Below are 57,154 nucleotides of genomic sequence, written 5' to 3'. Positions count from 1 at the left end.
TGATGCAGCAGATGCAGCGGATGTTCGCGCCGCACGAGGGCGCGGTCAACTGGGAGCTCGCGACCGACGTCGCGCGCCGTACGGTCGTCGCCTCCCCCGATCCGTCGCCACTGAGCACGGAGACGTCCGCGGTCGACGACGCGATGCGGCTCGCCGAGGTCTGGCTCGACACGGCGACGGACATCCCCGCCGCGGCGACCCGTACGGCCGCGTGGAGCCGGTCGCAGTGGGTCGAGTCGACGATGCCGACCTGGCGCGCGATGGTCGAGCCGATCGCCGAGCACGTCGTCGCCGCGATGGCGGGCGCGCTTCCCGAGGAGGCCAAGGCGATGGCCGGCCCGCTGGTCGGCATCCTCAACCAGGCCGGCGGCGCGATGTTCGGCACGCAGGTCGGGCAGGCTGTCGGCGCGCTGGCGACCGAGGTGCTGTCGAGCACCGACGTCGGCATCCCGCTCGCTCCCGCCGGTGTCTCGGCGCTGCTCCCGGCCAACATCCGGGCCTTCGGGGAGGGTCTCGACCAGACCGACACCGACCTCTTCCTCTATGCGGCGCTGCGCGAGTGCGCGCACCAGCGGCTGTTCGCGCACGCGCCGTGGCTGCGCGGGCGCCTGCTGTCGACGATCGAGGAGTACGGCCGCGGGACGACGATCGACGTGAGCGCGATCGAGCAGAAGATGGCCGGGCTCGACCCGACCAACCTCGCGGCTGCCCAGGAGGCGCTCGAGGGTGGGCTGTTCGAGCCCGAGCGCACCCCGCAGCAGCAGGCCGTGCTCACCCGGCTCGAGGCGCTGCTCGCGTTCGTCGAGGGCTGGGTCGACGAGGTCGTCACGCAGGCGACCGAGGGGCGGATGCCGAGTGCGCCCGCGCTGCGCGAGGCGATGCGTCGCCGTCGTGCCGCAGGCGGTCCGGCCGAGCAGACGTTCGCGTCGCTGGTCGGGCTCGAGCTGCGGCCGCGCCGACTGCGCGACGCCTCTGCCCTGTGGGCCGCGCTGCGCGACCGCAAGGGCGCTTCGGCACGCGACGCGGTCTGGTCGCACCCCGACCTGATGCCGACGGCCGCGGACCTCGACGACCCGCTCGGCTTCGCTTACGACGAGCCCGACGCCGAGGCCGAGGGCACGGACGCCGCGTTCGACGCCGCGCTCGCCGACCTGCTCGAGGGGGCTGCGGATGGGGACGCGAAGGGCGAGGACGACGCCGGTGCGGACGAGGGCGACGACCCCCGTCCAGAATCCGACCGTTGAGCCTGCACGCGGACGCGTACGGGCTCCTCTGCGGGTGGACCGCTCCTGACGCTGAGCAGGCGGCGCTGCGCGAGGCGTACGTTTCCCACCTCGCGGCCCGGCCGGACGCGATGCAGCGCTCGTGCCTTCCGCACCACCTCACGGCGAGCGCGCTCGTGGTCTCCGCCGACGGGTCCCAGGTGCTGCTGACGCTGCATCGCAAGCTGCGACGTTGGCTGCAGACCGGGGGTCATTGCGAGGACACGGACACGACGCTGCGCGGAGCGGCGCTGCGCGAGGCGACCGAGGAGTCCGGCATCGCGGGGCTGGTGGTCGATCCGGTGCCGCTGCGCCTCGATCGGCACGGGCTCACCTGCGGTGGGCGCCAAGACGCCGAGCATCTCGACGTGCAGCTGCTCGCGCTCGCGCCGGCCGACGCCGTACCCGCGATCAGCGAGGAGTCCCTCGATCTCGCGTGGTTCCCCGTGGACGCACTGCCCGAGACCGACGACTCCGTACGGGCGCTGGTGACCGCCGCCCGTACCCGCCTCGGCGTCGGCGCCTGACGCCCGCAGCCGCACGCCCGGCGCAGACGCGGGTACCCCAGCGAACGCGCACTGACCCGAGCGTCCTCGCTCGGGTCAGTGCCGCTCCGCTCGGGTACCCCACCGCAGTCCGTCCGCTGCTCCGTGTCAGCCCGTCACGGTGATCGGCGCGCCGGCGTGGACGAGCCGCCAGTCGACGGACGCGAACAGCGCCGGGTCGATCGTTCCGACCTCGCTCACCCAGTCGATGAGCAGCTGCCGGATCTCGACCTGCGCGTTGTAGACGACCGGCGCCGTCGTCACGCCCGGGAAGTTGCCGCCGCCGGACTGCCGGTAGTTGTTGATCGCGATGACGAACCGCTGGTCCGTCGCCACCGGCGCGCCGTCGTACGCGAGACCGACGATGCGCGAGCCGACGGGCTGCGACAGGTCGATGTCGTACGTCAGCGGGGCGTCGAGGCCACCCATCACGTCGTAGTTGTAGTCCGGTGTGCCGTTCGGCGCCGTGTCGGTCACCGCGTTGGTCACCTGGCTCGACGGGAACGGCCCGGCACCCGTGACCGGCTTGAAGTAGCGCGCCGAGAACTCGAGGTACGCCTTGACCTCCGCGCCGGTGAACACGATGCCGAGCAGCGTGTTGTCGTAGATGTAGAGGCCGGCCACATCGCGTACGGAGACCTCGCCCGCGGGGATCGCCGCCGCCCGGTTGAACGGCGCCGCGATGCTCAGCATCGGCAGGTCGGCCTCCGGCGTGCCGGCGATCGCCTTCTTGACCGCGTCGGCCTGCACGTAGTTGATGAAGTCGAGCGCCGCGACGTCCTCCCACGGCGCGGTCGCCGCCGACATCGCGACCAGCGACGTGCCGATCACGGAGTTGACGTAGGTGACGACCTTGTCGTGGTCGGCCTGCAGCAGCTTCACGATCTGCGGGTCCTCGTCGACCGTATTGGCGTTGAGGACCTGCGACGTGACCGCGACGACGTCGTAGCCCGACCCGCGGCGCCGGCGCTTGACCGTCACGTCGATCGCCGACAGCCGCATGCCCCAGCGCAGCGGCTCGGTGAGGATGACGTTCTTGCCGGTCGTCTTGTTCGTGACGACGCGCTGGCCGATCTCGACGTGCGCGTGGCCGACGAGGATCGCGTCGATGCCGGGGACCTCTTCGGCGACGAGGGTCGAGGCGTTCTCGGGGTACGGCAGCGCGTCCCCGTACGAGGAAGAGGTGTCGGCGCCGGAGTGCGCGGAGACGATGACGACGTCCGCACCGGCCTTGCGCATCTTGGGCACCCAGTGCTTCGCGACCTCCACGAGGCCCGGGAAGACCATCTTGCCCTCGACGTTGGCCTTGTCCCAGATCGCGATGCCGGGGTTGGTGAGGCCGAGGACGCCGACGCGTACGGTGTGGCGGCCGACGCGTACGCGCTTGATGACGAACGGCGAGAAGACCGGCAGGCCCGTCGCGGCGTCGTGGGCGTTGGCGCCGAGGAGCGGGAAGTCGCACTGCCGCTCGAACGTGCGCAGCAGCGGGATGCCGTAGTTGAACTCGTGGTTGCCGAGCGCGGCCGCGTCGTAGCCGATCGCATTCATCGCGCGCGCCATCGGGTGGACGACACGGCGGCCGATCGGCTCGATCTTGGCGTAGTAGTACGCCAGAGAGGTGCCCTGCAGCGTGTCGCCAGCGTCGATGAGCAGCGGGCACGGGTGGGCGTGGCTGCTGCGCATCGCGTCGACCAGCGTCGAGATCTTGGCGAGGCCGATGTCGTTCAGGGCGGAGTCGGTGTATTCGGCGTTCTTGAAGTAGTCCCAGTTGAAGACGTTGCCGTGCAAGTCGGTCGTCCCGAGCACGGTGAACGTGGCGGTGTCGCCGCCGGCACCCCCACCCCCATGGCCCTTGCTGTGCGCGGCCGCCGGTGGTGCGGCGTATCCGGCGGCGGCGAGCGCAGCCGCGGCGGCCGAGCCCGTGAGGACCGTGCGGCGGCGGAGCGCGTGCGACGGCGACGCGACGGACGGAGTGGGCGAGGTGGAGTCTTCGGGCGTGTGCTGCGCGTTCATCGGCGCTCCTCCGGGGGAATGAAGCCTCGTGACCGCACCATCGTTACTCGCAGAAGCGCTCCCCCGCGTCGGCAGAACGTGACGGCATCTGCTCAGTCTTCGGGCAGGTCCTTCCAGCCGGCGCCCGCGACGACTCCCTCCAAGAAGCCCCGCGCGCGCTCCGTTCGGGGATAGCGCTCGACGTGCTCCCAGAACTCCGCCCCGTGGTGCGGGACAAGCAGGTGCACCAGCTCGTGGACGATCACGTAGTCGACGACCCAGTCGGGCAGCTCCTGAAGGCGGCTCGAGAGCCGGATCGTCCCGTCCTCAGGCGTGCACGAGCCCCACCGGCGGCGTTGGTTGTCGACCCAGCGCACGCTTGTCGGCTCCGCGGCGCCGTCGAGGAACCGGCGGCTCAGCTCGCGTGCACGGGCATGCAGCCCTTCGTCGTCCGGACGCACGCGCCGCTCGCGGCCCTCGACCTTGGCGACCATCGTGTCGACCCAGCGCTGCTCCTCGGCACGGCTCAGCCCCGCGGGCATCAGGACGACGATGCGAGCGCCGTCGCGGTAGGCCTGGACCGACTTGCGCCGGCGCCTGCTCCTGCGGATCTCCACCTCGGGCGCACTGCGGCCCGTGGGGCGGACGACCGCACGGGCCGAGGGATCGAGGGGCGCACTCATGGGTCCACGGTAAGCGACGCGCCGAAGGGGATTTTCGTCGTCCACAGCCCCTGTTCGGATCGTCCCTGGTCAACAGGGCTGTGCGTGCCCCGTACGACACCGACTTCCCCCGCTCGTCCACCGTGCGTCCCCCGATCTCCACAGGCTTCCTCGGCGGTTCCCACACACTTTCCCCAGGGTTTTCCACAGGCGTGGACAGCATGCTGTGCCTAGGGATTGCCGACCCCGGGTCTCCCACCTAGCGTGACAGAAGAAGGTCCTGGCCGGGCGCGGCGTCGGCAAGGGGAAGGCAGGCGGCGAGTCCGGCCGGGACCGATCTGTGCGGAAGCTGTGGACGACGTCCCCGCCGCACCGCGTTCCTCGGGCAGGGTGGACCGACCCCCTCGCCCACCACGCCCGAGGAGCCCCCCGATGAAGCCGTTGCTCCGGCCAGGTACGACCGTCGTCCGCCGCACCGTCCACACCCTCCAGGTCGGCACGCTGCCCGGCTCCACGATCCTCGTCGACGACCTCCCCGGGTCGGCGACCGTGCTCCGGCTGGCCGACGGCACCCGCGACCTCCCTACGCTGGCTGCCGTCGCGGGCCGCCCGCTCCCCGAGATCGCTGACGCCGTCCGCCGCCTCCGCGCCTGCGGTGCCGTTGTCGACGCGCAGGAGTGGGACGAGATCGGTGGCGAGGCGCTGACCACCGAGGCCCGGGCCCTCGTGGCCGCGAACGCGCCGGCGAACGACGTCGTACGCCGCCTCCACGCCCGAGGCGCGTCGTCCGTCGAGATCGTCACCGACGTGCCGGGCCGGCCGCTCGCCGCACGGCTGCACCGTATCCTCCACGAGTCCGGGCTGCGCGCCACGATCGGCCCCGTCGCCGACCCCGACCTCGTCGTCGTGCTCTCGAGCGGGCCATGCCCCCGCGAGGCCTTCGACGTCCTCGCCGGGGCTGGAGTCGCCCACCTGCCTGTCGTCACCGAGTGCGACACCGCCCGCATCGGCCCCCTCGTACGCCCTGGGTCGTCCCCGTGCGTGCGGTGCGACGACCTCGACCGTACGGGCGGTGAGCCGGGCTGGCCGCTCGTCCTCGAGCAGCTCGGTCAGCCGCTCGCCCGGAGCACACCGCTGCATCCGCACGGCTGGGACGCGGCCAGCGGGTACGCCCTGGCGCTGCACGTCGCGACGCAGGTCCTCGCGTACGCCGACCGGGTCCAGGCGGCCGCGGAGGGAGCCGTTGCCGTGGTCTCCGCGCGCGGAGGCGCTCCCACGTACTACCCGGTCGCGCTCCACCCTGACTGCGCGTGCCAGATCCTCGCATCGGAGACCAGCGGCGCTGACGGCAGCGGCGGCGTGGCCCGGGGTGTCAGAATGACCGCATGAGTGACGGCGGCGCCAACAAGCCCGACGACCGAGACACCGCGGTCCCGCGTGGCGCCTTCACGCGTGCCGCCAAGCTCGCCTCGCTGCCGATCGGGTTCGCCGGGCGTACGACGCTCGGCGTGGGCCGACGGCTCGTGGGCGTCCCCGCCAACGCCGTCCTCACCGAGGTGCAGATCCGCACCGCCGAGCAGATCTTCGCCGTCCTCGGCGAGCTCAAGGGCGGCGCGATGAAGTTCGGCCAGGCGATGAGCGTGTACGAGGCAGCGATGCCACCCGAGCTCATCGAGCCCTACCGCAACGCGTTCGTCCGGCTCCAGGACGATGCCCCGCCGATGCCGACGTCGACGGTGCACCGCATCTTCGCCGGCGAGCTCGGGCCGAGGTGGCGCGAGCAGCTGATCGAGCTCGACGACAGGCCCGCGGCCGCGGCATCGATCGGGCAGGTGCACCGGGGTCGCTGGTTCGACGGGCGCGAGGTCGCCGTGAAGGTGCAATATCCCGGCGCCGCAGCGGCGATGCGCTCCGATCTGCGTCAGATCGGGCGCCTGAGCAGGCTTTTCGCGGTGGCGTTCCCGTCGATCGACGTCAAGCCGCTGGCCGAGGAGCTTGCCGAGCGGGTGCGCGAGGAGCTCGACTACGCCCTCGAGGCACAGGCCCAGCGGGCGTTCGCCGAGGCGTTCGCCGGTGACCCGCAGATCGTCGTCCCCGAGGTCGTCGCCCATACCGAGACGATCCTCATCACGACGTGGATGGAGTCCAAGGGCTCGCTCGCGCAGGTGATCGCTGACGGCACGCCCAGCGAGCGCGACCACTACGGCGAGCTGTTCGCGCGGTTCCTGTTCGCAGGGCCGACGCGGGTGGAGATGCTCCATGCCGATCCGCACCCCGGCAACTACCGGGTGCTCGCCGACGGACGCCTCGGGGTCGTGGACTACGGCGCGGTCGCCCGCGTCCCGGGTGGGCTTCCTCCGGTGATCGGGCGGCTGCTGCGCGCGGCAGTCGACGACGACTACGCGACGGTCGTCGCGGGGCTCCGCGAGGAGGGGTTCCTCAAACCAGGCGTCCGTATCGACGAGGAGATCATCCGCGCCTATCTCGGCCCGTTCGTCGAGCCCGCGCGCCAGGAGGAGTTCACGTTCAACCGCGCGTGGATGCGCGAGCAGGCTCAGCGGATCTCGCGACCCGCCCGCGAGGGCATCGGTACGGCGATGAAGATCAACCTGCCCCCTTCGTACCTGCTCATCCACCGGGTCTGGAGCGGCGGCCTCGCCATCCTCAGCCAGCTCGGTGCGACAGCGCCGTTCCGCGGGATCCTCGAGGAGAACCTCCCCGGCTTCGCCGACTGACCTCCGTACGGCCCGCCGCGCGCCTGCCGCCGGCGCTCCCGCACTTTGCGTGGGGACCACCGCAAAGTGCGCGCCCCACCGCTCCCTTCAGGTGGGGCCTGCACTCTGCGTGGGGACCACCGCAAAAGCCGAACGGGCGGCACCCCGCGCGATGCGGGGAGCCGCCCGTTCGTCCGGTGCGGATGGTGCGGATGGTGCTAGAGCATCCGGGCGATCCGGATGCGCGCGCCGTACGCAGCGCGTACGAGGCAATCGATCATCGGGGTACTCCTTCATGGGTCTTGCGTGGCCGTCAGGCGACGGCGTCCTTGCGCGGGCGTCCCCGCGGCCGCTTGCGCGGGATGACGGTGCCCTTGAGGAAGAGCTCGCCTCCCCACACGCCCCAAGGCTCGCCCCGGTCGAGCGCGCCCGCCAGGCACTCCCGTCGGATCGGGCACGCGAGGCAGAGTGCTTTTGCGTCCTCGACACCGGCCGGTGTCTCGGCGAACCAGAGCTCGGGGTCTTGGGTACGACACGGGATCGACGTGTGCTGCACCTCGTGCTCGAGCACGGCGGTCGTCATGGGTTCTCCTGGATTGAGAGAGGTGGTTGCTGGTGGTGGGGCAACGCGTTCTCTGTCGGCAACGACAGAAAGGCCGCGGATCCCGGTTCGGGTTCCGCGGCCTGAGTGGCGTCTGATCGACGGTTAGGTCGAGTCAGGGCTTCGGCGGGATCCCGGGGTCTGGTGCTTCTCGGCGTACGTCGACGCATCGGTCACGAACGGCATGAACCACCCGAGTCGGCGCGTGGGCATGGCGACGCCACAGACGTCGGCGTCATTAGCGGTGAAGATGATGTTGCCCATGACGAACACGCTCCTCTCTCAAGTCGATCCGGGCTGACGAGTCAAAACCCTACGCCCGTCTTGCGACAAGGCGCAAACCAATTAATGACGAGTTTGGAAAAAATTCCTGCCGTCGTCACTCGGCAAGGATGCGAAACCTATCCTTCACCGCAGAGCTCGAGCACCTCGGCGCCGTACCGCTCCAGCTTGGTGCGTCCGACGCCCGGGACCTTGAGCAGATCGGTCGCCTCGCGCGGGCGTACCTCGGCGATCGCGGTCAGCGTGGCGTCGGTGAACACGACGTACGCGGGGACCTTCTGGGTGCTCGCCTGCTCGCTGCGCCATCCGCGCAGGCGCTCGAACAGCTCCTCGTCGTAGGTCGACGGACAGTCGAGGCAGCGCCCCAGCTTGCGCTCGGCGCCGGTCGAGAGCACGGCCTCGCAGGTGCGACAGCGGGCGATGCTGCGCTCTTTGCGCGTACGGCGCGTGCGCGCGCCCCCGCCGGTCGGCTCGGCATCAGCCGGCCGCAGACCGTCGAGGAACCGGCTCGGGCGCCTGCTCCCCCGGCCACCGGGGTTGCGGGAGAGCGACCACGAGATCTCGAGCCGATGACGCGCACGAGTCACGCCGACGTAGAACAGCCGCCGCTCCTCGACGACCCCCTTGTCATCGGTCGCGTAAGCAATCGGGACCGTGCCCTCCTGCATGCCGACGAGGAACACCGCGTCCCACTCCAGCCCCTTCGCCGCGTGGAGCGTCGTCAGGGTCACACCCTCCGCGATCGGGGCGTGAGCGTGCTTCGCGCGGCGGTCGAGGTCGTCGACGAGCGCGGTCAGGTCGGCGCCGGGCTGTGCGGACTCGAGGTCAGCGGCCATCGACACCAGGGCGTGCAGCGACTCCCACCGGTCGCGCTGCGCACCCGCCGACGTCGGCGCGGTCTCGGTGTAGCCCATCGTCGCGAGCACCGCACGCACGTCAGAGACAAGACCCTCGTCGCCGACGTCACCGCCACGGGCCTGGCCGCGCAGCAGCGTGACCGCCTGCCGCACCTCGGCCCGGTCGAAGAACCGCTCGACGCCGCGCACGACGTACGGGAGGTTGCGTGCCGCAAGCGCCTCCTCGTACGCGCCGGACTGCGCGTTGGTGCGGAACAGGATCGCCATCTCGCGCAGCGGGGTGCCGCCCTCGCGGAGCTGGAGGATCTGCGCGGCGGTGGACTCGGCCTCGGCCACCTCGTCCGAATAAGGGGTGTACGTGACGGCGGGGCCGGGGTCGCGCTGCGCCTGGAGCACGACGCCCTCGCGCTGCCCACGGGCGAAGACGGCGTTGGCCGCGGCCACGACCTGAGGCGTCGAGCGGTAGTTGCGGACCAGCTCGATGCGTCGTGCGCCGGGGTGCGTCTTGGCGAAGTCGTTGAGGTGCTTGGGCGAGGCACCGGCGAACGAGTAGATCGTCTGCAGCGGGTCGCCGACCACGCAGATGTCGTCGCGCCCTCCGAGCCACTGCTCGAGGAGGGCCGCCTGGAGCGGGTTGACGTCCTGGTACTCGTCGACGACGAGCCACCGGTACTGGCGGCGGACCTCGGCCGAGACCCGCTCGTGCTCGGCGAGCATCGAGACGGTGCAGAGCAAGATGTCTTCCATGTCCATGCGTCCGCGGTCGCGCTTGACCTCCTCGTACGCGGCCATCACGTGCGCGACGGTCGCGTCGTCGACGGCGTCCAGACCGCGGTGCGCGTCGGGCGCGAGCCTCGGGTAGTCGTCGGGACGGACGTTGGAGACCTTGGCCCACTCGATCTCGGCCGCGAGATCGCGCAGCATCGCCGAGTCGGTCTGGACGCGGCACCGCTTGGCCGCCTCGGCGACCAGCGGGATCTTGGACGCGATCAGCTCCGGCAGCCGGTTGCCGTACAGCTTGGGCCAGAAGTAGCCGATCTGGCGCAGCGCCGCCGCGTGGAACGTGCGGGCCTGCACGCCCTCGGCGCCGAGCTGACGCAGCCGCCCGCGCATCTCGCCGGCGGCGCGCGCGGTGAAGGTCACCGCGAGGACCTCGGTCGGCTTGTAGACGCCGGTCGCCGTCCCGTACGCGATGCGGTGGGTGATCGCGCGCGTCTTGCCGGTGCCCGCGCCGGCGATCACGCAGACTGGGCCGCGCAGGGCGAGTGCGACCTCACGCTGCTCGGGGTCGAGGGCGTCGAGCAGGCTGTCGGCGGACGGCACGGGTCTCCTCGGAGATCGGGGTGGGTGGAGCGGCTCAGGATCCAGCGTAGTTGGAGTGGAGGACACGATCCTCGGCCCCGTTCACCCGTGTGGACGACGCCGCCGGTCGGCACGTCGCAGAATCGGGGAATCTCCCACCCCTCCGTACTGTTCCTCTGGGTGGGCGCGCCCCCGCTCACGACTGATCCCCGCCCGACAGAGGAGTCCCCCCGATGACCACTGGCAGCTTCACGATGTACTCGACGCCCTGGTGCGGATACTGCAAGCGCCTCAAGGGTCAGCTCGAACGCGAGGGCATCGCGTTCGACGAGGTCGACATCGAGCAGAACGAAGAGGCCGCATTCCTCGTCGAGCAGGCCAACGGCGGCAACCAGACGGTGCCGACGCTCGTGTTCGCCGACGGCAGCGCGCTCACCAACCCGTCGGTCGCGCAGGTCAAGGCGCAGCTCGAGGCCCTGAGCGTCTGACCTCTCCGTCAGCGCCACTCACCGTGGACGAGGCCGCCGTGCCAGCGCTCGATGAGCCAGCGCGAGATCGACAGCGTCCCCGGCAGGTCCAGCTCGCCTGACGCGGTCATCCGGGTGACCTCGTCGCGGCCGAACCAACGCGCGTCCGCGGTCTCCGTACCGTCGACGGCGATCCGCGTCGTACGGGCGCGGCCGAAGAAGCCGAGCATCAGGCTCGACGGGAACGGCCACGGCTGGCTGGCCGCGTACGAGACCTCGCCGACCTCGACCCCGGCCTCCTCCCACGTCTCGCGGCGCACCGCGTCTTCGAGCGACTCTCCCGGCTCGACGAACCCCGCGAGCGTGGAGAAGCGAGTGGCGGGCCAGTCGGGCCGGCGCCCGAGCAGCGCCCGGTCGGCGTCGTCGGTGATGAGCATGATGACGGCCGGGTCGGTACGAGGGAAGTGCTGCGCGCCGCACTCGGGGCAGCGCCGCACGTGCCCGCCCTCGACGACGTCGGTCGGGGATCCGCAGCGTGCGCACCGCGGGTGGGTCCGGTGCCACTGCGCGACGCCGACGGCGTGGACGGCAAGGCGTGCCTGCGCGAGCGGCAGCGACGTGGCCACCGCGCGCAGCGGCCGGCTCGGCTCGGGCACGCGGCGCACCATGACCGCGGCGTACTCAGTGCCGTCGACCGTGCCGAGATAGAGGCGGTCGCCGTCGGGCACGTCGGCAGGGCTGCGCCACACGAGCCCGTCCGCGTCGGCGGCCAGGTGCTCGCCTCCGACGACGAGCACCGGAGTCTTCGGGTCGGCCCAGAGCGCGTCCATGAACGCGTCGTCCACGCGCCGCTCGGAGTGCCGGTTGTAAGCGCCGTCGGCGAACGTGAATCCCTCAGTCACGGCGCCGAGCCTACGCCGCCACGCGCTCAACTCACGCTCGGGCGTACGAGCGCCTCCAGCGCCGCGCGATCAGGCAGGTCGTCGTGACGAACGGTGGTGCCGAGGCGTACGTAGTGGAACGCCGCCGTCACCCGCTCGAGGGCGATGCCGTGCTTCTCGGCCCACGCGAGCCGGTAGACGGCGAGCTGGAGCGGATCGGAGGTCGCGCGCCGGCTCGTCTTCCAGTCGACGACCTCGAACCCGTCGGGCGTGCGATAGACCGCGTCGATCCTGCCGTTGACGAGCTGGCCGCCGAGGCGCAGCGTGAACGGCTCCTCGATCGCGTACGGGACACGGTCGCCCATCGGCCCGGACTCGAAGGCACGGATGACCTCAGCGAGCTCGAGCTCATCCACGATGTCGGTCTCGTCGCGGCCTGGCAGCTCGTCATCGCCGATCAGGCTCTGCTGGGAGAAGTGCGCCTCGACCCAGGCGTGGAAGCGCGTGCCGAAGCGCGCGGACGGCGCCGGCGGGCGCGGGAGAGGCCGCGCGAGGCTGCGGGCGAACGCGGCCGGATCCTTGTCGAGCGCGATCAGCGACGTCGCCGACAGGTGGGGCGGCAGCGGGACCTCGACCGTCTCGGCGCGCTCGCGGCGGGCCTCGGCGAGGAGGCGTTCGATCTCTTCGTCGAGGACGTCGAAGCGCGCTGCGGCGGCGGGATCGAGGGTCTCGACAGGCTCGACCGACGGAGGGGCGGGGGTCTCGACAGGCTCGACCGACGGAAGACCGACAGGCTCGACCGGCGGACTCGCGGCGGCGAAGCGCCGTACGAGTGCCGCGGCCTCCCGGCGAAGCGCGAGCTCGTCGGCATCCGGCATGACCGGCCACGCCACGGCCTCGGAACGTCCGCGCAGGGGGTTGTCCGCGTCGTCGTCCGGCGCCGGGGTCCACAGCTCGGGCTCGCTCCCGCGGCCACGCAACCAGGTGGCGACGGTCTCGAGGAACGGGCTCGGGTCGGACGCGGCCTGCCGCGTACGGCTCCACCGGCTCGCGCTCGTGACCAGGAGCCGGCGCGCCCGGGTGAAGGCGACGTAGCCGAGGCGTACCTCCTCCATCTGCGCGTCGGCCCGCATCGCCGCCCGGAAGTCCTTGTCGCCGGCGCGGCTCAGCTCCTCGATCACCGGCAGCTCGGCTCCGTCGCCTCGCAGGTCGTGCGGCAGCGCGTGCGCGACGCTCGTCCACGCGGGGCGCGAGCGCGGCGAGGGGAACACGTCGGCGGTGAGGAACGGGACGAAGACCGCGTCCCACTCCAGGCCCTTTGCGGTGTGGACCGTGAGCAGCTTGACCGAGTGGGCGTCGGACGGGGAGGCGACCTCCAGCCCGTCGTTGAAGCGCTCCTCGGCGTCGAGATAGGCCAGCACCGCGGACAACGACGCCGACGGGTCGTTGGCTACGAAGTCGGCGACGACGTCGTGCAGCCTCGCGAGGTTGTCCTGCGCGACCTGGGCAGCCGACCCCGGGGTCGACGCCAGCTCGACGTCGATCCCGAGCGCCGTGACGACCTGCCGCAGGAGATCGGCGGGCGATCCGCTGGCCCGCCGACGGAGGCGGCGCAGCAGACGGGAGATCTCGGCGAAGCGCTGACGTGCCTCCGAGGAGTAAGGGAGGCGCAGGCGGTCGTCGTCGGGGCTGTCGACCGCATCGGCGAGCGACACCACCTCAGACGGGTCGGTGCCGCGGACCGCGCGCTCGAGCTCGTCGGCGAGCGTCTCCGCCTCGACGTCGTGCACACCGCCCACGAGCACGCGGGCGCGCCTGCCGAGCAGCGCGAGGTCGCGGGGCCCGATGCGCCAGCGCGGCCCGGTCAGCAGCCGGAGCAGCGCGGCGTTGGCGGTCTGGTCGGCGAGCACCCGCAGCGCCGAGACGACGTCAGACACCTCGGGCTGGCTCAGCAAACCGGCCAGCCCCACGACCTCGACGGGGACGCCACGTCCGCGCAGCGAGGCGACGAGCGACGGGATCTCGGACCGCGTACGGACGAGCACCGCAATCTCGGACCACTGGGTCGGCTCGCCGTCACGGCCCTCGTGCGCGGCGACGACCTCGTCGACGAGCCAGCCGATCTCGTCGACGACGGTCTCGTGGACGGCGGCACGCACCGTGCCGCCCTCCGTCCCTTCGGCGGGCACGAGCGGGCGTACGACCTCGGTGACCTGGTAGTAGGGCGCGGCCACGCGGTTGGCGACGTCGAGGATCTCGGCGCGGCTGCGGCGGTTGACCCGCAGGTGGAACAGGCTCCCCTGAGCCGCCCGCTGCGGGTCGGCCGGGAAGTCCTCGAGGAACGCGGTGAGGTTGCTGGCCGCCGCCCCGCGCCAGCCGTAGATGCCCTGGCACGGATCGCCCACGGCGGTGACGCAGTGGCCGAGCCCCTCGCCGTCCTCGCCGGAGAACAGCCCCTGGAGCATGTCGCGCTGGGCGACGGACGTGTCCTGGTATTCGTCGAGGAGCACGACCGCGAAGCGCTCGCGCTGCGACCGCGACACCTCTGCGCACTCCACCGCGAGGCGCGCCCCGCGCTCCATCTGGTCAGAGAAGTCGACCACGCCTGCCTCGGCCTTGGCGTCGCGATAGCGCTCGACCAACGAGACCAGCTCGTCGCGGCGACGGGTCGTGGCGTCGAGGTCGTCGTGGAGCTTGAGCTTCTTGGTCTCGATGACCGCCCGCTCCACGTCGACGCGCAGCTCGGCGTCGCACGCCCGGACCTCGTCGGGGGTCACGAGGTGCTCGGCCATCTGGCCGTCGAGCCCGAGCACCTGGCCCACGAGGTCGGGCATCGAGGTGGTCGTGTGCGCGAGAGGGCCGGGGTACGAGGCGATCGCACGGAACGCCCGCTGGAACCGCGACGCGTCGGTGGTGATCCGCAGATCGGGCTCGAAGCCGAGCAGCAGACCGTACTCGGTGATGAGCGTCCCGGCGTATGCGTGGTAGGTCGAGACGGTCGGCGTGCCGTAGCGCTCGAGCAGGTCGGGCACGCCCGCGTCACGCGCAAGGGTCTCGAGCGCCTGGCGGACGCGGTGCGCGAGCTCGGCGGCCGCCTTGTTGGTGAACGTCAGCCCCAGGACCGAGCCGGGGAGCACTCCCTCGTGGCCGACGAGCCACACGACGCGTGCCGCCATCACGGTCGTCTTGCCGGAGCCGGCACCGGCGATGATCGCGCTCGGCCGGTCGGTCGGGGCCTGGATCGCGGCCATCTGCTCGGCCGAGAACGGGATGTCGAGGATCTCGCGCAGGTGGTCGGCGTCGCGGATCAGCAGCGGCAGTGGTGCGGTCACGACGCCTCGCCCTCGCTCACGACCCCACAGGCCCGCACGCCCTGAGCGACCATGTCGAGGACCGAGGCGCCCTCGGCCTTCGCCGGGCACACCCGCGCGAACGAGCAGAACTGGCAGGCCTTCGGGCTCGGGGTCGCGACCCACTGCTCCGTACGGATCGTGCGCACGGCGTCGGAGAGTGCGCCGTACGCGAAGAACGGCTCCTCCTCGTCGGGACGGTCCTGCGGCTGGACCTTGGGACGGTCGGCGCGCTTGGCCGAGTCGGCGACGCGAAGCTGCACCAGCTCGGCGCCGCCGCTGCGAGCGCGCCGGCGGAGGATCTGCTCGACCGCGCCCTGCTCGACGGCGACCTGGTAGACGCCGAGCTGGGCGTGCTCGGCGATCTCGCCGCCCGTCGGCGCCCGCTTGCCGGTCTTGAAGTCGACGACGTGGACGAGCCCGGCGGCGTCGACCTCGACCCGGTCCATCGAGCCGCGCAGCGTCACCTCGTCGTCGCCGACGCCGAAGGTCACCGAGAACTCGTGCTCGGCGGCCAGCGGGCGGCGTACGCCGGCCGCCTCCTGCTCGGCGTGCCAGGTCGCGAAGCGCCCGATCGCGACCCGCGCCTCCTCGCGCTCGCGCTGGGCGATCCACGGGGCGGCGTAGCCGAGCCGGTCCCAGACGGCGTCGAGCGACGCGTCGAGCCCGGCGGGATCGGCCGCCGCGCCGCTGCGGACGACGTCAGCGGCCAGCGCGTGCACGAGCAGGCCGAAGCCCTGCGCGGAGGAGCTGGCCGTCTCGCCCTTCGCCTCGTGGGTGAGGAACCACGACAACGGGCACGACACGACCCCGTCCAGCGCGCTGCCGGAGAGCGCGACGGGCTCGTCGACCGGGCGTACGGGCTCGGTCGACATGGACACCTCACGCAGGCCCCACCACTGGTCGGGGTCGGCCGCGACCGCCGCCTCGACGCCGCTCGTGCTCAGCCGTGCGAGCCGCAGCGCCGCGGCCTCGCGGACGGCCTCGTCGGGCGCGTATGTCGCGAGCTCGCGCAGCTCGGCGATCACGCCTCGCAGCGACATGCCGCGGCGCGGGCGGCGCTCCGGACGCGTCGACCGGTGGGTCGCGTGGCGGGCGACGTCGGCGAGGAACGGCGAGGGCTGGTCGCCGTCCGGGTCGGCGCTCTCGACGGCGGTGACGATGAGCCGACGGCGGGCACGCGTCGCGGCGACGTAGAAGAGACGGCGCTCGTCGGCGATCAGCTCGGCCGTCGTCGGGGCGGCGCGCACGTCGGCGCGAGGCGCGGTGTAGGAGGGCGTGGCCCCGTAGGTCGCGTCGTACGTCGCGGCGTACGGCGCGGCCGCCTCGTACGAGGGCGCGGCGCCCGTGGCGGCCAGCCGCTCCGCCGCGAGCAGCGTGCCGCGGTGGCGGGCGTCGGGCCACGTGCCCTCCTGCACGCCGGCGACGACGACGAGGTCCCACTCAAGGCCCTTGGACCGGTGGGCGGTGAGCAGGCGCACCGCGGAGCCGCGCCGCCCCCGCTCAGCGAGGGTGTCGGCGGGGATCTCGTGGCGGGCGACCTCCTCGACGAACGCCGCCACGCGCTGCCGTCGCTGGCTCTCCTCGGCGCGGCTCGCCAGCGCGAACAGCGCGACGACGGTGTCGAGGTCACGGTGGGCGGAGAGTGCGTCGTCACCGCCCGCATCGACCGCGGCGACGAGCCTGCGCTCCCAGCCGGTGCCCTTCCACAGGGTCCAGAGGACGTGCTCCGGCGACACCTGCTCGCTCACCTGGCGCGCCGCCTCGGCGAGGAGCGACACCGCGCGATGGGCACGCCGCGCGATCTCGCCCGGACGACCTCCGCGACCCGACGGGTCGACGAGCGGGGCGAGGAGCAGCGGCTCCCTCGCCAGCGCGACCAGGAGCTCCGCGGACCCGCGGGGCACGCGACGCTCACCGGCCTCGTCGACTCCGTCGAGGCGACGCAGGCGCTGGCAGAGGATGCGCAGCTCAGCCCCGTCGAGGTCGCCGAGCGGTCCGGTGAGGAAGCGCTCGACCTCGTCGGGATCAGGCGCGGCCCCCTCGGCCAGGGTGAGCGCCAGCTGTGTCGCGCCCAGGAGTGCGCCGACCGCCGGCTCCGTACGGAGCGGGACCTCGGCACCGGCGACCTCGACTGGCACGCCGGCCGCCGCGAGGGCCCGCTGCAGCCGCGGCATCGCCGTGCCCGAGCGGACCAGCACCGCCATCGCGTCCCAGTCGACCCCCTCCTCGAGGTGGGCGCGCCGCAGCATGAGCGCGATGTGGTCGGCCTCGGACGCGGGGTCGGAGAACGTCCGGACCCAGACCTCGTCGCCGTCCGTCCCCGCGGCCGGCTCGGGCTCGCGGAACCTGCGGGCCCGCACGGCGAGCGGGCCGAGCGGGATGCGCCCGGCGACCTCGCGCGACGCCGCGAGGATCTGCGGGCCGAAGCGCCGCGTGCTGCGCAGCGAGGCCACCGGGGCGGGCGTGCCGTTGCGGGTCGGGAACTGCTCGGGGAACCCGAGGATGCCCGTGACGTCGGCGCCGCGGAAGGCATAGATCGCCTGGTCGGGATCGCCGACCACGACCAGGTCGCCCCCGTCGCCCGCGAGGCCGCGCAGCAGGGCGACCTGGGCGGGGTCGGTGTCCTGGAACTCGTCGACGATCACGAACCGGAACCGGTCGCGGAGCGCCGGCTGGTGCTCCGGATCGGCGACGATGATGCCGGCGCGGTGCACGAGCTCGGCGTAGTCGATGAAGTTCTGGGCGTCGAGGACGTCGAGGTATTCCTCGAAGAAGTGCGCCGCCGCCTGCCAGTCCGTACGACCGGCCGCTGCGCCCGCGGCGGCGAGGTCGACCGGGTCGAGCCCGAGCGCCCGGGTGCGCGCCATCAGCTGCTCGAGCTCGGCGGAGAAGCCCCTCGTCCGCAGGGCTGGCGCGAGGCGCGTCGGCCACGAGATCGTACGGTCGTCCAGCCCGCCGAGGACGAGCTCGCGGATGCGCGTGTCGGACTCCGACGCGGACAGGAGCTGGAGCGGCTCGGAGTAGCTCTTGGGGTCCTGGAACTCGCGCACGAGCCCGTAGCAGAACGAGTGGAACGTGGTCGCGAGCGGCGCGGCCACCGTACGGTCGAGCCGCGCGGCGACACGGTGGCGCAGCTCCTCGGCGGCCTTGCGGCTGAACGTGAGCACGAGCACCTGCTCGGGGGCAAGGCCGTGGCGCTCGATGCGGTCGACCACGGTCTCGACGAGCGTCGTCGTCTTGCCGGTGCCGGGGCCGGCAAGCACGAGCAACGGGCCTCCCGGGTGGTCGACGACCGCCTGCTGGTGCGGGTCGAGCGCGGGTGCGGGAGCACGCTCGGCGGGCGGTGGCACCGGCACGTACACCGGGGTCCGGGGGCGGTCCGTCATGGGACTATTCGATCAGAGCCGACCGACACTTCTCGGGATCTCGTACGCCGCGGCGCGCATGTCGACGCGGACCTGCTCGTCGAGGCGGCTGCGCAGCGGCGTGCCCTCCTCGAGGTAGTGCTGGCGCGCCCGTGCACGCATCGGCTCGGCCATCGTCCCGTCTGCGCGGATCACCCGCCACCACGGCACCGCCGCGCCGTACGTCGCCATCACCTTGCCGACCTGCCGAGGGCCGCCGCGCTCCAGGGCCGCCGCCACCTGCCCGTACGAGACCGCGTGCCCCGGCGGAACCTGCTCGGCGATCCGCAGGACCGCCTCCGCGTACGCTTCCTGGTCGTACGGCTCCGCCTCCGGCTGCTCGCCCCCGTACCGCGCTGCCTCGCCCACGCGCCCACCCTCCCACGCAGTCCGTTCGCTGGGGTACCCCAGCGAACGCGCACCGACCCCACTGAGCACACTCGGGTCGGTGCGGGTTCGTTCGGGTACCCCAACCGCGGGCGCTGCCGGCTTGCGGCCCGACCGTCACGCGCCGAGATAACGCCGCCGTGACCACGTCATCTCCTCCAGCAGATGGCGTGCCGTCGCCTCCGCCGGCGAATGCACCTGCGACCAGACCAGCCGCGTCATTCCCCACCGCTGGCGACGGACCGCCGTCTCGCGGGCGCGCTCGTCCATCACGACCTGCTCCGGCGACTTCTTCGGGTCGAATCCGCGCCCGTACTTCACTTTGCCGTCGAACTCCACGACGTGCCGGAACTCCTCCCAAGCGAAGTCGACCCGGCCGATCAGCCTGCCGCTCGGGTCGAACACCTCGACCTGCGACTCCGGCATGGGGAGCTTGAAGAGGTGGCAGAGCCAGCGGGTCAACGACTCCCCTGGCGACTCGGCCTTGGCGTCGGCGAGCGCGAGCGCAGTCCGTACGGCCGGGGAGCCCTTGACGTGAGCGAAGTGCTCGCCGACCCGCATCAGCTCGTCCATGTCGGTCTTGCCGCTGTGCAGGGCTGCATCGATGACCACGAGAGCGCTGGCCGGCCCGCCGCACGTTCCGACCTCCCAGACGGCCCACGACAGAGCGCTGACGGTTCGTCCGCCGATCTCGACGAGCTCGCGTGCCTCGACCGTCTCGTGGTGACGGGCGCTCGACGTCTTGCGACCGGACTGTCCGTCGAGACGGGCGACGTCGGCGAGCCGCACGTCATAGTCGAAGAGCGGGAGGCCATGCTCGAGTGCGGCCGAACGATGCGAGAGCGCGACGCGTCCCGGGTTGAGATCGGCCTCGACCCGTGCGCGTACGAGGGAGCGTTGCTCGAGGCTCAGCTTGAGGTACGTGTCAGCGAACGCGTACCCGCTGCGGCGCAGGTGGATCAGCTCCCGATCCTCGACCGCTCTGCTGAGCGCGCGCCCGCCGACCCCGACGCTCTTCGCATCGGCGGTGGTGAAGCCTCCGCCGCGCGCTTCCGCCACGATTCGCAGGTCATCCATGCCGGTGAACTCTGGCCTGTCTTCACGGGTGGCCGGAAGGGCATGGATCCGCGCCTGTGGACAACGAACTTCGTGCGCCGGGTGGGGTACCCCAGCGAACGCGCGGACAGCGTCAGTACGAGGGCTGCGAGGGGTCGATCTGGTTCACCCAGGCAACGACGCCACCACCGACGTGGACGGCGTCCTCGAGGCCCGCGCCCTTGAGGATCGCAAGCACCTCGGCCGAGCGGGCGCCCGACTTGCACTGGAGGACGACCTGCTTGTCCTGCGGCAGCTGCTCGAGCGCGTTGCCGGCAAGGAACTCGCCCTTCGGGATGAGCACCGAGCCCGGGATCTTGTTGATCTCGTACTCGTTCGGCTCACGCACGTCGACGAGCACGAAGTCGCGCGTCCCCTCCTCGCGCTCCTTCAGCCAGCCCGCGAGCGTCGTGACGGAGATCGTCGAGTCGGCGGCGGCGTCGGCAGCATCGTCCGACAGCACGCCGCAGAACGCCTCGTAGTCCTCCAGCAGCGCCGTCGGCGGCTCGCCGTTCGGGTCGCGGCGGATCTTGAGCTCGGTCCAGCGCATCTCGAGCGCGTCGAACACGAGCAGCCGGCCGATCAGCGGGTCGCCGATGCCGGTGATCAGCTTGATGGCCTCGTTGACCATGACCGACCCGATCGACGCGCACAGCACGCCCAGCACGCCGCCCTCGGCGCACGACGGGACCATGCCCGGCGGCGGGGGCTCGGGGTAGAGGTCGCGGTACTGCGGCCCCTCCTGCGCCCAGAACACCGACACCTGGCCCTCGAACCTGTAGATCGAGCCCCACACGTACGGCTTGCCGAGGATCACGGCCGCGTCGTTGACGAGGTAGCGCGTCGCGAAGTTGTCGGTGCCGTCGAGGATCAGGTCGTAGTCGGCGAAGATGTCCAGCACGTTGTCGACGTCGAGACGCTCCTCGTGGAGGATCACGTGGACGTACGGGTTGATCTCGGCGACGGACTCCTTGGCCGACAGCGCCTTGGACTTGCCAATGTCGCTCTGACCGTGGATCACCTGGCGCTGCAGGTTGGACTCGTCGACGGTGTCGAAGTCGATGATGCCGAGCGTTCCGACACCCGCCGCCGCGAGATAGAGCAGCGCGGGGCTGCCGAGGCCGCCGGCGCCGATCACGAGGACCTTCGCGTTCTTCAGGCGCTTCTGGCCGGCCATCCCGACGTCGGGGATGATCAGGTGTCGGCTGTAGCGGCGAACCTCGTCGACGGTCAGCTCGTCAGCGGGCTCGACCAGGGGTGCTAGTGACACGACGTCTCCTCGGTCGGGTGCAGTGCAGTCAGTACGGCGCGTGTGCCCCGTACGGATCGTCAACACCGTGCGGTGACGCGGTGTTCCCGCGGGGCACTGCCGCCTCCACCCATGATGCCTGGCGCGTCCCGAGGAGCGGACACCCGTCTTGCTCTGCGGACCGCGTCTGTCCGGTACGGCCGGAACCGGACGCCTCGACGCGCCCCCCGTACCGGCGAGTAGGACCGGGATACCATCAGGACGTGACCGACACCACGACATCTCGTCCCCGGGGCGGCCGTCTTCCCCGAAGCGCCCGCCGAGCCCAGCTGCTGGAGGCGGCGCGCGAGATCTTCGTCGACAACGGCTACCACGCGGCGGCCATGGACGACATCGCCGAGCGTGCGGGCGTGAGTAAGCCGGTCCTCTACCAGCACTTCCCGGGCAAGCTCGAGCTCTACCTCGCGCTGCTCGACTCGGCCTGCGACACGGTTGTCGACGCCGTCCGCGACGCCCTGGCCTCCACCGAGGACAACAAGGCGCGTGTCGAGGCGACCATCGACGTGTTCTACAGCTACGTCGCGAGCGATCAGGCCGCGTTCCGTCTCGTGTTCGAGTCCGACATCACCAATGAGCCCGAGGTACGCCGGCGCGTCGACCGCGTCAACACCGAGACGGCGTCGGCGGTGGCGGCCGTGATCCACGACGACACCGGCCTTCCCGAGGTCGCCGCCGAGCTGCTCGCGGTCAGCCTCGTCGGCATGGCGCACGTCGGAGCGCGCTACTGGCTCGACCAGGGCTCGGCGCTGTCCAAGGACGAGGCGGTCGGCATGGTCAGCGCCCTGTCGTGGCGCGGGATCGGCGGCTTCCCCCGTACGGACGAGCCTGACGCCGACTGACGCCCCGTACGCGCGCAGCGAACGCGCGTGATCACCCGGCGCGACCCGAGATAGCGTGAACCTGCGCCTCCAGCCCCGGAGTGCGCACCGTGACACAGAAGAGAGGCACGACGTGGAGGTACGGATCGGCGTCCAGCACAGCCCGCGCGAGCTGTCGCTGGAGACCAAGGAGAGCCAGGACGCGGTCCTGCAGGCCTTCAAGGACGCAGGCACCGGGGATGGTCTCCTGGCGCTGTCCGACGACCGCGGCCGCAGCGTCGTGGTGCCGGTGGAAAAGGTGCTCTACCTCGAGTTCTCGGGCGACGGCGCCCGCCGGGTCGGGTTCGGCGAGTCCTAGGACTCGACCAGCGGAGGGGCCGGGCTCAGGACTGCAGTCCGAGCTCGGCCATCCGCGCTGCGTGGTTCTCGGTCATCCGCGCGAACATCCGCCCGATCGCGGCCAGGTCCATCCCCGTCGCCCGATCGACACCACCGACGAACACCGCGGTGAGTCCGTCGTGCTCCGCGGCCACGAGCTGCGCCTGGCTCAGCGCCTCGCCCATCAGCCGCCGGCCCCACAGCGCGAGCCGACCCGCGACGCGCGGATCCTCCTCGATCGCCTCGCGCACCCGCGTCACCACGAACGCGGAATCCCCCGTCCCCGCCAGGCTGTCGAGCACGAGCGCCCGGGTGTCGACGTCGAGGTACGCCGCGATCTCGCGGTAGAAGTCGGCGGCCAGGCCGTCGCCCACGTACGCCTTCACGAGACCCTCGAGCCAGTCCGCCGGCGCGGTCTTGACGTGGAAGCGGGTGAAGCTCTCCTCGAACGGGGCCATCGCCTCGTACGGGTCGATCCCGAGCGACTCCAGCCGGTCGCGCAGCCCCAGGAAGTGGGAGAACTCGATGTTCGCCATCTGCGCGAGCTCGGCCGTGTCCCGCAGGGACGGTGCGAGCTTGGCGTCCTCGGCGAGCCGCTCGAAGGCCGACAGCTCGCCGTACGCGATGACGCCGAGCAGCTCGATGACGCCTTCGCGGTAGAGCGGGTCGCCGTCGAGCAGCGGCGTGCGTGCAGCGGCGTCAGGGTCAGAGGAGCTCGTCGAATCGGCCATGACGGCAGCCTAGCCACCTGCGTCCGGGGCGAGCCTGCCCGTCCGGTCAGGGCAAGGGGATAGACTGGTAATGCCCAGGCGTGGATCAACCACCACAATGCAGTCGCCGGGCCGCGCGGTCGCGTGCATGCGCCGTCCCGATGCCGGGTCCGGCGCCGCGTACGACCACAGGAGACCAGGCCGCCAAAGACGCGCGGCACGTTCGACAAAGAAAACGAGTAGACCCCTGACCACGTTCAAAGACCTGGGCGTTCTCCCAGAGATCGTCGAAGCCCTGGAGACCCAGGGCATCATCGATGCATTCCCGATCCAGGAGATGACTCTCCCCATCGCGTTGCTCGGCAACGACCTGATCGGACAGGCCCGTACCGGTACGGGCAAGACGCTGGCCTTCGCCATCCCCGTCGTGCAGCGCGCGATCGCCCCGCACGACCCCGAGTTCGAGATGCTGTCGGCGCCCGGCAAGCCGCAGGCGCTGATGATCGCCCCGACCCGCGAGCTCGCGCTCCAGGTGTCGGCCGACGTCTCTGCCGCCTCCGCCAAGCGCGGCACGCGCGTGCTCACCGTCTACGGCGGTGTCCCGTACGAGCCGCAGCTCGAGGCGCTCGAGAACGGTGTCGAGCTTGTCATCGGCACCCCGGGTCGCCTGCTCGACCTGGCCAAGCGCAAGGCGCTCGACCTCTCCCACGTGAAGGCGCTCGTCCTCGACGAGGCCGACGAGATGCTCGACCTCGGGTTCCTGCCCGACGTCGAGGCGCTGATCTCGCGCACGCCGGAGCTGCGCCAGACCATGCTCTTCTCGGCGACGATGCCGGGCGCGATCGTCGCGCTCGCGCGTACGCACATGCGGCACCCGGTCAACATCCGCGCGGAGTCCAGCACGGACTCGGCGATGGTGCCGGCCACCGCGCAGTTCGTCTACCAGGCCCACGACCTCGACAAGCCCGAGATCGTCGCCCGCGTCATGCAGGCCGACGACTTCGGTCGCGCGGTCGTGTTCACGCGGACGAAGCGCGCGGCGCAGCGCCTCGCCGACGACCTGGTCGAGCGTGGCTTCAACGCCGCACCGTTGCACGGTGACATGGCGCAGGTGGCGCGCGAGAAGGCGATGGCGAAGTTCCGCGAGGGCAAGATCGACGCGCTGGTCGCGACCGACGTCGCCGCCCGCGGCATCGACGTCGCCGACGTCACGCACGTCATCAACTTCAGCTGCCCGGAGGACTCCAACACCTACGTCCACCGCATCGGACGGACGGGGCGCGCCGGCAAGAGCGGCAACGCGATCACGCTGGTCGACTGGGCCGACGTGGCACGCTGGAAGACGATCAACCGCGACCTCGGGCTGCCCTTCGACGAGCCGGTCGAGACGTACTCGACGTCGGAGCACGTCTTCCACGACCTCGGCATCTCCGCCGACGTGACGGGCCGCCTCAAGCCTCCGGCTCCGGTCGCGCCCAAGGCCGACCGTCCGGCCCGCGGCGAGCGGACCGACCGCGACGGCGAGCGTCCTGCACGCACGCGTCGCAACCGCAGCCGCACCCGCGGCGGCAAGCCGGTCGATGAGACCGCGGATGCCTCGGGTGGCGAGTCGTCCGGTGCGGCCGCACCGGCTACTGCCGCTGCCGATGCCGGTGCTCCTCCAGAGTCCGGCGAGGAGCGTTCGGACGCCCCGCGTCGTCGTCGCCGGCGTCGTCGTCCCTCGAGCGGGAGCTCCGCCGACGGCGCAGCACCCGTGGCGGCTGACGGGGGCGAGTGACCCCACTCCCACGCACGGATCGGTGCCTCAGCGTCCACAGGTCGATCACCTGTGGACGCTGAGGCACCGCCGTTTCTGAGGCCCGACGCACGTCAGGCGACGACGACCACCGTCGTGCCGACCGGCGCGAACTCCCACAGCGCGATCGCGTCCTTGCGCCACTGGCGCACGCATCCGGACGAGAGCGGCTTGCCGAGCTGGGAGCGCGTCTGGAGCGCCTTCCCGTCCTCGTCGACCGGGATCGTGTGGAAGCCGATGGGCGCGTTGTCGCCGCGCGTGAACCGGACGAAGTAGTCCATGGTGCTGCCGAAGTCGTACGACGTCGCGTGGCGTGAGCGCGAGTAGACCTCGTACGAGCCGGGGTCGAGGTTGTCGTGCTTGCTCCCGGAGACGGCGTACGTCCGGGCGACGCGCTCGCTGGCCTTGACCAGCCACACCCTCTGCTCGCTCATCGAGAACACGATGCGTCGACCCTCACCGGACTTCGCCGGCACCGCAGGCACTGCCGGCGGCGCCGCGGCCGCGGTCGCCACGGGCTCGGGGCTGGGTGCAGGCGTCGGGACCGCGGGACGGTCGGCGCTGCGCGACGCAGGCGGATCGACCGGCGTCTCGACAGCCGGCGGCACCTCGGGCGTGTAGGCGGAGACGCCTGCGGCGAACGGGATCTCGCCCGCGAGCGGCGCCGCCGCAGTCCCGCCGGTCGCGCCGACCGGGAGCAGGGGCAGCGCGTCGTCGTAGAACGCGACCGCGCTCGCACCGAGGCCTGCGACCACGAACGCGGCGCTCCACAGCCGCCAGGTCCGGCGGCGGGCACGCTGCGCACTGTGTCGTCCCCCCGAATTCCCAGGACGGTCACCGCGCGTGGTCACGCGGTCAGCGTACGGGGTTTGGAGGTCGTGAAGAAGGGCGGGTCTCGGAGGCCCAACAGACGACTCGCGGGTGCGCTCGTAGGGTCAGGACGCGAGGAGGGCGTCGGCCACGTCGCGGTAGGCCTGCGCCCCTCGATGGCTGGCTGCCGTCCGCAGGATCGACTGCCCGTACGCGGGTGCCTCGGCGAAGCGCACCGTCCTCGGGATCGCGGGTTCGACGACGTCCAGCCCGTACGACGACGTGATCGCCTCGAGCACGGCACGCGCGTGCTTCGTACGCCCGTCGTAGGCCGTTGGAAGCACACCGAGGATGCGCAGGCCCGGGTTCGTGTAGGTCCGTACGTCGTGCACCGTGTCGAGGAGCTGGCCCACACCGCGGTGCGCGAGCGTCTCGCACTGCAGCGGGATCAGCAGGTCCGTCGCCGCCGTGAGCGCAGCCGCGGTCAGCACGCCGAGCGAGGGCGGGCAGTCGAGGATGATCCAGTCGTAGTCGCCGGCCACGCTCTCCAGCGCGACACGCAGCCGTTGCTCCCGTCCCGTGCGGGTCGCGAGCGTCTCCTCCGCCTGGGCGAGCTCGATCGTCGACGGGAGGAGGTGCACGGCCTCGTCCGTCACGACGATGACGTCGCTCGGCTCCTTCTCGCCGAGCAGCACCTCGCGTACGGACAGGTCGAGCTCCTCGGGATCGACACCGAGGGAGAACGTGAGGCTCGCCTGCGGGTCGAGGTCGACCAGCAGCACGTGCTTGCCCCGCTGGGCGAGGGCTGCACCCAGGGACGCGACCGTCGTGGTCTTGGCGACGCCGCCCTTCTGGTTAGCCACCGCCAGGACCCGCGCGCCGCTCGGTGTGTCCGCGGTGTGAGGTGTCACGTCGGCCATTCTTCATGATCTGCAAGGATCTGCCCATGTCTCTCGCCTTGGTGACCGGCGCCACATCCGGCATCGGCCTGGCTTTCGCCCGCACGCTCGCCGCGCGCGGCGACGACGTCGTGCTCGTGGCCCGCGACGAGGGCCGTCTCGACGCCCTCGCGACCGAGCTGCGCGCAACCGGCCGTACGGTCCACGTCGTGCCTGCCGACCTCTCGACACGCGACGGCGTCGCACGCGTCGCCGATGCCGTCCGCGAGCACCGGATCGACCTGCTCGTCAACAACGCGGGATCGTCGATCGGCAAGTTCTTCGGCGACACCGACGTCGCCGCCGAGGACGCGCAGCTCGACCTGATGGTCAAGGCTCCGATGGACCTCATGGCCGCGGCGCTCGACGTCATGCGCCCGCGCCGGTCGGGCCAGATCCTCAACGTCGCGAGCGTCGCCGCGTTCACCCCGCGCGGCACCTACTCGGCCCACAAGGCCTGGATCGTCAACCTGAGCCAGTGGATGAACATCCAGTTCGCCGCAGAGGGCGTCGTCACGACCGCGCTGTGCCCGGGCTTCGTCCGTACGGAGTTCCACCAGCGGATGGGCGTCGACCCGAGCGACGTGCCGCGGTGGATGTGGACGAGCACCGACCAGCAGGTCCGCGGCGCGCTGCGCGACCTCGACAACGGCAAGCCGATCTCGGTGCCCACGGCGCGCTACAAGGTCCTGGCGACGATCGCCCGCTACGCCCCGGCGGGGTTGGTCGCCGCGGTCGCCAAGCGAGGCCGGAAGGTGTCCGAATGACCTCCTCACCCGACCCCGAGGCGTTCGGAGCCCTGACGCCGCGGGCGGTCACGACCGCGCGCGGGACGTTCGCGGCGCTCGACGCCCCCGTCCCCGCTGGCACCTCGCGTCGGGGCCACGTGCTGCTCGTGCCCGGGTTCACCGGCAGCAAGGAAGACTTCGCGTTCGTCCTGCCGCTGCTCGCGCAGGCCGGCTGGCACGCGACCTCGTACGACCAGCGGGGCCAGTACGAGACACCCGGCAAACCCGACGACGACTACACCGTACGAGGCTTCGCCGCGGACGCGCTCGCGATCCAGGAGGCGCTCGCCCCGTACGGCGCCTCGCACCTCGTCGGTCATTCCTTCGGCGGGCTGGTCGCGCAGCACGCGGTGCTCGACGACACCTCGGCCTGGCGGAGCCTCGCGCTGCTGTGCTCGGGGCCCGCGGGCTTCGGCGACGCCGGGGTGCGGGCGCGCACGGACGACCCGGACGCGGCGGTGCGGATGCTGCGCGCCTTCGTGGCAGCCGTGCCGGTCGTGGGTCTCGAGGTCGTCTTCGCGCAGCGGAACGCCGCCATCGACGCACCGCCGCAGCTCAAGGCCTTCGTGAAGCGACGGTTCCTCGCCAGCGTCCCCGAGTCGCTCACGGCGATCGCCACGCACCTGCTCGACACCCCGGACCAGGTCGGGGCGCTCGCGGCGAGCGGCGTGCCGGTCGCGCTCGCACGCGGCAGCGCCGATGACGCGTGGCCGTACGCGGTGCAGGACGAGATGGCCGAGCGGCTCGGCACGGAGGTCGTGGTCATCGAAGGCGCGGGCCACTCCCCCGCCGTCGATCAGCCGGCGGCGACGGTCGACTTCCTGCTGCGCGCGTGGGAGCGGGCCGAACGCTGAGGACGCCGCACGGCCGACTAGCGTGACGGCCATGTCGACCCCCGCCTTACGACACCACTCGCGTCTCGCCCTGTCCGCACTCGCCGTCGCCCTCGGGCTGACGCTCTCGGCGTGCGGAGGTGGCGCCGTGAAGGCGTCGGACGTGGAGAAGGAGGCCGAGAAGGCGCTCGGCGCGCAGGTGGGTGTGACTCCCGAGATCACCTGCCCCGACGACCTCGAGGCAACGAAGGGCGCGACGCTGCGGTGCGAGCTGCGGGTGTCAGGTGACAACACCGTCTACGGGGTCACCGTCACCGCCGAGTCCGTCGAGGGTTCGACGGTCGGCATGGGCTTCAAGGTCGACGAGCAGCCGGCGTCCTAGTCACCCGTGGCACCGGTACGCCGAGCCGGTGGCGTGGCCCACCCCCATCGGCCACGCCACCGGGGCTTGAGAGGCGGTCAGGAGGCCTCGACGATGGCGGCGACGGGGCCGCCCCCGTCCGGCCCCTGGTGAGCCGCCGACACCGACACGAACACCGCCGGGTCACCGGTGACCGCAGCGGTCACGCCGCCCACGGCCGCCTTGATCTGGCGGTGCCAGTGCACGTCGGAGTCGTCGAGCATCGCGTTGCGGCGCCCGCGGACCATGCCGTCCTGGCTGGCCTCGCACTTGAGGAACACGTTGACCAGCTTGCCGTCCAGGTCGCTGGTACGCGGACGCTCGGGCACGTCGAGGCCGGCGGAGCGGATCGCGTCCCAGATGCCGTCGGCGTCGAGCGCGTCGTCCATGACACCGTGACCGATGCGGTAGCGGCCGCCGATGCCGCGGACGTTGCCGACCACGACGACCTGCGCGCGGTCCAACTCGACGCCCGAGGAGCAGGACGCGACCGACGAGTACAGCGAGCGGTCGTGCATCACGTCGGCGTCGGTCGGCATCTCGATCTCGCCGAGCGCGACGGCGATGCCGAGCGCGGTGGTGCCGTTGGACAGGTCCATCGACGCGAGGGTGTCCTCGGTCCACACGGACTTGCCGCGCGACTTGGCATCGCGGATCGTGTCGATCGTGAGCAGCGGTGTCTTGGTCTGGACGTAGTGGACGTCCGCAGGATCGGTGATGCCCGCGCGCTCCATCGCGACCTTGACGGCCTCCGCGACCTTCTCGATCATCGGCGTATGCCCGATGTCCTCGGGCAGCAGCACGTCGCTCATCGCGAAGCCGACGCTCAGGCGCGGCTCGTCGGTGGGCTCGACGGCGTCGTCGGGCAGCGTCGCGAAGATCGTCGCGTGAGGGCTGATGACCCCGTCGGTGCCGCCCGACCAGACGATCGGGACCTGCTTGACATCCTCCGGCGAGCGCGTCCCCTGAGCGACGAGCACCTCGCGGAACGCGCGGTCGGCGATGATGCGCGTGTAGTCGTTGACGCCGCCGTTGCCCTCGGTCTTGCCGATGATCGCGATGACGCGGTCTGCCTCCAGCACGCCGTCGGCGATGAGCTTCTCGAGCTCGCTGGCGTCGGCGACGGAGTGGATCGGGACCTTGCGTACTTCGATCGCTGCTGGCATGAGCATCCTCTCGGGTGGGGGTGAACGGTGGGCGTGGACGTAGGTCAGGCGGGGAGGCGGTCGGTCGGGACGGAGTCGGGGCTGACACGCGTGCCCGTACGACCTGCGACCGCGTCGTCGATGTGCGGGAGCGACGTGATCACGCCCGTACGGCCGGTGTGGGCGGCGAACCGGGTGATCGCCTCGACCTTCGGGCCCATCGACCCCGCTCCGAAGGCGCCGGCCTGCGCGAGCCGGCGGATCTCGGAGACCCCGACAGCGCCCAGCGGCTCGGCCTGCGGTGTCCCGAAGCCGACGACCGCGGCATCGACGTCGGTCGCGATCACGAGCAGGTCGGCGCCGACCTGATCAGCCAGCAGGGCGGCGGTGAGGTCCTTGTCGATCACGGCCTCCACCCCGACGTACGACGTGCCTTCGCGCACCGTCGGGATGCCGCCACCGCCTGCGCACACGACGACGGAGCCGTTGTCGAGGAGCGTCTGGACGGTCTCGACCTCGGGGATCTCGCGCGGCTCCGGCGATGCGACGACACGGCGCCAGCCCCGCTGCGGGACCTCGACCCAGTGCTGTCCGTGGCCGCGCATCGCCGCTGCCTCCTCGGCGGTGGCGTACCGGCCGATCGGCTTGGTGGGGACGAGGAACCCCGGGTCGTCGCGGTCGACGATCGTCCGAGTCACGAGCGCCGCCGTACGGGACGGGTGTCCGCGCCGTGCGAGCTCGTCGTCGAGCGCGTCGAGGATCAGGCGGCCGATCGTGGCCTGCGTCTGCGCGACGCACCAGTCGAGCGGGACCGGCGGAACGACGTCGGCGGCGATCTCGTTCTTGAGCAGCAGGTTGCCGACCTGCGGGCCGTTGCCGTGGGTGAGAACGATCTGGTGTCCGGCCTCGACGAGGTCGGCGACGCTGCGCATCGCGGACTGGATCGCCGCCCGCTGATCCTCAGGGCGCGCAGAGCCGTCCGCTGAGGTCATGGCGTTGCCGCCGAGGGCGATGACGAGGCGCATGCGACGAATCTAGGTGCCTCCGCGCACGGTGGGCATTGGCGAACTTCGCCAAGGAAGTGCCGTTGGCTAGTGAGGTGTTGCCTATCGGCGGCGGGCGGTGCCGCGCGTGCCCGTGCGGCGCACAGCGCGGTGAAGGAGGTCCCACCGTGACGACGAGAGCGGGACCGTGCTCACCACCGGTCAGGCCCGCCCTCTACCCTGTGCGCATGCGTCTCCGTCCCGCCGTCGCGCTGGTGTCCGCCGCGCTGGTGCTGCTCACCGCGTGCGGTCACGCACCGATGCCCCAGAAGTCGGTCGAGGAGAAGGCATCGGAAGCAATGGGCAAGCAGATCGGTCTCGCGCCGATCGTGGACTGCCCGGGCGATCTCGAGTCCCGCGAGGGGGCCACGATGGAGTGCGAGCTCTCCGACCCCAACGGCAGCGACAAGAAGTTCACCATGACCGTACGTGTGCTGAGCCTGAAGAACGGCGTCGCGAAGCTCGACTTCGCTCTCGACGAGGGCTGACAGGCCTTCGGCGGCCTCCACTCCCCGGCTCAGTCGGGTCGGCCGCCCGCGGCGAGGCCGACGCCCAGGCCGACCATGATCGAGCCGCCCGCACCGCGAAGGCGTCGCATTCGGTGCGGTGAATGGGCGAACCAGTCGCGTGCTGCTCCGGCGCCGAGCGCCCAGAGGCTGTCGAGGCACAGCGCGATCGCGACGAACACTGCGCCGAGGATCAGCATCTGGAGCGGCACCGCCCCGAGCTCGCGGGCGACGAACTGCGGGAGGACGGCGACGAGGAAGACGATCGTCTTGGGGTTGGTGACACCCACGACGAACCCTTCGCGCAAGACTCGCGACGTCCGCGTCACCGTCGGCTCGGCCTCGACGGCGTCCTCACCGGCGCGGCGGTCGCGGATCGCCTGGATGCCGAGATAGACGATGTACGCGGCGCCGACCCACTTCACGACGGTGAAGGCCGCGACCGACTGCGCGACCAGCGCACCGAGCCCGGCCGCGACCGCGACGATCTGGACGGTGGCGCCGACCGCGTTGCCCACCACGTTGACGAGCGCGGCACGTCGGCCGAGCACCATCGCCCGGCTGATCGTGAAGAGCACGCTCGGGCCCGGGATCATGATGAGCAGAGTCGAGGCGACCGCGAAGGCGACGACGTCGTGCGCGTGGATCATTTCGGGATCGTACGCCGCCAGGCGCGCATCTGGTCGACCCGCGGACGGGAGAAGCCGACCCGGGGGCGGGAGAAACCGACCCGGGGGTCAGGAAGGGGCGGGCGTCAGCTCGCGGGTCAGGGTCGCGCGCACGTCGTACGGGGCGCGGCCCAGCAGCGCCCGGAGGGGCACCCCGCCGGTCGGGAGCCCGTACGCGTCGTAGAACGCGAACATCGCCAGCAGCCAATCCCGCTCTCGCGGATCCATCCCCGCGCCCGGTCCGGTCGCCCACCTCTCAGGATCGAGCCGCTCCGCCGGCACCGGCACGCCCAGCACCTCCGACGCGACGACGGCGACGTCGGCCAGCGTCACGAGCGCCGGTCCCCCGAGCTCGTACGTCGCACCGACGTGGCCGTCCTCGGTCAGGACCACGGCAGCGGCCTCGCCCGCGTCGGCGAGGTCCACGAGCCCGAAGGGGGTGTCGACCGCGTACGGCACGCGGACCGCCGGCTCCTCCCCTCCCAACCCGGGCAAGAGGTTCTGGACATACGCGCATGGCTGCAGGACCGTCCACGCGAGCCCGCTGCGGCGTACGAGGTCCTCCGTCGCTGCCTTGGCGAGGTGGTGCGGCATCTCAGGCGCGTAGGGCCAGGCGACGGAGTGGTATGCGACGCGCGGCACGCCGGCGGCGCGCAGCGCCTCCAGCCAGCCCCCGACGAGCGCGGGCTCGTCGGGATGGAGGTTGGGGGCGATCAGGTAAGCCGACGCGCAGCCGTCGAACGCGGCGACCGGGTCGGCGAGGGCACGGCGCCCCAGGGGGCGGACCGGTACGCCGCAGGACGCGAGCGCCTGCGCGACGTGCGTGCCGGTCTTGCCCGAGGCACCGACGACGGCGGCGGGTTTCGGCACGCTCGACCGGCCTCCCGTCACCTGACGTCGACAGCGGCGTGGGTCGCTCCGCCGGCGAGCTGGGCGTAGCCGGGCCCGCGGTCGAAGAACACCTCGCCCTCGCCGCGCGCCGCGGCGCGCTCGGCCCGCAGCGCCGCGGTCGCCGCCGCGTCGTACCCGAGGTCGTCGCCGCTGCCGGTCAGCACGACCGCGTAGTCGTCATGCGCCCCCTCGGCCGAGACCTTCTCCCAGCGGACGTCGCGCACGACGCTCTCCGGGTCACGGTCGAGCGGGTCGCCCCAACCGCCACCACCGGTGGTGCGGATGCGGATGGACTCACCCGCGCGCACCGGCTCGGCGTCCGCGAGCGCGTCGACCACGCGCTCGTTCGGGCCTCCGGCATCGATGACGACTTCGAACGGCCGCCCGGCGAGACCACCCTTGACACCCCAGCACGCGAGGATCGAGCGATCCGCGATCGACATGAAATGGGCGTCGGCGAGCATCCGCAGGTGCTTCTCGTACCCGAGGCCGCCGCGGAACTTGCCCGGGCCGCCGGAGTCCTTCGCCACCGACAGCGACTCGACGACGAACGGGAAGCGCGACTCGGTGAACTCGGTCGGCAGGTTGCGCGAGTCGGGCACGACGTGGATCGTGTCCTCGCCGTCGGCGTAGTAGCGGCCGCCAGACCCGCCGCCGAGCACCTCGCGCATGAGGTAAGGACGGCCGGCGAGGTCCGTGCCGTACACGCCGGTGTAGCGGATCGTCTCCTGGTCGGCCGGCATCTGGCCGTCGACCGCCTTCGCGAGGACCCCGGCGAGCACCCCCAGGAGCCGCAAGATCACGAACGTACGGGCGTTGGTCGGCGCCGGGAACTCCGGCGTGAGCAGCGTGCCCTTCGGCGGGAAGCGCATCTCGATCAGGGGCACCACGCCCTCGTTGACGTCGAGCTCGGCCATCCGCTCCGGGGTGTCGGCGAGGTTGCGCAGGATCGGCGCGAGCCACTTCTTGAGGAACACGCCGTCGGAGTAGTCGCCGCAGTGGTTGATCGGCCCCTTCGCCTGCGGGGACGTCCCGGCGAAGTCGAGGATCACCCGCTCGCCGTCCGGGTCCTCCGGGCCGGTGCGGGTCAGCGTGATGCGCTGCGTGTGCAGCTGCGGCTCGTCGACCCCATCGTGCTCGGCGTAGTCCTCCCATACCCAGGTGCCGATCGGGATCTTGGAGAGGATCTCGCGCTTGTACGTCTGCGTGGTGCGGTCGATGATCGCGTCGAAGGACGCCTCGACGACCTCCACCCCGTACCGGTCGAAGAGCTCCGCGAGACGGCGCGCACCCATCAGGCACGCGGAGCACTCGGCGTCGAGGTCGGCGGCCAGCGACTCGGGCATGCGCGAGTTGCGGGTCATGATCGTCAGCGCCGCACGGTTCGGGACGCCCTGGTCCCACAGCTTGATCGGCGGGACGGCCAGCCCCTCTTCGTACACGCTGGTCGCGTGGCTCGGCATCGAGCCCGGCACGGCACCGCCGATGTCGTCGTGGTGGCCGAACGCCTGGATGAACGCGACCACGCGCTCGGTGCCGTCGACGGTCGCGAACACGGGCACGGTGACGCACAGGTCCGGGAGGTGGCCGATACCACCCTCGGACTTGTAGACGTCGTTGTGGAAGAAGACGTCGCCGGGCTTCATCTCCTCGAGCGGGAAGTCGCGCGCGACGGGGTGGACGAGCGCCGAGTACGAGCGGCCGGTGAGCTTGCGCAGCAAGCGGTCGTGGATGCCCGCGCGGAAGTCGTGCGCGTCGCGGATCATCGGCGAGCGCGACGTCCGCGCGATCGCGGTCTCGACCTCGTGCTCGATCGACGCCAGGCTGCCCTGCACGATCTCGACGACGACAGGGTCGGCACTCGCGCCGGCGTCCTCCGTGAGCGTGCCGAACGGGAACTGGGTCGGCGCCTTGCGGGACTCGCTCACTTCTGGCTCCCCTTCTCCGAGGTCTGTCCCTCGCGGGTGATGATGACGTTGTCGTACGGGTCGATGCGGGCGACGAAACCGGGGTGGATCGGGATGGTCGAGCCGAACTCCTCGACGATCGCCGGGCCGTGGACCTGCTGGCCCGGGAGCAGGGCCGACCGGTCGAACACGCCGGTGTCGACGTAGCCCTCACGCGGCGAGAAGCACACGGGCCGGGTCGTACGGGGCTGCGGCGCGGCCGCGCTCGCCTCGACGGCCCGCGCACGGATCTTCGGGCGCTGGATCGGCCCGATCCCCGAGACACGCAGGTTGACCCACTCGACCTGCTGACTGTCGTCGCCGGCGAAGTCGTAGCCGTAGAGCGCACGGTGCTCGGCGTGGAACGTGTCCGCGACACCGGCGAGCACCGCGTCGTCGAGCCGGCCGTCCGGCACCGGGACCCGGACCTCGAACGCCTGGCCGAAGTAGCGCAGGTCGGCCGTACGGACGAAACGCTGCTCGTCGGGTCCGAAGCCTTCGGCGTCCAACGCGGATGCAGCCTGCGAGGCGAGGCGGTCGTACAGGCCCTCGGCCTCGGCCGCGTCGAGCTCGGAGGCGAGCCGCACCGCGGTCTGGACGTAGTCATTCTTGACGTCGACGGTCAGCAGTCCGAACGCGGAGACGTTGCCGGGGTTCGGCGGGACGAGGACCGTGGGGATCGACAGCACGTCCATCAGCCGGCACAGCAGCAGCGAGCCGGAACCGCCGAACGTGGTCAGCGTGAAGTCACGGACGTCGAGCCCGCGCTTGACGGTGATCTGGCGCAGGGCGTTGGCCTGGTTCCACGCAGAGATCTCGAGGACGCCGTCCGCGGCCTCCTCCACGCTCAGCCCGAGCTTGCCGGCCAGCTCCTCGAGGCCCTTGCGGGAGGCATCGACGTCGAGCGGGATCTCACCGCCGAGCAGGTGCGGAGGGATGCGGCCGAGCACGACATGGGCGTCGGTGATCGTCACCTCGGTGCCGCCCTTGGCGTAGCAGAGCGGACCCGGGTCGGCGCCGGCCGACTGCGGGCCGACCTTGAGCGTGCCCTCCGGCGACAGCCAGGCGATCGAGCCGCCGCCCGCGCCGACGGTGACGACGTCGATCATCGGGATCTTGCTCGGGTAGACGCCGACACTCCCCTCGGTCGTCAGCGTCGGCTCGCCGTCGACGACCACCGACACGTCCGTCGAGGTGCCGCCGCCGTCGCAGGTGAGGACGCGGTCGAACCCGGCGACCGAGGCGACCAGCGCGGCACCCAGGGCGCCGGCGGCCGGACCGGACAGCACGGTCGTGATCGGTTGGTGCACCACCTCGGCGGCCGACAGCACACCGCCGTTGGACTTCATCACGTAGAACGGCACGCCCCCGCCGGTCGAGCCCTGCGCCGTCCTGAGCCTGTCGAAGGGTCGAGACCCCGTGAACGCCGCCAGCCGGTCGGCGATGCGGCGCACGTACGCCGACACCTTCGGCTTCACCGCCGCGTCGACGAGCGTGGTCATCGAGCGCTCGTACTCGCGGTACTCGCGCAGCACCTCCGACGAGATCGACACGACGGCGTCCGGGTGCTCCTCGGCGAGGATCGCGCGCATCTCCTCCTCGTGGGCGGAGTTGGCGTAGCTGTGCAGCAGGCACACCCCGAGCGTGTCGATGCCCTGCTCGCGGAACCAGCGGGCGACCTCGCGCGCGCCCTGGGCGTCGAACGGATGGATCTCCTCACCCGCCCACGTCATCCGGCCCTCGACGCCCTTGACGAGGTCGCGGGGCACGATGCGGTCGGGCTTCACCCAGAAGTACGAGTTGCCGTAGCCGTCGGGCACGGACTGGCGGGCGATCTCCAGCACCGCCTCGTACCCGGCGTTCGTGATGAACCCGAGTCGGTCGACCTTGCCCTCGAGGAGCTGGTTGGTCGCGACCGTCGTGCCGTGCGAGACCGCCGAGATCGCCTCACCGCTGCCCGGCGGGAACCCGGCCAGCGCGAGGACCTTGTCGATGCCCGCGAGGAAGCCCTCGGCGGGGTCCGACGGCGTCGACGGCGTCTTGGTCGTCAGCATCTCGCCGGTCGCCTCGTCGAACGCGACGACGTCGGTGAACGTGCCTCCCGTGTCGATCCCGATACGGAAGTGCCCGGCTCGAGTGGGGCGTGACGTCATGGTGCTCCTCGACGGTGTGGGGGGCTGCCCCTCGATTCCAACGCACGCCGCCGACAGTCCCCAGGGCGAACGTCGCCGGACCACTTCACCGAACCTTGGCACTACCTGACAGGCTCCCGGAAGGACCCGCCATCATGGTCCGGTGCTCCGTACGATCCTGCCCGCCGTCGTCGCCCTCGCGACGCTGCTCTCCGGCTGCGGCCTCGCCCCTCAGACCGCCCTCTCCGCCACCGGCGCCGAAGTCTCCTCGGTCGAGAATCCGGGCGACCACGTGTCCCTCCCACCGCTGCCGCCCGTACGACACGAGCGGACCCTCCCGACGCTGATGCGGACCCCCGACAACGGCAGCGACCTGCGACGCGAGCGGGTGCTCGAGACCAACGACGCCTACACGTCGTACCAGGTCAGCTACCGCTCTGAGGACCTGCGGGTGTCCGGAGTCCTGCACGTGCCACACGGTGCGGACAGGTCGCCGGCCGTCGTGATCGCACGCGGCTACAAGTCCCCGAAGTCGTACCGTCCGGGCGGGTCGATGATCGACACGCGCGACTACCTGGCTCGCGCGGGGTACGTGGTGCTCTACACCGACTACCGCAACCACGGACGCTCCGACGCCGACCCCGAGAACGACGGCGAGCTGAGGCTCGGCTTCACCATCGACGTCATCAACGCGATCGTCGCCCTGCGCCGCTCGGCGATGCGCGCGGTCGACCCCGACCGCATCGGGCTCGTCGGACGCTCGATGGGCGGCGGTGTCGCGTACAACGTCCTGACTACGCGCCCCGGTCTCGTCGACGCCGCCGTGCTGCTGTCGCCGATGAGTGCGGACGCAGTCGACAACGTCGAGATCCTCACGCGTCCTGGCAAGGGCCGGGCCTCCCGGTTCGCCGCGGTCGAGCGGTCGTACGGCACACCCGATCCGGAGTCGCCCGCGTGGCAGGACCTGTCGGCGTCACGGTTCTTCGACCGGGTCGTCGAGCCCGTCCTCATCCACCACGGCACCGCCGACAAGACCTGTCCGCCCGAGTGGACCGAGCGTGCGGCGGCGGGGCTGCGCGACGCGGGAGCCGACGTCTCCGTGAGGTGGTACGACGGCGCGGGGCACACCGTGAGGGGCGAGAAGCGAGACGAGATGATGCGCCGCACGGTCAGGTTCCTCGACGCCCGGCTCTGAGGCCGTGCGGTGCTGGCGAACCTTGTACTTGAATCACGATTCAGGTAGCGTCCGTGACGCCGGTCACACCGCCCCCTCAGGAGTCACCGTGAGCAACGTCGCCGATGCCGTCTTCGCGCACGCCTTCTCCGAGCCGGACCGGGTAGCGGTCCGCGCCTCGGGGCGCGAGGTCGGCTTCGGTGCGCTGCGCGACGCCGCCGCCTCGGTGGCCGCCCGGGCGCTGCGAGCGGGAGTCGCACCCGGCGACCGCGTCCTGCTCGTCGCGCCGTCGATCCCCGAGTTCGTCGCGGCCTACTACGGCCTCCACGCCGCCGGGGCGACGCTCATCACCGTGAACGTCATGGCCACCACCCCCGAGATCGCGTATGTCGTCGAGGACGCCGACGTCAGCCTCGTGGTCGCCTGGCACGAGACGGCAGGTGCGGCCGAGAAGGCCTCCGCCGCGCACGGGCTGCCGTTCTGGAGCCTCCCCCCGCTCGACGAGTGGGACGTCTCCGACCGCGTCAAGGCGCCGGTCGACCTGCCCGACGACGCGACCGCGCTGATCATCTACACCTCCGGCACCACGGGTCGCCCGAAGGGCGCGCAGCTCCCCATCTCCGCGATCGCCGGCATCGTCGACGCCGCCGAGCACGTCCTGGAGTTCGACGAGGACGACCGTACGGGCACCGCGCTGCCGCTGTTCCACGTGTTCGGGCAGATCATGGTCATGCACCTCGCGATCTCCTTCGGCACCGTCGTCTCGCTCCTGCACCCGTTCGACCCGCGCAAGCTCGTCGAGATGATCCGCGACGACGAGCTGACGATCGTCTCCGGCGTCCCGACGATGTGGATCGCCGTGCTGCACGCCGCCGGCGACGCCACCCCCGAGGACTTCTCACGCCTGCGCCTGGCCACGTCCGGCGGCGCGTCGCTCCCGGTCGAGGTCATCGGCGCGTTCGAGGAGAAGTTCGGCACGCGCATCCGCGAGGGCTACGGGCTGTCCGAGACCTGCGGCTGGGCGACCTCTGCGCCGCTGGGCGCCGAGCCCAAGGTCGGCGCGGTCGGGAGAGCCATCCACGGCGTCGATCTCGAGATCCGTGATCTCGACGGCTCGCCGGTCCCGACCGGCGAGGTCGGCGAGGTGTGGATCCGTGGGCCGATCGTGATGACGGGCTACTGGAACCGGCCCGAGGCCAACGCCGACGTCCTGCGCGACGGGTGGCTGCGGACGGGTGACCTCGGCACGCTCGACGAGGACGGCGACCTCCGCATCGTCGACCGGCTCAAGGACCTCATCATCCGCGGCGGCTACAACGTCTATCCGAGCGAGGTCGAGGAGGTCCTCTACGCACACCCGGACATCGTCGAGGCGGCCGTGGTCGGCGTCGCGGACGCCAGGTACGGCGAGGAGGTGGGTGCCGTGGTCGTGCTCCGCGACGGCGCCGTGCTCCAGCCCGGCGCCCTGCGCGCCTGGGCCAAGGAGCGCCTGAGCGCCTACAAGGTGCCGCGCCTCTTCCAGGTCGTCGACGCCCTCCCCAAGGGCCCGTCCGGCAAGATCCTGAAGCGCGCCCTCGACCGCGACGCCCTCGTCGGTACGGGAGTCGCGGCGGGCGTGCGATGACCGTCCCCGCCACCGCGCGCGGCGCCCGGACCCGGTCCGCCTTGGTCGCTGCCGCCCGTACGGTCTTCGAACGGGACGGCTTCACCGACTCGCGCATCGCCGACATCGCACGCGAAGCGGGCTGCGCCACCGGCTCGTTCTACACATGGTTCGCGAGCAAACCCGAGATCCTGTCGGCCGTGCTGTACGAAGCGCAGCACGACGTGGTGGTGCCCCGACTCGACGCGGCCGCTGCCGACCCGTACGAGGAGCTCGCGGAGGGACACCGGCGCTACTTCGAGAACTACCGGCACAACGCCGCACTCATGCTCGTCCTCGAGGAGGTCGCCGCGGTGGACCCGTCGTTCCGCGACATCCGTCGTCGGCGTGGCGAGGCGCTCGCGCGCAAGACCGCGTCGGTCATCGAGGCGATGCAAGCGCGTGGGATCGCCGATCCGTCGTTGGACCCCTACCCGACGGCCCGCGCACTCGACGGCATGGTGTCGCACCTTGCCTACTACGCATTCGTCCTCGGCGACGCGCTCGACATCGACGAGCTGGTCGACGCCACCGACCGGATCTGGCGCAACGCGCTCTCCCCCCGCGGCCTCACATAACCCCCGAGCTGCCGTGCGGCGTGTCTTCCCCCGGCGCGCCGCACGGCTCGATCTTTCGGTCAGCGGTCAGCGCGACACCCGGGGGCCAGCGCCGAACGCATCGGCACCGAGCTGCGCAAAGTGCCGGACCCCCGGCAGCGCGAGCGTCCAGCCGGCCAGCGCCCACCCGAGATGAAGGTGCCCCAGCGCCCGGGCAAGCGCCACCACACCCTGGTCACGCACGCCGTCCGCCTCGTACGTGATCCGCCGCAGCACCTCGGGATGCTCAGCGGCGGGACGCACGTCGAGCGCGACCGGCCGACGATCGAGGAGCCACTGGCCGAGTCCGGTGCACATCGTGCAGTCGGCAGCGACGAACAGCGACGCGGGAGGACCATCGAGTGGCCGCCAGCGAGGCACCCACACGGGCACCTGCGCCTCGTACGCCGTCCACCGCTCGCCGAACGCCTCCTCCATCTGACTCCCTTCGTGCCAGGCAGCCAGCCCCGCCGAGTAGACGACCGTCACCACGGCGCCGAGCAGCAGGAGCGGCTCTGCGAAGGTCACGGCGAGCACCGAGAACACGAGCACCATCGACGCCTGCATCGGGTTGCGGACGTAGGCGTACGGGCCGGTGGTCACCAGCCGAGACGGCGGGTCGTACGGCAGCGGGGTGCCGCCACCGACGCGCGCGAGCTCCCGCATCGCGGCCACCGCAGGCACGCTCACCACCACCGCGACCTGCACGCCCGCCGCCGTCACCTCCGGCCACCATCGGGACTCGACGCCGACGACGAGCAACGGCACACCCACGAGGAGCGCGCCCGCGCACCACGCCTGCGCCCACGCCCGTACGGTCACGTGCCGCTGGGCGAGAGTCCAGTGCGCCAGCGCGTACGCCGGCACGAGGGCGGCGAGGACCGCGATCGCCTCGCCGACCAGCCACGGGTCACCGAGTCTGACGACCGGTGCGCCCCACGGCATGAAGGCGAGGTCGACCCACACGAGGACGGCCCCGACGAGCAGCGGCGGCAGCGCCGGCGCGACCAGGGCGGGGACGGCACCCCACAGGAGCGCCCACGCCAGCCACAGGTCGACGGGGATGCCCTGCCAGAGCGCGCCGTCGGCGTCGAACGACCACCAGCCGGCGGCGATCGCGAGGAGGTTCACCGGCAGCAGGGCGACCGCCGCCCAGGCGGTCGCGAGGAGGATCGCTGCAAGCCGTCGCGCACCGGGTCGTCGCCAGAGGGCGAGGAGGACCACGGCGAGCACGGGGACGGTGAGGCCGAGCGCGCGTACGGTGGCCGGATCTCTCACCGCTCACTCCGCCTCGGCCATGTCCGCGAAGGTCTCGGCGAGATAGCCCGCCGCGTCTGCGACCGCGTGGTGCTGGACCGGTCCGAAGTACCACGACGGGTCGAACGTGCGTGCGTACTCCAGGCGCCACGTCATCTCCGTTCCACCCGCGGACGCCGACCAGGTGACGACCGCACGTCGCAGGTCCAGCCAGCGGGCGAGGGTCGAGTCGGCCGTCACGTCGAAGACGACTCGGCCCGCGTCGGCCGTGGACGTGGACTCGACGACCCGCAACTCCATCGACCGAGGGGTGGGCGTGGACCCGAGACCCAGGCTGCGGCGCGGCGTGAAGGCGATGAGCCGCGCGTCGCCGACGCTCAGGCCGCTCCCCGTCGCGCGCACCGGCTTCGGGAACGGCAGCGCCCGCAGGAAGGGTGCTTCGTACGGGCCGAAATCGGGCGGCGCGGCGAGCGCCGCCTCGACTCGTGCTGGCGCGGCGGCGATGGTCACGGTCGTGCCCGCGTTGTCCTGGCGTGGAATCACGCTGACCCCGCCGACTCCCTCGAGGGCGATCAGCGCCAGCAGGGGCGCCGCGACGAGCGCGCGGTGCCCGCCGCCGCGCGCGGCCTGCGCGAGGAGACCGACGAGCACGGCGACACCGTAGAAGAGCGGCGCCGCGATGAGCAGGCAGACGACGCCCTCGTCGAGCAGCGGTCCCGCGAGCGCGAGTCCGACGGTGGTGGTCGCGAGAGCGACGCCGACCGCGTTCTTGGGACGGGCGGTGAGGACGACCGTCACCGCGATCAGCGCGGGAATGCCGACGTAGAACAGCGAGGTCTCCTCGAGACCGGCGCTGCCGAGCGCTTCAGCGACGAGCATCGCGGCGAAGAGTGCCAGCGTGATGCCGGCGAGGAGCAGGCGCGCGGTGCTCGACCGGGGTCGCGGGTCGTCGTGCGGATCGGCGGAGCTGTCGTGGGGATAGGGCTCCATCTGCGGTCGCCTCTCGTGGGTCCAGCAAGTTTAATCGAGTGATTAAAGCATATGATGAAGGCCGTCGGCGAGGGAAGGGATCACATGGCGGCCACACGTCAGAACAGCGAGGACACCAGACGGCGACTGCTCGACGCCGCCGACGTGGTGCTGCGCGAGCGCGGGTACGACGGCACGTCCGCTCGGGTCATCGCGGCGGAGGCGGGGGTCAACTCTGCGCTGGTCTTCTACCACTTCGGCGGAGTCGACCCGCTGCTCCTCGCCGCGCTCGACCGATCGTCCGAGGCGCGCATGGCGATGCACTGTCGCACCGTCGAGGGCGTCCGTACGGTCGAGGACCTCGTCGCCGCGGCGAAGCAGATCTACCTCACCGACCTGGAGCGCGGCTACCTCGCGCAGTTCAGCGAGATCGTCGCGGCGGCGGTCACCAAACCCGAGCTGCGGGAGGCGATCACCGCCCGCGCGGACCCATGGGTGCGCTTCGTCGAGGAGAGCTGGGAGCGCGTCGCGGGAGGCACCCCGCTAGGCCGGCTGCTGCCCGCGCGCGAGGTCGCCAACGCCGCGATCACGTTCTATCTCGGGGTGAACCTGTTCTCGGTGATCGACCCCGACCAGTCCCGTACGGAGGGAGTCTTCGCGCTCGCCGGCCGGATCGCACCGCGCGCGAAGCTCCTCACGATGCGCCTGCCGGCCAGGTCGCGGACCTCTCGCAAGGCGTGACGCGGCCCGCGCCGGGGTGGTCCCGGCGGTGAGCCGATCAGAGGGCAGGGCGTGGGCCACCGACCCCCACGCCTGCACCCGACAGCTGTTCGTACGCACGCGCGATCGCGAGCAGCCGACGCTCGGAGCCTGCGGGCCCGACGAGCTGCAGCCCCACGGGCAGGCCGTCGGGCGTGAACCCCGCCGGCACGCTGATCGCGGGGCACCCGGTCACCGTGATGAGGAACGCCGCGCGCATCCAGTCGAGGTATGTCTCCTGCGGACGCCCGTTGATCGCGTGCGGGTACTCCTGGTCGGCCGGGAACGGCGGGACCTGGCTCACCGGCAGCGCGAGCACGTCGTAGCGCGTGAAGAACTCGCGGGCCTTCTCGGCGAGCGCTGTCCGCTGGGCGTACGCAACGGCGACGTCGTGCCCGGACAGGGGCCGCCCGGCACGAATGTTGTCGGCGAGGGACGGCTTGAGGTCGTCCGGGCGCGAGTCGAGGACACCACCGAGCGTGTAGTCCATGAGCCACGCGCGCAGCGTTCGGAACGCAGCCTCGGCGTCGGGCAGCTCCGGCCACGCCTCCTCGATGTGCGCGCCCGCACCGGCGAAGACACCCGCCTGGGCGCGGACGATGTCGGCGACCGACGCCTCCACCTCGAACGCGCCCCCGAGGTCGACCGACAGCGCGACCCGTAGCCCGTCGAGCGACGCGGGACGCACCTCGCGGAACACCTCGCCCGCCGTCGAGTCCGCCGTCGGGACACGCGGGTCGGGCCCCGCCAGCACGCTCAGCAGCAGCGCGAGGTCGGAGACGTCCCGCGCGAGCGGCCCCTGCACAGACACGGTCTCCCAGAGGTTCCACGTCGGCCAGGTCGGGACCCGCCCCCAGGTCGGACGCAGCCCGACCACGTTGCAGAACGACGCCGGGTTGCGCAGGGAGCCGCCCATGTCCGACCCGTCGGCCAGCGGCACCATCCCGGCCGCGAGCGCGGCGGCCGCACCGCCGCTCGACCCGCCCGCCGAACGGCCGGTGTCGTACGGGTTCACCGTCGTGCCGAACACGGGGTTGAACGTGTGGGACCCGGACGCGAACTCCGGCGTGTTCGACTTCGCGACCACCACCGCACCCGCCGCGCGCACCCGCTCGACGACGAGCTCGTCGTACGCCGACACGTGGTCGGCCATCACCGGCGAGCCGAACGTCGTCCGCCAGCCGGCGACGTGGTGGGTGTCCTTGACCGCGTACGGGAGCCCGTGGAGCACGCCGAGCGGCTCCCCCGACAGCGTCCGCTCGTCCGCGGCGGCCGCCTGGGCGTACGCCCGCTCCTCGTCGATCGAGACCAGCGCGTTGACCGTGCCGTTGACCTGGCCGATGCGGGCGAGGTGGAGGGCGAGCAACTCTCGCGCGGAGATCTCGCGCGCGGCGACGGCCTGCGCCATCGCCCGCGCGCTGCTGTAGACGTCGATCATCGCGACCGGCGCCCGAACAGCCCTCCGACGATCACACCCGCCAGGACCAGGACGCCGCCGAGGACGGCTCCCTTGACGAAGTCGTCGGTCGATCCGCTGCGACCGCCCGCCGCTGGTGCGGGGGCGGTGAAGCGCTGGCCGACGGCGGGGGTCTCGACAGGCTCGACCGACGGAGAACCGCCCTCGACCAACGAAGAACTGGCGATCGCGTCGTCGACGGCACCGAAGAACTCGCCGGCCATCCGCTTGCTCACCGCCGTCAGCATCCGCTGCCCGACGCCGCCGATCATGCCGCCGACGACCGCGTCCGCGGCGTACGCGACCCCGGTCGTCCCGTCACCATTGTCGGAAAAGCGCACCGCGACGTCCGCCGCGACCGTGCCGGGAGCTCCCGCGCCCTCGGCACGCATCACCAGAGACTGGTGAGGGACGAGGTCGCTCAACGTGCAGGTGCCGGCGTACGTCCCGCGGATCGACGCAACGCCGGCGCTGACCGTCATGGCGTAGGCGTTCTCGCCCGTCGCCTCCAGCACCTCGCAGCCCGGGATCGTGCGGACGAGCACCGCTGGGTCGAGCAGCGCGGTCCAGACCGCGTCCACGGGGGCGTTGAGCACCGCTTGTCCAGCAACCTTCATGAGTCTCCCTCCACAGCGACCACTGCCGCCTCGTCGGATCCTGCGTGCGTGCACCGCAGGTCGTACAGCTCGCTCGGTGAGATCGGCATCCGCGTGATCGTGAAGCCCTCGGCGTCCTCGATCGCCGACGCGAACACCGCCGCGCTCGGGATGACACCGGCCTCGCCCGCGCCCTTGATGCCGAGCGGGTTCAGCGGCGACGGCGTCTCGAGGTGGTCGACGTCGATCGTCTTCGGCACCTCGGTGACGTACGGCATGAGGAAGTCCATGAACGAGGCGTTCTGGAGCTGCCCGTGCTCGTCGTACGCCATCCGCTCGTAGAGCGCCCCACCCACACCCTGTGCGACACCGCCGTGGATCTGTCCCTCGACGATCATCGGGTTGATGAGTCGCCCGCAGTCGTGGACGACGGCGTACTTGAGAATCGTGATCTCGGCCGTGTCCGGGTCCGTCTCGACGATCACGGCGTGCATGCCGGAGGCGAACGTCGAGCGAGGCGGCGAGTAGAAGTCGCGGCTCTCGAGCCCGGGCGACGTGCCCTCGGGCACCGGCACCTTGTCGGCGTCGCCGACGGAGAACTGCGTCGCCGCCTTGCTCGCCTCGTCGAACGCGTAGCGCAGCGGGTTGCTGAGCACCGCGAGCGTGCCGAGCGAGACCTGCGCGCCCGGAGCACCCTTGACGGAGACGACGCCGTCGGCGATCTCGAGGTCGTCGACGTTCGCCTCGAGCGCCTCGGCGGCCAGCTCCAGCGCCTTGCGCTTGACCGACCGGGCGGACAGCGCGATCGCCGAACCGCTCATGACCGCGGCGCGCGAGGCGTACGTGCCGACCGCGTACGGCATGCGGCGGGTGTCGCCGGTGACGACCTCGACGTCCTCGAAACGCACCCCGAGCTCGTCGGCGACGATCTGCGCGAACGCCGTCTGGTGGCCCTGGCCCTGCGTCGTCAGGCCGGTCGAGACCTTGATCTTGCCGGTCGTCTCGACCTGGATGTGCCCGCCTTCGTACGGGCCGACGCCGGTGCCCTCGACGTAGCAGCCGATGCCCATCCCGACCGTACGGCCCTGGGCGCGCATCTCGTCGCGGAACGCGCCGAATTCGTCCCAGCCGACCAGCGTCTTGAGCTTGTCGAGCATCTGCGGGAAGTCGCCGGAGTCATAGATCAGCGGCTTGCCGTCCTGGAAGATCAGCCCCTGGTCGTACGGGAACTCGTCGGGCTGGATGAAGTTGGCGGAGCGCACCTCCGTGCGGTCCTTGCCGAGGTACGAGGCGATCGCGTCCATCGTGCGCTCCATCGCGAACACGCCCTGCGGACGGCCGGCGCCGCGGTAGGGCGTCACGATCACCGTGTTGGTGTAGAGGCTGTGGAACGTCGCCTTGTAGACCGGCGGCTTGTACGGGCCGAGCAGCTGCGTGGTCGTGATGATCGGGACGATCAGGCCGTACGGGAGGTAGGCGCCGTTGTCGTGCCAGACCTCGACGTCCAGCCCGAGGATGCGGCCGTCGTCGTCGAAGCCGACCTCGACGTGCTGCTGCTGGGCGCGTTCGTGGGCGGCGGAGATGAAGTGCTCACGGCGGTCCTCGGTGAACTTCACCGGACGTCCGAGCGCCATCGCCGCCATCGGGACGAGCACCTCCTCAGGCCACGGGTGGACAACCTTCACGCCGAATCCTCCGCCGACGTCAGGCGTGATCACGTCGACGACGGAAAGGTCGAGGCCGAGCTTGGAGGCGATCGCGGCGCGCACACCGGTCGACGTCTGCGTGGACGACCAGACCTCGAGGCGGCCGTTGTCGGTGTCCCACTTCGCGACCGTGCCGCGCCCTTCCATCGGGGTGCACGCGCTGCGCTCGATGTCGAGGTCGAGCGCGAGCCGGTGCGGGGCTCGGCCGATCGCCGCCATCGCGTCCCCGGTCGCCTGGGTGGACGTCGCCGCGACGTTGTCGGGGACGTCGTCGTGGACGAGCCGCTCGGCGGCGCGTGCGGCGTCGAGCCCGACAACCGGCGTCATCACCTCGTACGAGACGACGATCCGGCCGACGGCGTCCTCGGCGACGTAGCGGTCGACCGCGACGACCATCGCGATCGCCTCGCCGACGTAGTTGACCTGGTCCTTGGCCAGCGCGTACTGGGTGCGCCCGTGGGTGAGGTCGGGGTGCGGGATGAGCATCGGCAGAGGCTCGGCCATCGCGCCCGTGAGGTCGTCGTACGTGTAGACCGCGACCACCCCGTCGAGGTCGAGCACAGGGTCGACGTCGATGTCGAGGATGCGGGCGTGCGCGTGCGGCGAGCGCAGCACCGCGACGTGCAGGGCGTCGGGCGCAAGGTCGTCGAGATAGCGGCCTCGGCCGCGCAGGAACCGCTCGTCCTCGACGCGTGCGACGCGCTCTCCGAACGACTTGGTGGTCATGCGTCACCACCGGTCTCGGGAGTGGTTTCGACAGGCTCAACCAACGGCCCCTCCGCCGGTCGAGCCTGTCGAGACCCCGCGATCTCGGCCGCACGCAGGACGGACTTCACGATGTTCTGATAGCCCGTGCACCGGCAGAGGTTGCCGGCGATCATCTCGCGCGCCTCGTCCTCGGTCGGGTCAGGGTTCTCGCGCAGACCTGCGGTGATGGTGGTGAGGAACCCCGGGGTGCAGAAGCCGCACTGCAGCCCGTGGCACTCCTTGAACGCCTGCTGCACCGGGCCGAGGCGATCGCCCGACTCGGTGAGGCCTTCCACCGTCGTCAGCGACGCGCCCTCGACGGACACGGCGAGCAGCAGGCACGCCCGCATCGGCCGGCCGTCGACGAGGATCGTGCACGCGCCGCAGACGCCGTGCTCGCAGCCGACGTGCGTGCCGGTCAGCCCGACGTCCTGACGCAGCGCGTCGGACAGCAGTCGTCGCGCGGGCACGTCGATCTCGTACGCCGCGCCGTTGACGGTGAACGTCACGTGGTGCAGCGCCTCGGGCGCGAGGATCTCCGGCTGGCTGGTCATCGGGCTCCCTCCGGGTCGGGGGCGACGGCGCGGGAGTACGCGTCGCGCACCACGCGACGCGTGAGCACGCCCGCGAGGTGACGGCGGTAGTCGGCCGTCGCATGGATGTCGGTGTCGGGGTCGACGCCCGCCGTCGCGATCTCGACCGCCGCCTCGAGGTTGGCGTCGCTAGCCGTGCCGTCGATGAACGCCTCGGAGAGGTCGAGGACGAGCGGGGTCAGCGAGACCGAGAGGTACGAGGCTCGCACCGTCTCGATCGCACCGGTCTGGCCGACGGAGACGACGGAGGCGACGCCGCACAGGGCGTAGTCGCCGTGACGGCGTGCGACTTCGTCGATCGCCGAGCCCGTCCGTGCGCCGAGCGCGGGCACCTGGAGCTCGAGCGCGACCTCGCTCGTACGGACCGTGCACTCCAGCGGGCCGATGAACAGGTCGGTGGCATCGATGGTGCGGCGTCCCTCGGTCGAGGCGACCAGCACCTTGGCGCCGAGCAGGGACACCACGGCGGGCATCTCCGCAGCAGCGTCGGCGTGGACGACCGATCCGAGGGTCGTCCCGCGGTTGCGGATCGTCGGGTGGGCGACCAGGCGTAGCGCCTGCCGCAGCAGGGGCTGGACCCGCCACGCGTCGGCGTCGGACTCGACGTCGGCGTGGCGGGCCAGCGCCCCGATGCGGACACCGTCCTCATCAGTCCGGACGTAGGCCAGCTCGGCGAGACCGTTGATGTCGACGAGCGTGCTCGGCTGAGCCAGGCGCATCGACAGCAGCGGGACCAGGCTCTGGCCCCCGGCCAGCACCTTGGCGTGCGGGTCGGCCGCGAGCACGGCCAGCACCTCGTCGAGGGTGGCCGGGCGGACGTAGGAGAACGGTGCGGGCTTCACAGCTGCCTCGTCACCTCCTCCGCGCCCTCGTCGGTGGTGTGCGCGGGTGGCCGTTTCCAGGCCACCATGTGGTAGTAGCCGATGGCAAGGATCGTGCCGAGAGCGATGCCGCCGAGCTGGAAGTCGTCGGAGAAGACAAGCGACACGTTGCCGACACCGATGATGATGCCTGCCGCCAGACCGACGATGTTCGCCGGATCACCGAAGTCAACGTGGTTCTCAACCCAGATCTTGGCGCCGACCAGGCCGATCATGCCGTACAGGACGACCGTGATGCCGCCGAGGACGCCCCCGGGGATCGCGTTGACGATCGCACCGAACTTCGGGCAGAGACCGAGGAAGATCGCGACCAGCGCCGCAAAGTAGTACGCGGCGGTCGAGTAGATCCGCGTCGCGGACATGACGCCGATGTTCTCGGCGTACGTCGTCGTGGGCGAGCCGCCGAACGCGCTCGCGAACGCGGTGGCGAGACCGTCGGCACCGATCGCGCGACCCATGTACGGGTCGAGGTCGTCGCCGGTCATCTCCGCGACGGCCTTGACGTGGCCGGTGTTCTCGGCGATCAGGGCGATGACGCCCGGGAGCACCAGGAGGATGAAGGTGAAGCTGAAGCTCGGCGAGTGGACGGCCGAGACCCCGTCGGCGAGCGTGCTGTTGGGGAAGCCGATCCAGTCGGCCGAGCTGACTCCGGACCAGTCGACGCGCTGGTGCGCGACCTCTTCGCCGGCTGAGGGCACGAACGAGGTGATGTCGCCGAAGAGGATGTCGGCGAGCCATGAGACCAGGTAGCCAAAGATCAGCGCGAGGAAGACGGCGATGCGCCCCCAGAAGCCCGGCAGCAGGACCGCGGCGCCGATCATGAAGGTCGCGGTGAGGAGCGCGATCCACTGGTCCTGTGGCCAGTACGTGCCGGCGACGACGGGCGCCAGGTTGAAGCCGATCAGCATGACGACGGCGCCGGTGACGGCCGGCGGGAGCAGCTTGTGCAGGAACTTCGTGCCGGCGAAGTGCACCGCGACGCCGATGGCGGCGAGGACGAGGCCCGCGACGAGGATCGCGCCGGTGACGTCGGACGAGTCACCGCCCTGGCTCCGGATCGCCGCGACGGCGGCGACGAACGAGGCGCTCGTACCGAGATAGCTCGGGACCATGTTGTTGGTGATGAGCAGGAACATGATCGTGCAGATGCCCGAGAACAGGATCGCCAGGTTCGGGTCGAGCCCCATCACCACGGGGAATACGAACGTGGCACCGAACATCGCCACCACGTGCTGCGCTCCGAGCCCGGCCGTACGGCCCCAGCTCAGACGCTGGCGCGGTCCGACCGCTTGACCAGGAGGTGGTGTCTTGCCTCCGTGCACCACTTCCCACTTGAACATCGACATGCCGGTCTCCTCAGAGTGTGCGAGCGGCCGCCGGGGGATCTCGGACAGCGCACCCGGTCCAATGTCGTGACCCTAGTAGTGACGCGAGAGACGCGGCATGGTGCGAAAGTGCCAACGGAACCCGTGGGGTGCTGTCACCCCTTGCTCTGCGTGTTCATCTGTCGGAAAAGAACGTGGACGGCGATAGCCTCGAGCGATGCCGAGCTTCGAGATCACGCCGATCGGGACCGTCCGCAACGACCGGACGGACGTCCAGCACACGGACAACTGGGGCGCCGTACGCAGCACGATCACCGTCGACGAGCGCTTCGGCGAGGCGAGCCTGCAAGGTCTGGACGGGTTCTCCCACGTGGACGTGCTCTTCCTCTTCGACCAGTTCCCCGACGGCGGCGACTTCCGCGAGCCCCGCCCGTACCGTGGCCGCGCCGACCTCCCACCCGTCGGCGTCTTCGCGGGACGTGGCCCGCGTAGGCCGAACCGCATCGGTGTCACGAGCTGTGCGATCGAGTCCGTCCGCGGCCACGAGCTGACCGTGGTGGGGCTCGACGCCGTCTCCGGCACGCCCGTCATCGACCTCAAGCCCACGATGGCGGAGTTCCTCCCCGTGAGCACCACGCAGCCCGAGTGGGTCAGCGCCATGATGTCGGAGTACTTCCAGCCGTAGCGCGCCCTCACTCCCGCATGTGCAGGATCTGAAGGGCGACCGCCACGTCGAGCCGCACCTGCGGATCGGTGCTGAACGGGCCGAGCAGGCTCTCGAGCTTGGTGACGCGGTAGCGCATCGTGTTGTAGTGGAAGTGCTGCGTGCGCGCCGCCTCTGCGACATTGAGGTTGACGTCGAGCAGCACCTGCAACGTCGCCCGCAGGTCGGCGGCCGTGGCCGTGTCCTCGGCGAGCGTGCCAAGCACCTCCGACACGAACCCGTCGAGCTCGGCTGGGTCCTCGACCTGCGACAGCAGGCGGCGGACGCCGAGGCGGTCGAAGTACGTCGTCGACCCCGTCCCCTTCATGCGTCGCCCGACCTCGACGGCCTTGCGGGCACGGGTGTATGCGTCGGGCAACGCCTCGACGCCGGTGACGACGCGGCTGATCCCCGCGGAGAACGGACGACGACCGCCGCCGGAGTCTCCCCGTACGGCGGCCAGCGCCTCCTCGACGACCTCGGACACGTCCGACGCGTCCTCGGCGACCGGAAGCAGCGCGACCACCTGCGAGGAGAAGTCCGCGACCGCGATGCTACGCCCACGCCGCTCGACCACCTGGCGCCACGCCGCGGCGAACCGGTCCTGGTAGCCGCGGCGCGTGCGGCTCGACACCGGCGCCTCCCCCGCCTCTGGCGGGTCGAGCTGCGCGACCACGACGACGAGCGGGCGGTCAAGGTCCCAGCCGAGGCCCTCGGCGTGCTCGAGGACGTACTGCGGGCTCTCCGCGCGGTCCGTCAGCACGTCGCGGAGGAAGTCTCCGCGATACTTGCCCTCCACCGCGACGACCGCCTGCATGCGCGTGATGAGCAGCGCGGCGACGGTTGCGGCCCGCTCCAGGGCATAGACGTCGCTCGCCCGCAGGGCCCGCTTCTCGCTGACCACGACCACCCGCGCGAGCTCGGTGCCCGAGGCCGCGACGCTGAGGACGCGGATCTCGCCGGAGCCGAACGGGCGCGCGCCGCGCAGGCGCTCGACCCGTACGCGGCCGGACATGTCGAGGAACTCGCTCACCTCGAGGGTCGCCCGGGCCTCGTCGCTCAGCGCACCGGCCCACTCGCGCCCGTCCGTGGACGTGACCATGACACCGACGTCGAGGACCTGGGACACCTCGGCGGCGATCTGCTCGAGGTCGCCGCCCTCGAGGACGATCATCGTCAGGGCGGAGTGCAGCGCGTCGATCTGCGCGAGGACGTTCGACTGGAACGCGTTGAGCGCGGCGTACGCGTCCTTGAGCACGTCGTCGAACGCGACCTCGTCAGGGATCTGCACGATCGGGAAGCTGAGCGCGTCGGCGAGCGCGAGGACCTCGTCGGGCACCGCGTCGACGTAGCGCCCGAGCTTGATCGCGAAACCGGCCAACGAGGCGTCGTACAGACCCTGCACGAGCGCCACCATCCTCGGGACGTCGAGCCGCCGCGCGCCGTCGAGCAACGGGAAGCCGGTGGTCACGAGGAGCTCGTGCGGCTTGACCCACCCCAGGACGTCGGGGACCTCCATGACGTTGAGGCCGGTCACCGGCCGCTGCATCCCCTCGACTCCGGCGAGGGTCTTCGCGCCGGTCAGCGCGTCGATCCGCACGACGTCGGCAAGAGGAAGCCCGTACGTCGTGTCTGTCAGGTTGTGAGAGCGATCAGGCTGATCGTTGGCAAGTCTCGCCATCGGCTCACCGTAGCGAACGCTCCTACTCTGACGCCATGGCCGCGCCGATCCGACTCCGGACCGAGTCCGCGGGACGCCTCTCTCCGAGCCGTCCCGCACCGCACCCGGCCGCCGCGACCGCAGGCGTGGCAGCAGTCCTGCGCGGCCCTCGACGCGTCGCGACGATCGTCGCGCGCAGCCCCTACGCCGTGTACGCGCAGGACCGTCACACCGTCGTCGCCGTCCTCGCCCGCGACGCCGTCGTCGTACCCTGCGGGCTCGCGACCGGCTGGAACCACGTCGGAGACGCCCGAGAGGTCGTGCTCGGCGCCGGCCGCTGCACGGTGGACGGGCGCGAGGTCCGGGTGGGCAGGCTGGTCGACGCGACCGTACGGCCGGTGATTGCCGACGCTGGGCCGGTGGCCGCCGACGCCGACGAGCTCCTCGCCGCCGTCATGCCCCACCTCCCCGGCCTTCCTGAGGGCACGTACGACGCCCTTCGTGCCGACGACCCTGCCGCCGCCACCGCCCTGCTCGGCCGCGGTCCCGGGCTGACCCCGCTCGGCGACGACGTCCTTGCCGGCTGGCTCGTCGGCCGGTACGCCCGCGGGCACCGCGGCGGACGGGTCGCGGCCGCCGTGCTCACCGACGCCCCGGCCCGTACGACGACGGTCTCGGCCGTCCTCCTCGCGCACGCGGTGCGAGGCGAGGCCGTCCCACAGCTGCGCGCCTACCTCGCTGACCCCGAAGACCCGACGACGCTGGCCGCCCTGCGCGCCGTCGGCCACACCTCGGGCACGGGCCTCGCGCTCGGCGTCGCCCTGTCCGTCCCTCTCGCGTCCCCGCTGTGCAAGCAACCTGACGCAATCCACCTGCCGCAATCCATCTGACGAGAAGGGTCATCTTCGCTTCACAGCGTGGGCGGCCGACGACAAGGAGACTGATGACCGACCACGTACGAATCCGGTCCGGCGCGTACGCCGACTCCGTGACGCTGCTCCAGGTGAGCAAGCGGGTCGCCGGCACGCCCGGCATCACGGAGGCCCAGGTCGCGATGGCCACCGCCCTGAACCTGGACACGCTCGCCGCGATGGGCTTCGACGTCCCTGCCGAGACCAGCCCCAATGACATGGTCGTCGCGCTGCGGCTGGCCGAGTCGACGCTGGAGGACGCGCTCGCCGCCGTCGACGAGGCGCTCGCCGCCGCCAGCCGGCCGGCCTCGCGTGACGGCGCTGCGACGACCGCTCCCGCCCGTACGACGGCCTCGGCGCTGCGCGAGGCCCCGCGCGACGCGGTGGTCCTGGTCTCCGTTCCCGGCGCGTCCGCGCTCCCGGAGGCGATGGACGCGGTCGAGGCCGGTCACGACGTGATGATCTTCAGCGACAACGTGCCGCTCGAGGCCGAGCTGGCGCTCAAGCGCGCGGCCGCCGGGCGAGACGTCCTCGTCATGGGCCCCGACTGCGGCACGGCCCTCGTCGGCGGTGTCGGCCTCGGCTTCGCCAACACCGTCCGCCCCGGCCCCGTCGGCGTCGTCGCCGCCTCTGGTACGGGCACGCAGCAGATCATCTGCCTCCTCGACCAGGCGGGCGTCGGCGTCAGCGCCGCGCTCGGCGTCGGCGGGCGCGACCTCTCGCAGGCCGTCGGTGGACTCGCGACCCGGACGGCGCTCGCGCGGCTCGACGCGGACCCGGCGACCAGCCACGTCGTCCTCGTCTCGAAGCCACCGGCCCCCGAGGTCGCCGAGGCGATCACTTCGTACGCGCAGTCGCTCAACGTCCCTGTCGAGCTCGCGCTGCTCTCCCCCGGCACCGATCTCACCGCCCGTACGGAAGCGGTGCTCACCGCCCTCGACGTCGCCGTACCGCACTGGCGCCGGTGGGGCGAGCCCGAGAAGGCGAGCGGACCGGGGTTCCTGCGCGGACTCTTCGTCGGCGGCACCCTGTGCGACGAGGCCATGCTCATCGCGGCGGACGTGCTCGGCCCGATCCGCAGCAACATCCCGCTGGCGCCCGAGCTCGCCCTCGACACGCGTGTGATCACCTCCGGGACGCCCGTCGACGCCCACACGATGGTCGACTTCGGCGACGATGCCCTCACCGTCGGGCGTGCCCACCCGATGATCGACCCGACGCTGCGCCTCGCGGCGCTCGCCCGCGCCGCCGAGGACCCGACGACCGCCGTCGTGCTCCTCGACGTCGTCCTCGGCCACGGCGCCGAGCCGGACCCCGCCGCAGCGCTCGCGCCTGCCGTCGCCGACGCTCGCACCCGCGCTGCCGAGGCCGGTCGCACCCTTCCCGTCGTGGTGAGCCTGATCGGGACGGACGCCGACCCGCAGGGCCTCGACATCCAGGCCGATGCGCTGGCCGCGGCCGGAGCGTACGTCCTCGCCTCCAACGCCGAGGCCACCCGTCACGCGCTCGACCTCGTGACCGCCGCCGGTGCCCCGCTCGACTCGGCCGATTCGGCCGCCCCAGACACCTCCGTCACCGCGTCAGGAGAACGCCGATGACCGCACCGACCGTCGTCACCACAGGGACGGACCTGTTCGCCGACGCCGTCGCCGACCAGGCCGTGACCGTCAACCGCGTCGACTGGCAGCCCCCGATGCCGGGCACGATCGACGACCTCGCCACCGTGATCGCCGACCCGCTGCGCGCGGAGGCCAACGCCAAGGCCGTCGACGCCTACCTCGGTGTCACGGCGCAGCTCGTGGACGTCCTGCCGGCGAGCGAGGCGCTCGGGCTCGGCACGGGCGACTTCCTCCACGCCGGCCCGCCGATCTCGTGGGAGCGCGCGTCGGGCCCGATGCGCGGCGCGCTCATGGGCGCGGCGGCCTTCGAGGGCCTCGTCGACGACCCGGAGGACGCGGCGGCGCTGTTCGCCTCCGGCAGCGGCTACACCCTCGACCCTTGTCACCACCACCACGCCGTCGGCCCGATGGCGGGTGTCGTCTCGCCGTCGATGTGGGTGTTCGTCCTGGAGGACGCCTCGACCGGTGCGCGCACGTACTGCTCGCTCAACGAGGGTCTCGGCAAAGTCCTCCGCTACGGCGCATACTCGCCCGAGGTCCTCGAGCGGCTGCGGTGGATGTCGGGCGTGCTCGGCCCCGTCCTCCAGCGCGCGGTGCGCGCGGCGGGCCCGATCGACGTCACGGCGCTGCTGGCGCAGATGCTGCAGATGGGCGACGAGGCCCACAACCGCAACCGCGCCGGCACGCTCATGCTGCTGCGCGATCTGGTCCCGGCGATGATCCGCTCGGAGTCGCGCGCCGGTGACGTCGCGGACGCGGTCGCGTTCGTCGGCGGCAACGACCACTTCTTCCTCAACCTCGCGATGCCGGCGTGCAAGCTCGCGCTCGACGCCGCACGCGACATCGAGGGCTCGACGATGGTCGTGGCGATGGCACGCAACGGGACCGACTTCGGCATCCAGGTGTCCGGCACGGGCGATCAGTGGTTCACCGGTCCCGCACAGGTCGCCGACGGCCTCTACCTCGGCTCGTACGGACCCGACGACGCGAACCCCGACATCGGCGACTCCGCGATCACCGAGACGGCCGGGATCGGCGGGTTCGCGATGGCGACCGCGCCCGCGATCGTCCGGCTCGTCGGCGGGACGGTCCCCGACGCGCTGGCGACCACGCGGAGGATGGGCGAGATCACCCTTGCCCAGAACCCGCGCTGGACGATCCCGGTGATGGAGTTCGCCGGCACGCCGACCGGCATCGACGTCACCCGCGTCTGCCGTACGGGGATCCTGCCGCAGATCAACACCGGCATGGCGGGCCGTGTCGCCGGTACGGGGCAGGTCGGCGCCGGTCTCGTCACGCCCCCGGCCGACATCTTCCCTGCCGCCCTGGCCGCCCTCGCGCAGCGGACCCGCGCCCGCGAGCCCGCCTAGCCCGGGTCACTCTCTGCCCGCCCCGGGTCACTCTCTGCCGCTCGTCGGTGCGTCAGCGTCCCTCACGCCCGCTCGCGTGGATGCTGACGCGCCGACGTACCCCCATACGCGTGACCTAAACTCTCGACCTTCGGCCACAGGCTTTTTAGCATCGCGTCATGGGGAGCTTTCGTACGCCGCAGCCCGACGTGTTGCTCGTCGGTGCTCCGAAGGCGGGGACGAGCGCGCTGCACACCGCGCTCGCCCTCCATCCTCGGGTCTTCTCGAGCCAGCCCA

General features: G+C 71.7%; 50 protein-coding genes (2 of these 50 only partly in view). 21 read left to right on the top strand and 29 right to left on the bottom strand.

Features of this window, described 5'->3' with window-relative positions:
- Both HCT63_RS06290 and HCT63_RS06285 read left to right on the top strand, forming a co-directional pair.
- Positions 1–1,244 carry the 3' portion of a zinc-dependent metalloprotease gene (locus HCT63_RS06290; RefSeq protein ID WP_167002094.1) on the top strand. 241 nt of this gene lie to the left of the window's left edge, so 1,244 of the gene's 1,485 nt are visible here — the last part of the coding sequence; the start codon falls outside the window, past its left edge; the stop codon is at positions 1,242–1,244.
- Positions 1,241–1,789, top strand: coding sequence for an NUDIX hydrolase (locus HCT63_RS06285; protein ID WP_167002092.1), 549 nt, complete (start codon positions 1,241–1,243; stop codon positions 1,787–1,789). The genes HCT63_RS06290 and HCT63_RS06285 overlap by 4 nt, the downstream gene beginning before the upstream one ends.
- A gap of 126 nt (positions 1,790–1,915) precedes the next feature.
- On the opposite strand, the gene HCT63_RS06280 is transcribed toward HCT63_RS06285, so the two are convergent.
- Together HCT63_RS06280 and HCT63_RS06275 are read right to left on the bottom strand one after the other, a co-directional pair.
- Entirely contained in the window at positions 1,916–3,820 is a 1,905-nt protein-coding gene (locus HCT63_RS06280; RefSeq protein ID WP_167002091.1) for a 5'-nucleotidase C-terminal domain-containing protein, read from the bottom strand.
- A 92-nt stretch (positions 3,821–3,912) separates the two neighbouring features.
- Positions 3,913–4,482, bottom strand: coding sequence for a M48 family metallopeptidase (locus HCT63_RS06275; protein WP_167002089.1), 570 nt, complete (start codon positions 4,480–4,482; stop codon positions 3,913–3,915).
- A gap of 411 nt (positions 4,483–4,893) precedes the next feature.
- On the opposite strand from HCT63_RS06275, the gene HCT63_RS06270 reads away from it, so the two are divergent.
- Both HCT63_RS06270 and HCT63_RS06265 read left to right on the top strand, forming a co-directional pair.
- Positions 4,894–5,850, top strand: a complete 957-nt coding sequence (locus tag HCT63_RS06270; RefSeq protein WP_167002087.1) for a hypothetical protein — start codon at positions 4,894–4,896, stop codon at positions 5,848–5,850.
- The gene (locus tag HCT63_RS06265) at positions 5,847–7,196 is read left to right on the top strand and encodes an AarF/ABC1/UbiB kinase family protein (RefSeq protein WP_167002085.1); all 1,350 of its coding nucleotides are present in this window, start codon (positions 5,847–5,849) and stop codon (positions 7,194–7,196) included. Before HCT63_RS06270 ends, HCT63_RS06265 begins: the two co-directional genes overlap by 4 nt.
- Before the next feature lie 292 nt (positions 7,197–7,488).
- Here HCT63_RS06265 and HCT63_RS06260 read toward each other — a convergent pair whose 3' ends face one another.
- From HCT63_RS06260 to HCT63_RS06250, 3 genes are all read right to left on the bottom strand, one after another.
- The gene (locus tag HCT63_RS06260; protein WP_167002083.1) at positions 7,489–7,758 is read right to left on the bottom strand and encodes a WhiB family transcriptional regulator; all 270 of its coding nucleotides are present in this window, start codon (positions 7,756–7,758) and stop codon (positions 7,489–7,491) included.
- A gap of 123 nt (positions 7,759–7,881) precedes the next feature.
- Positions 7,882–8,040 carry a hypothetical protein gene (locus tag HCT63_RS06255; protein ID WP_167002081.1) on the bottom strand — a complete coding sequence of 53 codons (159 nt, stop codon included), beginning with the start codon at positions 8,038–8,040 and terminating at the stop codon, positions 7,882–7,884.
- 137 nt (positions 8,041–8,177) lie between these two features.
- Positions 8,178–10,238 carry an ATP-dependent DNA helicase UvrD2 gene (locus tag HCT63_RS06250; protein ID WP_167002079.1) on the bottom strand — a complete coding sequence of 687 codons (2,061 nt, stop codon included), beginning with the start codon at positions 10,236–10,238 and terminating at the stop codon, positions 8,178–8,180.
- Between the two features lie 212 nt (positions 10,239–10,450).
- Here HCT63_RS06250 and HCT63_RS06245 point away from each other — a divergent pair, with 212 nt between their 5' ends.
- Positions 10,451–10,705, top strand: a complete 255-nt coding sequence (locus tag HCT63_RS06245) for a mycoredoxin (protein WP_167002077.1) — start codon at positions 10,451–10,453, stop codon at positions 10,703–10,705.
- Positions 10,706–10,713: 8 nt separating this feature from the next.
- Here HCT63_RS06245 and nudC read toward each other — a convergent pair whose 3' ends face one another.
- The 6 genes from nudC to moeZ all read right to left on the bottom strand — a co-directional run bounded on the left by nudC (position 10,714) and on the right by moeZ (position 21,074).
- Positions 10,714–11,586, bottom strand: coding sequence for an NAD(+) diphosphatase (nudC, locus tag HCT63_RS06240; RefSeq protein ID WP_243842906.1), 873 nt, complete (start codon positions 11,584–11,586; stop codon positions 10,714–10,716).
- A 26-nt stretch (positions 11,587–11,612) separates the two neighbouring features.
- Positions 11,613–14,897 carry an ATP-dependent DNA helicase gene (locus HCT63_RS06235; protein ID WP_243842905.1) on the bottom strand — a complete coding sequence of 1,095 codons (3,285 nt, stop codon included), beginning with the start codon at positions 14,895–14,897 and terminating at the stop codon, positions 11,613–11,615.
- Positions 14,894–18,304, bottom strand: a complete 3,411-nt coding sequence (locus HCT63_RS06230) for an ATP-dependent DNA helicase (RefSeq protein ID WP_167002075.1) — start codon at positions 18,302–18,304, stop codon at positions 14,894–14,896. Before HCT63_RS06230 ends, HCT63_RS06235 begins: the two co-directional genes overlap by 4 nt.
- 12 nt (positions 18,305–18,316) lie before the next feature.
- Positions 18,317–18,691 (bottom strand): MGMT family protein, encoded by a 375-nt coding sequence (locus HCT63_RS06225; protein WP_167002073.1) that lies wholly within the window; start codon positions 18,689–18,691, stop codon positions 18,317–18,319.
- A 135-nt stretch (positions 18,692–18,826) separates the two neighbouring features.
- Positions 18,827–19,786, bottom strand: coding sequence for a hypothetical protein (locus tag HCT63_RS06220; protein WP_167002071.1), 960 nt, complete (start codon positions 19,784–19,786; stop codon positions 18,827–18,829).
- 112 nt (positions 19,787–19,898) lie between these two features.
- On the bottom strand, positions 19,899–21,074 hold the full coding sequence (moeZ, locus tag HCT63_RS06215; protein WP_167002069.1) for an adenylyltransferase/sulfurtransferase MoeZ: 1,176 nt from the start codon (positions 21,072–21,074) through the stop codon (positions 19,899–19,901).
- Positions 21,075–21,316: 242 nt separating this feature from the next.
- Here moeZ and HCT63_RS06210 point away from each other — a divergent pair, with 242 nt between their 5' ends.
- Together HCT63_RS06210 and HCT63_RS06205 are read left to right on the top strand one after the other, a co-directional pair.
- Positions 21,317–21,952 carry a TetR/AcrR family transcriptional regulator gene (locus HCT63_RS06210; RefSeq protein ID WP_167002067.1) on the top strand — a complete coding sequence of 212 codons (636 nt, stop codon included), beginning with the start codon at positions 21,317–21,319 and terminating at the stop codon, positions 21,950–21,952.
- Between the two features lie 112 nt (positions 21,953–22,064).
- Positions 22,065–22,289, top strand: a complete 225-nt coding sequence (locus HCT63_RS06205; RefSeq protein WP_167002065.1) for a DUF3107 domain-containing protein — start codon at positions 22,065–22,067, stop codon at positions 22,287–22,289.
- A 25-nt stretch (positions 22,290–22,314) separates the two neighbouring features.
- On the opposite strand, the gene HCT63_RS06200 is transcribed toward HCT63_RS06205, so the two are convergent.
- Entirely contained in the window at positions 22,315–23,040 is a 726-nt protein-coding gene (locus tag HCT63_RS06200; RefSeq protein ID WP_167002063.1) for a ferritin-like fold-containing protein, read from the bottom strand.
- Between the two features lie 226 nt (positions 23,041–23,266).
- Between HCT63_RS06200 and HCT63_RS06195 the strand changes: the two genes are divergently transcribed.
- Entirely contained in the window at positions 23,267–24,796 is a 1,530-nt protein-coding gene (locus tag HCT63_RS06195; RefSeq protein ID WP_347877921.1) for a DEAD/DEAH box helicase, read from the top strand.
- A gap of 92 nt (positions 24,797–24,888) precedes the next feature.
- Here the strand turns inward: HCT63_RS06195 and HCT63_RS06190 are convergent, their stop codons facing one another.
- Positions 24,889–25,665, bottom strand: coding sequence for a L,D-transpeptidase (locus HCT63_RS06190; RefSeq protein ID WP_167002059.1), 777 nt, complete (start codon positions 25,663–25,665; stop codon positions 24,889–24,891).
- 84 nt (positions 25,666–25,749) lie between these two features.
- Positions 25,750–26,535 (bottom strand): ParA family protein, encoded by a 786-nt coding sequence (locus HCT63_RS06185; RefSeq protein WP_243842903.1) that lies wholly within the window; start codon positions 26,533–26,535, stop codon positions 25,750–25,752.
- Positions 26,536–26,570: 35 nt separating this feature from the next.
- Here HCT63_RS06185 and HCT63_RS06180 point away from each other — a divergent pair, with 35 nt between their 5' ends.
- The 3 genes from HCT63_RS06180 to HCT63_RS06170 are packed head-to-tail and all read left to right on the top strand — an operon-like array spanning position 26,571 to position 28,565.
- Entirely contained in the window at positions 26,571–27,329 is a 759-nt protein-coding gene (locus tag HCT63_RS06180) for an SDR family NAD(P)-dependent oxidoreductase (RefSeq protein WP_167002056.1), read from the top strand.
- Positions 27,326–28,204, top strand: a complete 879-nt coding sequence (locus HCT63_RS06175) for an alpha/beta fold hydrolase (RefSeq protein ID WP_167002054.1) — start codon at positions 27,326–27,328, stop codon at positions 28,202–28,204. The genes HCT63_RS06180 and HCT63_RS06175 overlap by 4 nt, the downstream gene beginning before the upstream one ends.
- Before the next feature lie 31 nt (positions 28,205–28,235).
- Positions 28,236–28,565, top strand: a complete 330-nt coding sequence (locus HCT63_RS06170; RefSeq protein ID WP_167002052.1) for a DUF4333 domain-containing protein — start codon at positions 28,236–28,238, stop codon at positions 28,563–28,565.
- 77 nt (positions 28,566–28,642) lie between these two features.
- Here HCT63_RS06170 and HCT63_RS06165 read toward each other — a convergent pair whose 3' ends face one another.
- Together HCT63_RS06165 and arcC are read right to left on the bottom strand one after the other, a co-directional pair.
- Positions 28,643–29,749 (bottom strand): ring-opening amidohydrolase, encoded by a 1,107-nt coding sequence (locus HCT63_RS06165; RefSeq protein ID WP_167002050.1) that lies wholly within the window; start codon positions 29,747–29,749, stop codon positions 28,643–28,645.
- Between the two features lie 44 nt (positions 29,750–29,793).
- Positions 29,794–30,753, bottom strand: a complete 960-nt coding sequence (gene arcC, locus HCT63_RS06160; protein ID WP_167002048.1) for a carbamate kinase — start codon at positions 30,751–30,753, stop codon at positions 29,794–29,796.
- 206 nt (positions 30,754–30,959) lie between these two features.
- Between arcC and HCT63_RS06155 the strand changes: the two genes are divergently transcribed.
- Positions 30,960–31,259, top strand: coding sequence for a DUF4333 domain-containing protein (locus HCT63_RS06155; protein ID WP_167002046.1), 300 nt, complete (start codon positions 30,960–30,962; stop codon positions 31,257–31,259).
- Between the two features lie 29 nt (positions 31,260–31,288).
- Here the strand turns inward: HCT63_RS06155 and HCT63_RS06150 are convergent, their stop codons facing one another.
- The 4 genes from HCT63_RS06150 to HCT63_RS06135 all read right to left on the bottom strand — a co-directional run bounded on the left by HCT63_RS06150 (position 31,289) and on the right by HCT63_RS06135 (position 36,935).
- Positions 31,289–31,927 (bottom strand): LysE family translocator, encoded by a 639-nt coding sequence (locus tag HCT63_RS06150; protein WP_167002044.1) that lies wholly within the window; start codon positions 31,925–31,927, stop codon positions 31,289–31,291.
- An 87-nt stretch (positions 31,928–32,014) separates the two neighbouring features.
- Positions 32,015–32,815, bottom strand: a complete 801-nt coding sequence (locus HCT63_RS06145) for an NmrA family NAD(P)-binding protein (protein WP_208322280.1) — start codon at positions 32,813–32,815, stop codon at positions 32,015–32,017.
- Between the two features lie 17 nt (positions 32,816–32,832).
- Positions 32,833–34,764 carry a hydantoinase B/oxoprolinase family protein gene (locus HCT63_RS06140; protein WP_167002040.1) on the bottom strand — a complete coding sequence of 644 codons (1,932 nt, stop codon included), beginning with the start codon at positions 34,762–34,764 and terminating at the stop codon, positions 32,833–32,835.
- Positions 34,761–36,935 carry a hydantoinase/oxoprolinase family protein gene (locus tag HCT63_RS06135; RefSeq protein ID WP_167002038.1) on the bottom strand — a complete coding sequence of 725 codons (2,175 nt, stop codon included), beginning with the start codon at positions 36,933–36,935 and terminating at the stop codon, positions 34,761–34,763. Before HCT63_RS06135 ends, HCT63_RS06140 begins: the two co-directional genes overlap by 4 nt.
- A 142-nt stretch (positions 36,936–37,077) precedes the next feature.
- Between HCT63_RS06135 and HCT63_RS06130 the strand changes: the two genes are divergently transcribed.
- The 3 genes from HCT63_RS06130 to HCT63_RS06120 all read left to right on the top strand — a co-directional run bounded on the left by HCT63_RS06130 (position 37,078) and on the right by HCT63_RS06120 (position 40,308).
- Complete coding sequence (locus tag HCT63_RS06130; protein WP_167002036.1) at positions 37,078–38,109, top strand: alpha/beta fold hydrolase; 1,032 nt, start codon at positions 37,078–37,080, stop codon at positions 38,107–38,109.
- A gap of 88 nt (positions 38,110–38,197) precedes the next feature.
- Positions 38,198–39,712, top strand: a complete 1,515-nt coding sequence (locus HCT63_RS06125; protein ID WP_167002034.1) for an AMP-binding protein — start codon at positions 38,198–38,200, stop codon at positions 39,710–39,712.
- Positions 39,709–40,308, top strand: coding sequence for a TetR/AcrR family transcriptional regulator (locus tag HCT63_RS06120; protein ID WP_167002029.1), 600 nt, complete (start codon positions 39,709–39,711; stop codon positions 40,306–40,308). Before HCT63_RS06125 ends, HCT63_RS06120 begins: the two co-directional genes overlap by 4 nt.
- 66 nt (positions 40,309–40,374) lie before the next feature.
- Here the strand turns inward: HCT63_RS06120 and HCT63_RS06115 are convergent, their stop codons facing one another.
- A complete protein-coding gene (locus HCT63_RS06115; protein WP_167002027.1) occupies positions 40,375–41,604 on the bottom strand; it encodes a methyltransferase in 1,230 nt (409 codons plus the stop codon).
- Between the two features lie 3 nt (positions 41,605–41,607).
- Positions 41,608–42,573, bottom strand: a complete 966-nt coding sequence (locus HCT63_RS06110) for a hypothetical protein (protein ID WP_167002025.1) — start codon at positions 42,571–42,573, stop codon at positions 41,608–41,610.
- A gap of 84 nt (positions 42,574–42,657) precedes the next feature.
- On the opposite strand from HCT63_RS06110, the gene HCT63_RS06105 reads away from it, so the two are divergent.
- Complete coding sequence (locus HCT63_RS06105) at positions 42,658–43,293, top strand: TetR/AcrR family transcriptional regulator (protein WP_167002023.1); 636 nt, start codon at positions 42,658–42,660, stop codon at positions 43,291–43,293.
- A 37-nt stretch (positions 43,294–43,330) separates the two neighbouring features.
- Here HCT63_RS06105 and HCT63_RS06100 read toward each other — a convergent pair whose 3' ends face one another.
- From HCT63_RS06100 to HCT63_RS06075, 6 genes are read right to left on the bottom strand one after another with little or no spacing between them, the layout of a single operon-like run.
- Positions 43,331–44,749, bottom strand: coding sequence for an amidase (locus tag HCT63_RS06100; protein WP_167002021.1), 1,419 nt, complete (start codon positions 44,747–44,749; stop codon positions 43,331–43,333).
- The gene (locus tag HCT63_RS06095) at positions 44,746–45,384 is read right to left on the bottom strand and encodes a carbon monoxide dehydrogenase subunit G (protein WP_167002019.1); all 639 of its coding nucleotides are present in this window, start codon (positions 45,382–45,384) and stop codon (positions 44,746–44,748) included. Before HCT63_RS06095 ends, HCT63_RS06100 begins: the two co-directional genes overlap by 4 nt.
- A complete protein-coding gene (gene cutA / locus HCT63_RS06090; protein ID WP_167002017.1) occupies positions 45,381–47,795 on the bottom strand; it encodes an aerobic carbon-monoxide dehydrogenase large subunit in 2,415 nt (804 codons plus the stop codon). Before cutA ends, HCT63_RS06095 begins: the two co-directional genes overlap by 4 nt.
- A complete protein-coding gene (locus tag HCT63_RS06085; protein ID WP_167002014.1) occupies positions 47,792–48,370 on the bottom strand; it encodes a (2Fe-2S)-binding protein in 579 nt (192 codons plus the stop codon). Before HCT63_RS06085 ends, cutA begins: the two co-directional genes overlap by 4 nt.
- Positions 48,367–49,251: a xanthine dehydrogenase family protein subunit M gene (locus HCT63_RS06080; protein WP_167002012.1), complete on the bottom strand. Its 885-nt coding sequence runs from the start codon at positions 49,249–49,251 to the stop codon at positions 48,367–48,369. The genes HCT63_RS06085 and HCT63_RS06080 overlap by 4 nt, the downstream gene beginning before the upstream one ends.
- Complete coding sequence (locus HCT63_RS06075; protein ID WP_208322279.1) at positions 49,248–50,636, bottom strand: solute carrier family 23 protein; 1,389 nt, start codon at positions 50,634–50,636, stop codon at positions 49,248–49,250. Before HCT63_RS06075 ends, HCT63_RS06080 begins: the two co-directional genes overlap by 4 nt.
- 196 nt (positions 50,637–50,832) lie before the next feature.
- On the opposite strand from HCT63_RS06075, the gene HCT63_RS06070 reads away from it, so the two are divergent.
- Positions 50,833–51,300, top strand: coding sequence for an SAM-dependent methyltransferase (locus HCT63_RS06070; protein WP_167002010.1), 468 nt, complete (start codon positions 50,833–50,835; stop codon positions 51,298–51,300).
- Between the two features lie 7 nt (positions 51,301–51,307).
- On the opposite strand, the gene HCT63_RS06065 is transcribed toward HCT63_RS06070, so the two are convergent.
- A complete protein-coding gene (locus HCT63_RS06065; RefSeq protein ID WP_167002008.1) occupies positions 51,308–52,999 on the bottom strand; it encodes a PucR family transcriptional regulator in 1,692 nt (563 codons plus the stop codon).
- 35 nt (positions 53,000–53,034) lie between these two features.
- Here HCT63_RS06065 and HCT63_RS06060 point away from each other — a divergent pair, with 35 nt between their 5' ends.
- The 4 genes from HCT63_RS06060 to HCT63_RS06045 all read left to right on the top strand — a co-directional run.
- Positions 53,035–53,868 (top strand): DUF2877 domain-containing protein, encoded by an 834-nt coding sequence (locus HCT63_RS06060; protein ID WP_167002006.1) that lies wholly within the window; start codon positions 53,035–53,037, stop codon positions 53,866–53,868.
- A gap of 53 nt (positions 53,869–53,921) precedes the next feature.
- Positions 53,922–55,487, top strand: coding sequence for an FdrA family protein (locus HCT63_RS06055; protein WP_167002004.1), 1,566 nt, complete (start codon positions 53,922–53,924; stop codon positions 55,485–55,487).
- Positions 55,484–56,878: a DUF1116 domain-containing protein gene (locus HCT63_RS06050; RefSeq protein WP_167002002.1), complete on the top strand. Its 1,395-nt coding sequence runs from the start codon at positions 55,484–55,486 to the stop codon at positions 56,876–56,878. The genes HCT63_RS06055 and HCT63_RS06050 overlap by 4 nt, the downstream gene beginning before the upstream one ends.
- 158 nt (positions 56,879–57,036) lie before the next feature.
- Positions 57,037–57,154: the beginning of a sulfotransferase gene (locus HCT63_RS06045; protein ID WP_167002000.1), read on the top strand. It continues 851 nt past the right edge of the window; the window shows 118 of its 969 coding nt (coding positions 1–118); its start codon is at positions 57,037–57,039; its stop codon lies beyond the right edge, outside the window.

This window comes from Mumia sp. ZJ430, assembly GCF_011751845.1.
Lineage (GTDB): Bacteria > Actinomycetota > Actinomycetes > Propionibacteriales > Nocardioidaceae > Mumia.
The sequence above is the reverse complement of the archived record's forward strand: the minus strand, read 5'-3'. Positions and strand labels throughout refer to the sequence as shown.

Excerpts from the sequence above, each read along its gene's own strand:
- HCT63_RS06280 (WP_167002091.1), bottom strand. The coding sequence starts at position 3,820 with ATGAACGCGCAGCACACGCCCGAAGACTCCACCTCGCCCACTCCGTCC.
- HCT63_RS06275 (WP_167002089.1), bottom strand. The coding sequence starts at position 4,482 with ATGAGTGCGCCCCTCGATCCCTCGGCCCGTGCGGTCGTCCGCCCCACG.
- HCT63_RS06270 (WP_167002087.1), top strand. The coding sequence starts at position 4,894 with ATGAAGCCGTTGCTCCGGCCAGGTACGACCGTCGTCCGCCGCACCGTC.
- HCT63_RS06265 (WP_167002085.1), top strand. The coding sequence starts at position 5,847 with ATGAGTGACGGCGGCGCCAACAAGCCCGACGACCGAGACACCGCGGTC.
- HCT63_RS06260 (WP_167002083.1), bottom strand. The coding sequence starts at position 7,758 with ATGACGACCGCCGTGCTCGAGCACGAGGTGCAGCACACGTCGATCCCG.
- HCT63_RS06255 (WP_167002081.1), bottom strand. The coding sequence starts at position 8,040 with ATGGGCAACATCATCTTCACCGCTAATGACGCCGACGTCTGTGGCGTC.
- HCT63_RS06245 (WP_167002077.1), top strand. The coding sequence starts at position 10,451 with ATGACCACTGGCAGCTTCACGATGTACTCGACGCCCTGGTGCGGATAC.
- HCT63_RS06230 (WP_167002075.1), bottom strand. The coding sequence starts at position 18,304 with ATGACGGACCGCCCCCGGACCCCGGTGTACGTGCCGGTGCCACCGCCC.
- HCT63_RS06220 (WP_167002071.1), bottom strand. The coding sequence starts at position 19,786 with ATGGATGACCTGCGAATCGTGGCGGAAGCGCGCGGCGGAGGCTTCACC.
- HCT63_RS06200 (WP_167002063.1), bottom strand. The coding sequence starts at position 23,040 with ATGGCCGATTCGACGAGCTCCTCTGACCCTGACGCCGCTGCACGCACG.
- HCT63_RS06180 (WP_167002056.1), top strand. The coding sequence starts at position 26,571 with ATGTCTCTCGCCTTGGTGACCGGCGCCACATCCGGCATCGGCCTGGCT.
- HCT63_RS06175 (WP_167002054.1), top strand. The coding sequence starts at position 27,326 with ATGACCTCCTCACCCGACCCCGAGGCGTTCGGAGCCCTGACGCCGCGG.
- HCT63_RS06170 (WP_167002052.1), top strand. The coding sequence starts at position 28,236 with ATGTCGACCCCCGCCTTACGACACCACTCGCGTCTCGCCCTGTCCGCA.
- HCT63_RS06165 (WP_167002050.1), bottom strand. The coding sequence starts at position 29,749 with ATGCCAGCAGCGATCGAAGTACGCAAGGTCCCGATCCACTCCGTCGCC.
- arcC (WP_167002048.1), bottom strand. The coding sequence starts at position 30,753 with ATGCGCCTCGTCATCGCCCTCGGCGGCAACGCCATGACCTCAGCGGAC.
- HCT63_RS06155 (WP_167002046.1), top strand. The coding sequence starts at position 30,960 with ATGCGTCTCCGTCCCGCCGTCGCGCTGGTGTCCGCCGCGCTGGTGCTG.
- HCT63_RS06150 (WP_167002044.1), bottom strand. The coding sequence starts at position 31,927 with ATGATCCACGCGCACGACGTCGTCGCCTTCGCGGTCGCCTCGACTCTG.
- HCT63_RS06135 (WP_167002038.1), bottom strand. The coding sequence starts at position 36,935 with ATGACGTCACGCCCCACTCGAGCCGGGCACTTCCGTATCGGGATCGAC.
- HCT63_RS06120 (WP_167002029.1), top strand. The coding sequence starts at position 39,709 with ATGACCGTCCCCGCCACCGCGCGCGGCGCCCGGACCCGGTCCGCCTTG.
- HCT63_RS06110 (WP_167002025.1), bottom strand. The coding sequence starts at position 42,573 with ATGGAGCCCTATCCCCACGACAGCTCCGCCGATCCGCACGACGACCCG.
- HCT63_RS06105 (WP_167002023.1), top strand. The coding sequence starts at position 42,658 with ATGGCGGCCACACGTCAGAACAGCGAGGACACCAGACGGCGACTGCTC.
- HCT63_RS06100 (WP_167002021.1), bottom strand. The coding sequence starts at position 44,749 with ATGATCGACGTCTACAGCAGCGCGCGGGCGATGGCGCAGGCCGTCGCC.
- HCT63_RS06095 (WP_167002019.1), bottom strand. The coding sequence starts at position 45,384 with ATGAAGGTTGCTGGACAAGCGGTGCTCAACGCCCCCGTGGACGCGGTC.
- cutA (WP_167002017.1), bottom strand. The coding sequence starts at position 47,795 with ATGACCACCAAGTCGTTCGGAGAGCGCGTCGCACGCGTCGAGGACGAG.
- HCT63_RS06085 (WP_167002014.1), bottom strand. The coding sequence starts at position 48,370 with ATGACCAGCCAGCCGGAGATCCTCGCGCCCGAGGCGCTGCACCACGTG.
- HCT63_RS06075 (WP_208322279.1), bottom strand. The coding sequence starts at position 50,636 with ATGTCGATGTTCAAGTGGGAAGTGGTGCACGGAGGCAAGACACCACCT.
- HCT63_RS06070 (WP_167002010.1), top strand. The coding sequence starts at position 50,833 with ATGCCGAGCTTCGAGATCACGCCGATCGGGACCGTCCGCAACGACCGG.
- HCT63_RS06065 (WP_167002008.1), bottom strand. The coding sequence starts at position 52,999 with ATGGCGAGACTTGCCAACGATCAGCCTGATCGCTCTCACAACCTGACA.
- HCT63_RS06060 (WP_167002006.1), top strand. The coding sequence starts at position 53,035 with ATGGCCGCGCCGATCCGACTCCGGACCGAGTCCGCGGGACGCCTCTCT.
- HCT63_RS06055 (WP_167002004.1), top strand. The coding sequence starts at position 53,922 with ATGACCGACCACGTACGAATCCGGTCCGGCGCGTACGCCGACTCCGTG.
- HCT63_RS06050 (WP_167002002.1), top strand. The coding sequence starts at position 55,484 with ATGACCGCACCGACCGTCGTCACCACAGGGACGGACCTGTTCGCCGAC.